Source organism: Corynebacterium sp. KPL2861, from assembly GCF_040225475.1.
GTDB lineage: Bacteria > Actinomycetota > Actinomycetes > Mycobacteriales > Mycobacteriaceae > Corynebacterium.
Map to the genome: position 1 here is coordinate 1 of NZ_JBEHFW010000014.1, position 49,006 is coordinate 49,006.

The 49,006-nt window shown below is 58.5% G+C and carries 43 protein-coding genes and 5 tRNA genes; 21 read left to right on the forward strand and 27 right to left on the reverse strand.

Features of this window, described 5'->3' with window-relative positions; genetic code table 11:
* Positions 1 to 709, reverse strand: a 709-nt coding sequence (locus ABRP84_RS10290; RefSeq protein WP_349853666.1) for a fructose PTS transporter subunit IIA, incomplete at its 3' end; no start/stop codon positions are given.
* An 18-nt stretch (positions 710 to 727) separates the two neighbouring features.
* Positions 728 to 1,690 carry a 1-phosphofructokinase family hexose kinase gene (locus tag ABRP84_RS10295; RefSeq protein WP_349853667.1) on the reverse strand — a complete coding sequence of 321 codons (963 nt, stop codon included), beginning with the start codon at positions 1,688 to 1,690 and terminating at the stop codon, positions 728 to 730.
* Between the two features lie 210 nt (positions 1,691 to 1,900).
* Between ABRP84_RS10295 and ptsP the strand changes: the two genes are divergently transcribed.
* Complete coding sequence (ptsP, locus tag ABRP84_RS10300; RefSeq protein WP_023022713.1) at positions 1,901 to 3,589, forward strand: phosphoenolpyruvate--protein phosphotransferase; 1,689 nt, start codon at positions 1,901 to 1,903, stop codon at positions 3,587 to 3,589.
* Between the two features lie 79 nt (positions 3,590 to 3,668).
* Here ptsP and sugR read toward each other — a convergent pair whose 3' ends face one another.
* Both sugR and lexA read right to left on the reverse strand, forming a co-directional pair.
* The gene (sugR, locus tag ABRP84_RS10305; protein WP_023022711.1) at positions 3,669 to 4,451 is read right to left on the reverse strand and encodes a transcriptional regulator SugR; all 783 of its coding nucleotides are present in this window, start codon (positions 4,449 to 4,451) and stop codon (positions 3,669 to 3,671) included.
* Between the two features lie 483 nt (positions 4,452 to 4,934).
* On the reverse strand, positions 4,935 to 5,645 hold the full coding sequence (lexA, locus tag ABRP84_RS10310; RefSeq protein WP_023022709.1) for a transcriptional repressor LexA: 711 nt from the start codon (positions 5,643 to 5,645) through the stop codon (positions 4,935 to 4,937).
* A 251-nt stretch (positions 5,646 to 5,896) separates the two neighbouring features.
* Here lexA and ABRP84_RS10315 point away from each other — a divergent pair, with 251 nt between their 5' ends.
* Positions 5,897 to 6,301: a hypothetical protein gene (locus tag ABRP84_RS10315; protein ID WP_156904616.1), complete on the forward strand. Its 405-nt coding sequence runs from the start codon at positions 5,897 to 5,899 to the stop codon at positions 6,299 to 6,301.
* A gap of 205 nt (positions 6,302 to 6,506) precedes the next feature.
* Entirely contained in the window at positions 6,507 to 6,965 is a 459-nt protein-coding gene (gene nrdR, locus ABRP84_RS10320) for a transcriptional regulator NrdR (protein ID WP_023022704.1), read from the forward strand.
* Between the two features lie 290 nt (positions 6,966 to 7,255).
* On the opposite strand, the gene hrpA is transcribed toward nrdR, so the two are convergent.
* On the reverse strand, positions 7,256 to 11,158 hold the full coding sequence (hrpA, locus tag ABRP84_RS10325; protein WP_349853671.1) for an ATP-dependent RNA helicase HrpA: 3,903 nt from the start codon (positions 11,156 to 11,158) through the stop codon (positions 7,256 to 7,258).
* A 120-nt stretch (positions 11,159 to 11,278) separates the two neighbouring features.
* Here hrpA and ABRP84_RS10330 point away from each other — a divergent pair, with 120 nt between their 5' ends.
* Positions 11,279 to 12,211, forward strand: a complete 933-nt coding sequence (locus tag ABRP84_RS10330) for a hypothetical protein (protein WP_349853672.1) — start codon at positions 11,279 to 11,281, stop codon at positions 12,209 to 12,211.
* Positions 12,212 to 12,276: 65 nt separating this feature from the next.
* Here the strand turns inward: ABRP84_RS10330 and ABRP84_RS10335 are convergent, their stop codons facing one another.
* The gene (locus ABRP84_RS10335; RefSeq protein ID WP_284782100.1) at positions 12,277 to 13,224 is read right to left on the reverse strand and encodes a LysR substrate-binding domain-containing protein; all 948 of its coding nucleotides are present in this window, start codon (positions 13,222 to 13,224) and stop codon (positions 12,277 to 12,279) included.
* Between the two features lie 162 nt (positions 13,225 to 13,386).
* Between ABRP84_RS10335 and ABRP84_RS10340 the strand changes: the two genes are divergently transcribed.
* Both ABRP84_RS10340 and ahpD read left to right on the forward strand, forming a co-directional pair.
* Positions 13,387 to 13,980, forward strand: a complete 594-nt coding sequence (locus tag ABRP84_RS10340; protein WP_349853674.1) for a peroxiredoxin — start codon at positions 13,387 to 13,389, stop codon at positions 13,978 to 13,980.
* Positions 13,981 to 14,079: 99 nt separating this feature from the next.
* Positions 14,080 to 14,604 (forward strand): alkylhydroperoxidase, AhpD family, encoded by a 525-nt coding sequence (gene ahpD, locus ABRP84_RS10345; protein ID WP_023022695.1) that lies wholly within the window; start codon positions 14,080 to 14,082, stop codon positions 14,602 to 14,604.
* Between the two features lie 125 nt (positions 14,605 to 14,729).
* Here ahpD and ABRP84_RS10350 read toward each other — a convergent pair whose 3' ends face one another.
* Complete coding sequence (locus ABRP84_RS10350) at positions 14,730 to 17,273, reverse strand: DEAD/DEAH box helicase (protein WP_349853675.1); 2,544 nt, start codon at positions 17,271 to 17,273, stop codon at positions 14,730 to 14,732.
* Positions 17,274 to 17,307: 34 nt separating this feature from the next.
* Positions 17,308 to 18,324, reverse strand: a complete 1,017-nt coding sequence (locus tag ABRP84_RS10355) for a proteasome assembly chaperone family protein (RefSeq protein WP_349853676.1) — start codon at positions 18,322 to 18,324, stop codon at positions 17,308 to 17,310.
* A gap of 260 nt (positions 18,325 to 18,584) precedes the next feature.
* Between ABRP84_RS10355 and ABRP84_RS10360 the strand changes: the two genes are divergently transcribed.
* The gene (locus ABRP84_RS10360; RefSeq protein WP_232208509.1) at positions 18,585 to 19,670 is read left to right on the forward strand and encodes a DUF4192 domain-containing protein; all 1,086 of its coding nucleotides are present in this window, start codon (positions 18,585 to 18,587) and stop codon (positions 19,668 to 19,670) included.
* A 9-nt stretch (positions 19,671 to 19,679) separates the two neighbouring features.
* Here the strand turns inward: ABRP84_RS10360 and galE are convergent, their stop codons facing one another.
* From galE to ABRP84_RS10405, 9 genes are all read right to left on the reverse strand, one after another.
* Complete coding sequence (gene galE, locus ABRP84_RS10365; protein ID WP_023022687.1) at positions 19,680 to 20,663, reverse strand: UDP-glucose 4-epimerase GalE; 984 nt, start codon at positions 20,661 to 20,663, stop codon at positions 19,680 to 19,682.
* 3 nt (positions 20,664 to 20,666) lie between these two features.
* The gene (locus tag ABRP84_RS10370; RefSeq protein WP_349853678.1) at positions 20,667 to 21,344 is read right to left on the reverse strand and encodes a metal-dependent transcriptional regulator; all 678 of its coding nucleotides are present in this window, start codon (positions 21,342 to 21,344) and stop codon (positions 20,667 to 20,669) included.
* Positions 21,345 to 21,578: 234 nt separating this feature from the next.
* Positions 21,579 to 22,592 carry a sigma-70 family RNA polymerase sigma factor gene (locus tag ABRP84_RS10375; protein ID WP_023022683.1) on the reverse strand — a complete coding sequence of 338 codons (1,014 nt, stop codon included), beginning with the start codon at positions 22,590 to 22,592 and terminating at the stop codon, positions 21,579 to 21,581.
* Positions 22,593 to 22,785: 193 nt separating this feature from the next.
* The gene (locus tag ABRP84_RS10380; protein ID WP_411702265.1) at positions 22,786 to 23,550 is read right to left on the reverse strand and encodes a helix-turn-helix transcriptional regulator; all 765 of its coding nucleotides are present in this window, start codon (positions 23,548 to 23,550) and stop codon (positions 22,786 to 22,788) included.
* A 129-nt stretch (positions 23,551 to 23,679) separates the two neighbouring features.
* Entirely contained in the window at positions 23,680 to 25,053 is a 1,374-nt protein-coding gene (locus ABRP84_RS10385; RefSeq protein WP_023022679.1) for an L-serine ammonia-lyase, read from the reverse strand.
* Between the two features lie 37 nt (positions 25,054 to 25,090).
* Complete coding sequence (locus ABRP84_RS10390; RefSeq protein WP_349853682.1) at positions 25,091 to 26,485, reverse strand: aromatic amino acid transport family protein; 1,395 nt, start codon at positions 26,483 to 26,485, stop codon at positions 25,091 to 25,093.
* Positions 26,486 to 26,845: 360 nt separating this feature from the next.
* Entirely contained in the window at positions 26,846 to 27,289 is a 444-nt protein-coding gene (gene dtd, locus ABRP84_RS10395; RefSeq protein ID WP_349853684.1) for a D-aminoacyl-tRNA deacylase, read from the reverse strand.
* Positions 27,290 to 27,330: 41 nt separating this feature from the next.
* Positions 27,331 to 28,908, reverse strand: a complete 1,578-nt coding sequence (locus tag ABRP84_RS10400; RefSeq protein ID WP_349853685.1) for a DUF7782 domain-containing protein — start codon at positions 28,906 to 28,908, stop codon at positions 27,331 to 27,333.
* A 39-nt stretch (positions 28,909 to 28,947) separates the two neighbouring features.
* Positions 28,948 to 29,331 carry a DUF3099 domain-containing protein gene (locus tag ABRP84_RS10405; protein WP_237799478.1) on the reverse strand — a complete coding sequence of 128 codons (384 nt, stop codon included), beginning with the start codon at positions 29,329 to 29,331 and terminating at the stop codon, positions 28,948 to 28,950.
* 138 nt (positions 29,332 to 29,469) lie between these two features.
* On the opposite strand from ABRP84_RS10405, the gene ABRP84_RS10410 reads away from it, so the two are divergent.
* Entirely contained in the window at positions 29,470 to 29,721 is a 252-nt protein-coding gene (locus ABRP84_RS10410; protein WP_349853686.1) for a DUF3039 domain-containing protein, read from the forward strand.
* A complete protein-coding gene (locus ABRP84_RS10415; RefSeq protein ID WP_349853688.1) occupies positions 29,718 to 31,481 on the forward strand; it encodes a DEAD/DEAH box helicase in 1,764 nt (587 codons plus the stop codon). Before ABRP84_RS10410 ends, ABRP84_RS10415 begins: the two co-directional genes overlap by 4 nt.
* 148 nt (positions 31,482 to 31,629) lie before the next feature.
* Here the strand turns inward: ABRP84_RS10415 and ABRP84_RS10420 are convergent, their stop codons facing one another.
* A complete protein-coding gene (locus ABRP84_RS10420; protein ID WP_349853690.1) occupies positions 31,630 to 33,108 on the reverse strand; it encodes an RNA polymerase sigma factor in 1,479 nt (492 codons plus the stop codon).
* Positions 33,109 to 33,305: 197 nt separating this feature from the next.
* A complete protein-coding gene (ppgK, locus tag ABRP84_RS10425; protein WP_023022655.1) occupies positions 33,306 to 34,064 on the reverse strand; it encodes a polyphosphate--glucose phosphotransferase in 759 nt (252 codons plus the stop codon).
* Here ppgK and ABRP84_RS10430 point away from each other — a divergent pair.
* Together ABRP84_RS10430 and ABRP84_RS10435 are read left to right on the forward strand one after the other, a co-directional pair.
* Entirely contained in the window at positions 34,063 to 34,950 is an 888-nt protein-coding gene (locus tag ABRP84_RS10430) for an inositol monophosphatase family protein (protein WP_034659138.1), read from the forward strand. The two genes, ppgK and ABRP84_RS10430, sit on opposite strands and share 2 nt — an antisense overlap.
* A 111-nt stretch (positions 34,951 to 35,061) precedes the next feature.
* Positions 35,062 to 35,352, forward strand: coding sequence for a DUF4193 domain-containing protein (locus ABRP84_RS10435; protein WP_023022651.1), 291 nt, complete (start codon positions 35,062 to 35,064; stop codon positions 35,350 to 35,352).
* A 702-nt stretch (positions 35,353 to 36,054) separates the two neighbouring features.
* Here the strand turns inward: ABRP84_RS10435 and ABRP84_RS10440 are convergent.
* Positions 36,055 to 36,525, reverse strand: a complete 471-nt coding sequence (locus ABRP84_RS10440; RefSeq protein ID WP_349853705.1) for a DUF3093 domain-containing protein — start codon at positions 36,523 to 36,525, stop codon at positions 36,055 to 36,057.
* A gap of 103 nt (positions 36,526 to 36,628) precedes the next feature.
* Here ABRP84_RS10440 and dut point away from each other — a divergent pair, with 103 nt between their 5' ends.
* The 5 genes from dut (at position 36,629) to dxs (ending at position 42,078) form a co-directional block, all read left to right on the forward strand.
* On the forward strand, positions 36,629 to 37,102 hold the full coding sequence (gene dut, locus ABRP84_RS10445; protein ID WP_349853692.1) for a dUTP diphosphatase: 474 nt from the start codon (positions 36,629 to 36,631) through the stop codon (positions 37,100 to 37,102).
* Positions 37,103 to 37,115: 13 nt separating this feature from the next.
* Positions 37,116 to 38,087, forward strand: coding sequence for a DUF3710 domain-containing protein (locus tag ABRP84_RS10450; protein ID WP_349853693.1), 972 nt, complete (start codon positions 37,116 to 37,118; stop codon positions 38,085 to 38,087).
* 29 nt (positions 38,088 to 38,116) lie between these two features.
* Complete coding sequence (locus ABRP84_RS10455; RefSeq protein ID WP_349853707.1) at positions 38,117 to 38,824, forward strand: DUF3159 domain-containing protein; 708 nt, start codon at positions 38,117 to 38,119, stop codon at positions 38,822 to 38,824.
* Positions 38,817 to 40,073 carry a class I SAM-dependent RNA methyltransferase gene (locus ABRP84_RS10460; RefSeq protein ID WP_349853694.1) on the forward strand — a complete coding sequence of 419 codons (1,257 nt, stop codon included), beginning with the start codon at positions 38,817 to 38,819 and terminating at the stop codon, positions 40,071 to 40,073. The genes ABRP84_RS10455 and ABRP84_RS10460 overlap by 8 nt, the downstream gene beginning before the upstream one ends.
* A 106-nt stretch (positions 40,074 to 40,179) precedes the next feature.
* Complete coding sequence (gene dxs, locus ABRP84_RS10465; RefSeq protein ID WP_349853695.1) at positions 40,180 to 42,078, forward strand: 1-deoxy-D-xylulose-5-phosphate synthase; 1,899 nt, start codon at positions 40,180 to 40,182, stop codon at positions 42,076 to 42,078.
* On the opposite strand, the gene ABRP84_RS10470 is transcribed toward dxs, so the two are convergent.
* Positions 42,075 to 43,295, reverse strand: coding sequence for an HRDC domain-containing protein (locus ABRP84_RS10470; protein WP_349853696.1), 1,221 nt, complete (start codon positions 43,293 to 43,295; stop codon positions 42,075 to 42,077). The two genes, dxs and ABRP84_RS10470, sit on opposite strands and share 4 nt — an antisense overlap.
* A gap of 1 nt (position 43,296) precedes the next feature.
* Positions 43,297 to 43,971: a DUF3000 domain-containing protein gene (locus tag ABRP84_RS10475; RefSeq protein WP_349853697.1), complete on the reverse strand. Its 675-nt coding sequence runs from the start codon at positions 43,969 to 43,971 to the stop codon at positions 43,297 to 43,299.
* A 149-nt stretch (positions 43,972 to 44,120) separates the two neighbouring features.
* Between ABRP84_RS10475 and hemQ the strand changes: the two genes are divergently transcribed.
* Complete coding sequence (gene hemQ, locus ABRP84_RS10480; RefSeq protein WP_349853698.1) at positions 44,121 to 44,822, forward strand: hydrogen peroxide-dependent heme synthase; 702 nt, start codon at positions 44,121 to 44,123, stop codon at positions 44,820 to 44,822.
* 86 nt (positions 44,823 to 44,908) lie between these two features.
* Here hemQ and msrB read toward each other — a convergent pair whose 3' ends face one another.
* The 5 genes from msrB to ABRP84_RS10505 form a co-directional block, all read right to left on the reverse strand.
* Positions 44,909 to 45,325: a peptide-methionine (R)-S-oxide reductase MsrB gene (gene msrB, locus ABRP84_RS10485; RefSeq protein WP_349853699.1), complete on the reverse strand. Its 417-nt coding sequence runs from the start codon at positions 45,323 to 45,325 to the stop codon at positions 44,909 to 44,911.
* Between the two features lie 10 nt (positions 45,326 to 45,335).
* Positions 45,336 to 46,487 carry a glycosyltransferase family 87 protein gene (locus ABRP84_RS10490; protein ID WP_349853700.1) on the reverse strand — a complete coding sequence of 384 codons (1,152 nt, stop codon included), beginning with the start codon at positions 46,485 to 46,487 and terminating at the stop codon, positions 45,336 to 45,338.
* 6 nt (positions 46,488 to 46,493) lie between these two features.
* Positions 46,494 to 47,192 (reverse strand): pyrimidine reductase family protein, encoded by a 699-nt coding sequence (locus ABRP84_RS10495; protein ID WP_349853701.1) that lies wholly within the window; start codon positions 47,190 to 47,192, stop codon positions 46,494 to 46,496.
* A 46-nt stretch (positions 47,193 to 47,238) separates the two neighbouring features.
* Entirely contained in the window at positions 47,239 to 48,141 is a 903-nt protein-coding gene (locus tag ABRP84_RS10500; protein ID WP_349853703.1) for a DMT family transporter, read from the reverse strand.
* A gap of 88 nt (positions 48,142 to 48,229) precedes the next feature.
* Positions 48,230 to 48,304: transfer RNA gene (locus ABRP84_RS10505), tRNA-Val, on the reverse strand.
* Positions 48,305 to 48,560: 256 nt separating this feature from the next.
* Here ABRP84_RS10505 and ABRP84_RS10510 point away from each other — a divergent pair.
* The 4 genes from ABRP84_RS10510 to ABRP84_RS10525 all read left to right on the forward strand — a co-directional run bounded on the left by ABRP84_RS10510 (position 48,561) and on the right by ABRP84_RS10525 (position 49,001).
* A tRNA-Gly gene (locus ABRP84_RS10510) sits at positions 48,561 to 48,636 on the forward strand.
* A gap of 53 nt (positions 48,637 to 48,689) precedes the next feature.
* A tRNA-Val gene (locus tag ABRP84_RS10515) sits at positions 48,690 to 48,761 on the forward strand.
* A gap of 38 nt (positions 48,762 to 48,799) precedes the next feature.
* Positions 48,800 to 48,875: transfer RNA gene (locus tag ABRP84_RS10520), tRNA-Gly, on the forward strand.
* Positions 48,876 to 48,929: 54 nt separating this feature from the next.
* A tRNA-Val gene (locus ABRP84_RS10525) sits at positions 48,930 to 49,001 on the forward strand.
* The last annotated feature ends 5 nt before the right edge of the window (positions 49,002 to 49,006 follow it).

The window sequence follows — 49,006 nt, forward strand, 5'->3', positions numbered from 1 at the left end:
CGTCGATGGTGGACTGCGAGACCGATTCATTATTGGACGAGCCCTGGGTTTCGACGGTGAGATCGACGTCGTCGCGCTCGCCGGCAGTTTGGGTGAGGGCATCGGCAGCCATGTAAGTGTGCGCGATGCCGGTTGGGCAGGCCGTGATGGCAACGATGCGGGTAGCTTGCGCCGAAGCACCCGCGCTTGCCGATGCCCCTTCCGCAGCCCCAGCTGCAGCCTCCGCGGTGTCCTGCTTTTTCTTCTTCGGCTTTTCCGCGTTGACGACGGCTAAAATTTCCTTGACGATTTCTTCCTTCGTCGACGCGGTGCGCAGGGCCTCTAAAAAGTCCTTGCGGACGAGGGCGCGGGCGAGCTTGGAAAGAATCTGCAGGTGGGCCTTGCCACCGCCGGCGGGGGCGGCGATGAGGAAGACCAACTGGGCATCGCCGTCGGGGCCGGAAAAATCCACGCCGCGGGAAAGTCGGGCGAAAGCTAGGGCCGGCTCGGTGACGGCCTCGGAACGGCAGTGGGGGATGGCCACGCCACCTGGCACGCCGGTGCCGGCCTTGGCCTCGCGGTCGATGGCGGGCTGGGCGAGGCCTGCGACCTCGGTTGCGCGCCCGGTATCGTGCACCAAAGTGGCGAGGTTGGTGATAACGGAATCGACGCTATCGCCAAAGTCAGCGTCAAGCGCGACGAGTTCTGTGGTGATGAGATCGGATGCCATGATGGAAGGCTCCTTTAGCTATAGAGCGGAGATGGAGGTATGGGCGGTATCGAGTTCTTCGGGACTGGGGAATTGGGTGCCGGGTTTTGCGGCCGCAGCGGTGCCATAAGCCACCGAGAGCGCGAGGGAATCTGCTGGCCCTTTCCCCTGCGTGTGCCCCAGTAGGTATCCGGCCAGTGCGGCATCACCCGCGCCAACGGTGGATTTCACCGTGGCGGGAGGTGGGGTCGCAGCCCACGCGCCGTCTGCGGTCACCAGCACGGCGCCGGCGCCGCCGAGGGTGACGAGCACTTCCTTGATGCCGCGCCCCACGACATCCCTTGCAGCCTCCACGACTAGGCTATAGTCCCCGGCCGCAGCGGCGCGCTCGAGGGCGAGGCCATCCTGGCCGGTCAGCTGCCCCAGTTCGAAACCGTTGGGTTTAATGAGATCCGGGGCGGCGGAAGCGAGCTGCTTGGCGATGCCCTTCATCGGAGCATCAGAGGTATCGACGGCGATGCGCGCCTGCGGGGCGGCAGTGCGGATCTCCTTGATGAGGTCGGTATACCAGCCGGCGTCAACACCCTTGGGCAGCGATCCGGCAAGGGCTACCCAATCGGCGGATTGGGCATGGTGGGTAAGCGTGGAAATGAGGTGGTTTTGGGTGGCATCGGAAAGCAGCGGGCCAGGGCCGTTGACCTTGGTGGTCGTGCCATCTGGCTCGGTGATGGTGGTATTGACGCGGACGCCACCGTCCATGTCCACGTGGGCGTAGGGGAGGTGGACCTCCTGGATGAGGTTGATGAAGGGATCGGCCGCGCGGGCGGGGAAGAGGGCGAGGGTTTTTCCCCCGGCGAGGTGCACGGCGTGGGCGACGTTGACGCCTTTGCCACCGGCAACCTGGGTAACACTGGCGGCTCGGTGGACATCGCCTGAGGTCAGTGGCTGATTGAGCGCCAGGGTGGCGTCAATGCTTGGGTTTGGGGTGAGCGTGAGGATCATCGAGAACTTATCCCTTTCGCAGAGTGCGTATATTGGGGGCCACACGCAGTCCGGTCCGGTTGGAACTCGCGCTTAAGCCCGCCGTTAATGTTTATTCTTGCCCGATTGTGTTGGAAAGTCAATAGAAACCGTGTGGCATACATTGCATTTCTGTTGGATTTGTGATGATCTGGAAATAAATAAGCCGCTATCTTCGAAGGAAGTATCGCCATGGAAAATACGCTTCAGTCCACTGTTAAAGGAACCGGCGTTGTCGCTGGAGTTGCCTATGCAGAAGCCGTATGGGTGCGCCCCCGCCCGGAGCTGCCTACTGAAGGAAGTATTGACCAAGAGGCCAGCAGCGAAGCCGAATACGATCGCTTCCTCGAGGCAGTCGATGTCGTCGCCGGCCGCTTGGAAAACCGCGCCGCAGCCGCCGAGGGCCAAGCCTCGGAAGTGCTGACGGCCACCGCCGGCATGGTCAAGGACCGCGGGTGGCACAAGGCCGTGCGCAAGAACATTCGCTCGGGCAAGAATGCCGAGTTCGCCACGGTGGGAGCCACGGATAAGTTCGTCACCATGTTTGAAGCGGCAGGCGGCGTCATGGCCGAGCGCACCACCGATCTGAAGGACGTGCGCGACCGTGTCATCGCCCAGCTGCGCGGCGAGCAGGAGCCTGGTTTGCCCATGGTGGAGGGCCAAGCGGTGCTTTTTGCCGATGACCTCGCGCCTGCCGATACCGCCACCCTGGATACCGCGCATATTCGCGCGCTCGTCACCGAGCTGGGCGGGCCTACTAGCCACACCGCGATCATCGCCCGCCAGCTCGATATTCCGTGTATCGTCGCCGTGGGAAATAAGCTGCGGGAGATCGAAAGCGGCACTCTGGTCTTCGTCGACGGTGCGCTCGGAACCGTGACGCTGGGTGCGGACGAGGAAGAATCCACCAAGGCGGTCGCGGAATACCGCGAGCGCGCCGCCCGCGTGGCCGAATGGACTGGGCCGGCGCAAACCAAGGACGGCCACCGCGTGCAGCTGTTGGCCAACGTGGCCGATGGCAACGCCGCCCGCATTGCCTCCGACTCGCAGGCAGAGGGCATTGGCCTCTACCGCACGGAGTTGTCGTTCCTGTCCGCGAGCGAGGAGCCTTCCGTTGACGAGCAGGCAAAAATTTACAAGAAGGTCTTTAACGCCTACCCCAATTCCAAGGTCGTGGTGCGCACCTTGGACGCTGGCTCCGATAAGCCGATTTCTTATGCCACGTTGTCCTCGGAAGAGAACCCGGCGTTGGGTGTACGCGGTCTGCGCATTGCCCGCGATAACGAGTCCCTGTTAACCCGCCAGCTGGACGCCATCGCCCAGGCCGCGGAGTCCCGCGGCGGCGATGCCGAGACTTGGGTCATGGCACCGATGGTGGCGACGTCGAAGGAAGCCCAGTGGTTTGCGGAGCTGTGCCGGGAGCGCGGCCTGACCGCGGGCGCGATGATTGAGGTGCCCGCAGCAGCGCTGATGGCGGATAAGATCATGCCGCATCTGGACTTCGTTTCCATCGGCACCAATGACCTCACCCAGTACACGATGGCCGCTGACCGCCTGTCGCCGCAGCTGGCGTACCTCACCGACCCGTGGCAGCCGGCCGTGCTGCGCCTGATCCAGCACACCTGCATCGCCGGACACGAATACAACGTACCGGTTGGCGTGTGCGGCGAGGCCGCGGCCGATCCGCTATTGGCCTGCGTATTGACCGGCCTAGGCGTCAACTCCTTGTCGGCTGCATCGACCGCAGTCGCTGGCGTTGGTGCCCAATTGGCCGAGCTGACCTTCGATCAGTGCCAGCAACTTGCCGATGCTGCCCTCAACTCCGAAGGCCCCTCCGCCGCCCGCGCCGCAGCGATGGAGCAGATAGAAAAGTTCAACTAGCGGCATAAGGTTTCGCCCTCCCTACCTCGGTGAGAAATGGCACCGGAGTAGGGAGGGCGAAGTCGTGCGCGTGCTGGAGCTATTCGCTGGCGAGCACGACGTCTATTTCGCGCTCGCGCAGGGCATCGACGAAGGATTCCGGTGCGCCGGAATCGGTGATGACGACATCGATATCTGCAATGGAGGCGAAGCTCACCAAGTAGTCGTTGCCCAATTTGCTGGAATCACACATGACCACGACCTTGTGGGCATTCGTGACGAAGGCGGATTTGATGGCTGCTTCTTGGGAATCGGCCGTCGACAAGCCGTGATCGAGGGTCAACGCATTGGTGCCGATGAAGGCGACATCGGCGCGCATGAGCGCCATGGTGCGCAGGGCGGTATCGCCGACGACGGCCTGGGTGATAGCGCGTACGGTCCCGCCGAGGAGCTGGACATCGGGAACGCCGCTATTGGCTAGCGACAGTGCGATGGGCAGGCTATTGGAGACGATATTGAACTGCGCCTGCGGGTATTGCTGGCTAATGAGCTCGGCAAAGGTATTAATCGTGGTGCCGGCGTCCAGGAATATGCTGCCGCCGCCAGGGGGAAGGAAGTCGAGCGCGGCGTGCGCGATGGCGGCCTTGGCCCCAGATGCGGAACGCTGGCGGGTATCAAGCGTGAGCTCCGCGGTCTGGAACGCTTGCGAAGCAACGGCGCCACCGTGAACGCGGTGGACAACGCCCTCTCGATCCAGTACGGCCAAGTCGCGGCGGATGGTTTCGGCAGTCACGTCGAAACGCTCTGATAAATCGGTGACGTTGACGCGACCCTCGACAGCAGTTTGGGACGCGATTTGGCGGCGTCGCTCCTCTGCGTACACGGATCCTCCTTGCTCCTCGCCTTCGGCCGAGCGTGAACTCTATTTGCGAATGCACGCGCGCGGTGAAAGCTAAATCATGTGGGGTTTCTCCCTCCATTGTGTCAAAATTCGGCGGTAATCGGACGAAAACAAAAATCCAGATTTGTTCCGTTGTCTGGTTTGAACAAAAATTGCTGGTCAGTAAGTTCTAATTCCCCTAGATGAAAGTCGGCCCTGTTAGCGCTTTACTTACGGATCCGTTATTTTGGGGGTGCTTTATCAATAGGCCCCGCGCGCTTAAGTTGGCTTTTTGGGGCGCGCTTGCGAGGCAGAAAGGCGTGGAATGCGTTAAAACTCGAACGGCCCTGCTCCCCAAGCAAGGGAACAGGGCAGCGTACGACGTGCAAAGAGCGGGTTTCAAGAAAGCGGGCGCAGAGTGCAGGCGGCGACAAGAACTGCAGGCGAAAACTCGCGTGCGGCTTGGTTAAAGTAGCTTGCCGAGGCCTAGAGCTTGCGGAACACGGATACCACCTTTCCCATAATCTCTGCATCATCGCCGTTGATGGGCGGATAGGCATCGTTGTGCGGAAGGAGCCAAACGCCAGAGGAGTCGCGGTGGAATTCCTTGACGGTGGCCTCGGAGCCATCGAGAAGCGCGGCGACAAACTCGCCTTCCTCAGCCACTGACTGTGACCGGATGATGACCCAGTCGCCGTTGAGGATGCCGGCATCCTGCATGGAATCGCCCACAACCTGCAACATATAAAGCTCGCCTCCGCCGACGACCTCGTCTGGCATGGGGAAATACGTGTCGATATTTTCCTCTGCGGTGATCGGTGCACCGGCAGCAATGCGTCCCACGACGGGAATATAAGCTACGGCAGCGGACTCTTCAGCGCTGCGGGCAGAGGTATCGGTGGCCTCTTTAGATTTACGCCCCGGTTTCTTTTCGCCGTCGTCAGTATTGAGGTGACGCACATCGACCGCGCGTGGCTTATTAGGATCGCGGCGCAAGAAACCCTTTTCTTCAAGCTGCTTGAGCTGATAGGCCACGGACGAAGTGGATTGCAGGCCTGCGGCATCGCCGATTTCGCGGATGCTGGGTGGGTATCCGCGTAGCATCACCGCATCGCTGATGACGTTAAGGATGCGGCGTTGCCTTTCGGAAAGGGAAGCGTAATCGTTCTTTGCATTGCTTGCTTTTTTGCGGCCCATGTGCGGCTCCTAGCTAGGGGTCTGAGATTCTGCGGTCGTAGCTTGAAAAGGGACTGGGTGGCAGCTGCGTGCCATAACCCATTTGTAGCACGAAAAGTACAGGCGTTCGAGATTTGCGCCGAAAACTGGACAGGTTTTCGAAAGGGTGCTATAAATCGAACATAGAATCAATCTCGAACACAGGAGCGACATTGTGCTCCTGTCGTGTCAAGGGGCCGCTTTAGACTTATTGCGGTCGTCGAAAGGAAAAAATGTCTCAACTACTTAACTCTCGCAATAACATGGTTAAACAGCACTCGGCACGTCCACAGATCGTACCTTCAGCCGCCATCTGGGATATCGATGATCGTAGGTGGGGTGCGCAGCATCCCCGCTCTGGAATAGAAAAAATTAGGACGCTAGATTCTGAATATCGAACGAATCCTAAAGAGGATTCGAATATGTGGACTGACGAATATTCGCTGCTTAATGTGGCAAACAACGCGATTGAAAAAGACGATACACAGAGTTCACGCAAAAACTACCTGCTTGGTGCTGTGTTCGGCGCTGCGGTATTTTTTGGCACGGTCGTCGGTGGATTGATGGGCACGAGCGCTGAGGCACCGACTGAACCTGGTACTTCGGTACAGCAAGTAGAAGCAGCGATCGTTAAGTAATGCATCTAGTACTTAAGCGGGCGCTGGGAAGGCTCTAGGTTGGGCGTCTTATCTGCCATCAGCTTGCCTCCTAGGGCAGGGGTGACCTTGCTCGCTTAAGGAGGCAGGCATGCGGGCAGCACGAGTCTGGAGTAGCGGCGTCCGATTCTTGGCTTGGCCTCGGGAGTAAACTAAGCCGAGAAGCTAAATTAGCGAAAGGACTAGTGTGTACTGCCCGTTTTGCCATAACGAACAATCCCGCGTTATCGACTCTCGCGTGGTAGATGCAGGCGCATCGATACGGCGGCGTCGCGAGTGTGCTTCGTGTAAAGGGCGTTTTACCACTGTGGAAAAAGCTGTACTGCTGGTCGTTAAGAGAAATGGCCTTGCAGAACCATTTAGCCGGGATAAACTCATTCGGGGTGTCAGGCGCGCTTGCCAAGGCCGAGATGTTAGCGATGACGCCCTTAAAAAGTTGGCGCAAGAAGTTGAGGAAACCGTGCGGGGGCATGGGTCTTCACAGGTTAATGCCAACGAAATCGGGTTAGCGATCCTTGAGCCATTGCGTGACCTAGACGAGGTCGCATATCTGCGCTTCGCCTCGGTATATAAATCTTTCGAGAGCGCGGATGACTTTGAATCGGAGATTCGACTGATGCGGCGACGCGATCGCGGGGGCCTTTAAACTGCGGGGGTTTAGGGCAGGCTCGAAGCAGCTTTAACTGGGGTTTTGGGCCCATGATTTTGGTGAGGCCGCCTAATTCTGACGTCACTGGCGGCTGAGAGAACAGATTTCCTTGTTGGTGACTGGCAGCGGTTTCTTGCCGACAGTGGTGCTTGGGCGCAAGCAGTGCTTGGGCAGCAGATGTGGCTGGGCAGCAGCTTTGGCTAGCTGGTGGGGTTTGGCCGGCCAACCAGCCAGCGATGGTGGGAGCGGAGCTCCCGGCGAGTGCCGGGAATGCGGTGATAGGAACGTCAGCGCAGCTTATCCACTGCCTTTTGGATTCTCCGCAGGGACACTGCGTGCGCCGTGCCGAGGCGCTGGGCAAATAGGGAGACCCGCAGTTCCTCGATCATCCAATGAATGTCCTTGACTTCGCGCGTCTTTTCGCGGCCCGCAGGGAGATTTCGTAGCCGGTTTGCAAGATAGGCCTTGGCATTATCGACTTCGGCCTGACGGTCGGCATCGCGATCCGGATCGAGCGACATGTCCTCCAGGCGGATGCGCATTGCCTGGATATAGCGGGGAAGGTGGCGCAGGTGCGTGGCTCCGTGCACGGTGATGGCATTCGGCGGAAGAAGGAAATTAAGTTGCTTTTCCATATCGTCGATGGCGGGACCGTCCCACTGGGAAAGCTCGGCACGGAGGTTGGAGTACTCAGCCAAGCCAGGCGCGATCGAGACGATTGATTGCCGCACGCGGCCGGGAACCTGCGGCTTCACGGTATCCTTGAGCTCGGAAAACGCTTCTGGCGAGCGCACGGGGCCGCCGGCTTCGAGCATGAGGTCGCGGATTGCTGCGACGCGGGCGTCATTGACCAGCCCGTCGGCCCCGCCATGCGGATAAGAATCCACGGCGACGCGCTGCTGCAAGGGAAGCCCCTTGACCATTTGCGCGGTCGAGACGGAAATCTCGCGCATCAAAAGCGTGAGGGTGGTGGTGACCATGGCGGCATCGGCAGCCGCCTTGGTGGGATGAACCTTAAGCTCCACGCCATCCTTGGTGGCCACCAGCGCTGGGTAAGCGGTGACCTCGTGGCCATCGACGGTGGTGGTGACGGTCTTGTCAACGGTGCCGAGGGTATCGTCGGTCCATTCGCTGACCGCGGTGGATTCGGCTGTCCGGCTTACCCGCGATACGGACGATTTAATGTGGCCAGCCTGGCGTTCGCGCAGGGCGGCAAGGTTCCTATCGGAATCGATGATGGTGCCACGCTTGTCGATGGCCGCGTAATTCATCCGCAAATGTTCCGGCAGCTTGTCCGGTTGGAAATCGGAGGAGTTGATGCCGTGGCCGCCGAGCTCGCGCAGGACATCGGCAAGTTGCTGGGTAAGGGGGCCTTCGAAGGGGATGAGGCGTTCCATGGCGCGCTCGGCAAATTCCGGCGCGGGCACGACGGTGCGCCGCAGAGCCTTGGGAAGGGAACGAATAAGCTCGTTGACGAGCTCGAACCGCAGGCCGGGGACGAGCCAATCGAAGCCCTCGGTATTGAGACCGGCAAGCATGGGAACGGGAACCATGACGGTGACGCCATCGAGGGGATCGCCGGGTTCGAATTTATAAGTCAGCTCGTAATCGATGGAGCCCTTGCGCCAGTGATCGGGAAAGGAGACTTCGGTGACGTCGTGGGAGTCATCGACAAGCGTGGCTGGATCGAAATTCAGCAGATCGGGTTCCTGGCGGCGCTTTTTCTTCCACCAAGAATCGAAATGCCGGCCCGTGGTGACCTTGTCTGGAATGCGCTGGTCATAGAAATCAAAGAGGGTATCCTCATCCACGATGAGACCGCGGCGGCGGGCCTTTTCCTCGTATTCTGCGGCCTCATCAAGGGCCTGCGCATTTGCCTTGAGGAAGTCGTGGTGCACGTTCCACTCGCCGGCAATAAGGGCGTTGCGGATGAACATATCGCGCGCAGCGACGGGATCCACGCGGTGGTAGGGCACGGTGCGATCCGCAACGATTGGCACTCCGTAGAGCGTGGATTTTTGGTGCGCGATGGCGGCCGCGCGCTTGCGGGACCACGTGGGATCGGAATAGTTGTGCTTGAGCAGGTCCGCGCCGAGCTTTTCCACCCACGACGGATCGATGGCGGCAACGTCGCGGGCCCAGAGCCGAGAGGTTTCGACGAGCTCAGCCGCCATGAGGAATTCGGGCGGCTTTTTGGCCAAGGCGGAGCCTGGAAAGACGAGGAAGCGGGTATTGCGCGCGCCGTGGAACTCCTTGGAATTGCCGTCGCGGGCGCCGATATTGGATAGCAGGCCAGAAAGCAGCGCGATATGAATATCGTCGGAGCGGCGTTCGGTGCCTTCTTGGTAATCCCACCCCAGCTGCTTGGAGACGTCCTTGAGTTGGCGGACCAAGTCGAACCACTCGCGGATGCGCATATAGTGGAGGAACTCCTGCTTCATGCGCTTGCGGAATTTATTGCCCGATTGCTCATTGCGGGTCTGCTTGATGTAATCCCACAACTTCAGCATGGACAAAAAGTCAGAGGTCTTGTCCTTAAAGCGCGCGTGCGCCTGATCGGCTTGCGCTTGGTAGTCCAGCGGACGTTCGCGCACATCTTGGATGGTCATGGCGGCAACGATGACGATGACATCGTGGAGGCAGCCGTTGGTATGGGCCTCGATAAGCATGCGCGCCATGCGTGGATCGAGTGGGATGCGGGCCAAGTTGCGGCCGGTTTCTGTTAGCTTAGGCTTCTCGTGCTTATCCTGGAGCGCCCCGAGCTCGTGGAGGAGGTTGAGGCCATCGCGAATGGCCTTGAACTCGGGTGGCTGGAGGAAGGGGAATTGCTCGATTTCGCCGAGCTTGAGCGAGACCATCTGCAAAATGACGCTGGCCAGGTTGGTGCGCAGGATTTCCGGATCAGTAAATTCCGGGCGGCTTTGGAAGTCCTGCTCACTGTAGAGGCGGATGGCGATGCCATCGGCGACGCGGCCGCACCTACCGGAGCGCTGGTTGGCAGAGGCCTGAGAAATGGGCTCGATGGGCAGGCGTTGCACCTTGGTGCGCGTGGAATAGCGCGAGATGCGCGCGGTGCCGGTATCCACGACGTAGCGGATTCCGGGTACGGTCAGCGAGGTTTCGGCGATATTTGTGGCCAAAACGATGCGCCGCCCGCGGTGATTGCTAAATACGCGGTGCTGTTCCTGGTTGGATAGGCGCCCGAAGAGAGGAGCGACTTCGACGTTTTTCCATTTTTTGGCCTCGATGGCTTCCATGGCATCGCGGATATCGCGCTCGCCTGGGAAAAAGCAGAGGATATCGCCGTCGCCTTCTGCCATGAGCTCCTCGATGGCTTCGGTTAAGCCATCGAGCGGGTCTTGATCCACCAGCTTTCCACCGGCCTCGAATTCGAGGGGACGGTAGCGAATCTCCACCGGATAGGTGCGCCCGGATACCTCGATGATGGGTGCAGGGGTGCCATCGGGCTGGGCGAAGTGCTCGGCAAAACTTTCCGGATCGATCGTCGCGGAGGTGATAATCACCTTGAGATCGGGCCGCTTGGGAAGAATCCGCTTGAGATACCCCAAGAGGAAGTCAATATTCAGTGAGCGCTCGTGCGCCTCATCGATGATGATGGTGTCGTATTTATTAAGGAAGCGATCGCGCTGCATTTCTGCTAGCAGAATGCCGTCCGTCATAAGTTTCACCGCGGTGGTATCAGAGACCTGGTCATCGAAGCGGATGGCGTAGCCTACCGATTCCCCGATATCTTGGTCCAGCTCGGAGGCGATGCGCTCGGCGACGGTCCGCGCGGCGATGCGGCGCGGCTGCGTATGGCCGATAAGGCCGCGGCGGCCCCGGCCGATGTCGAGGCAGATCTTAGGGATCTGCGTGGTCTTACCAGAACCAGTTTCGCCGGCAATAATGACGACCTGGTTTTCTTCAATAGCGGCGGCAATATCGTCCTTGCGGCCACTGACCGGTAAGGAATCGGGATAGGTGAGTTGGGGCACGGCGGCATCGACAAGCGCGAGGCGATCTGCGGCAGCCTGGATATCCTGGCCGATTTCGCGCAGGGCCTTGGGGGCACGTGCCTTCGATAGACGGCGCCGGAAGCTGCGGGCCTCAGCGATGGTTACGTTTTCTAATGCTGCAAAAAGTTCATCGCGGCTAGGGGCCTGCGAAGTAGTGGTTTCATGCTTTGTCATGGCTAATTTATGAGCTTACCCCGGTTACGTGGAGTGGAAAAAGTTGCTATTGTGAAAATACTTACCAAACGATACTTTTCTCGTTGCGCCCAACCCGAATACAGAAGGAAGGCACCGCTGATGAATGACAATAAATCCGGGGGAAATGACGATTTTCCGCGCTATGAACCGACTGACCACCCAGAAGACCAGCCGAGCTACGGAAGCCTGCCTTCCTACGGCGGCAGCCACGAGAGTGGCAGCTACGAAAGCTCCGGCAACCAAGGATATGCGGGCTACCAAGCACAGGACAATACCGTAAATCCTGGCGGTTTTACCGGAAAGCCCTCGGCCATTGATTCGATTTCTTGGGCCTTTCGCACGGTATTTAAGAACTGGAAACTATGGATCCTTGGTGCCTTGCTCGTTGGCGTCATTGTCGTAGCTATCTCCGGCGTGAGTATGGCCGTTGCTCCTTCAGAGGGTGCGGATGCCTCCGGTGCGGGATCCATTGTGCAAATCGTGTCCTACATCATCACGGTCGTCGTTAGCTTGTTGGCGATGCGACTGGCGCTCTTCCAGATTGATGATCCGCGCACTGGATGGAGCTATGTGGGCAAAGACGTGCGGTGGTGGCAGCCGCTGGTGATTATGATCATCATCGGCATTATTACCTCGGTAGTCATGTTCATCTTCGTTGGGGGCTCGATTTTCCTCGGCCCAGACGCGGGCGCCGACGCCACCGAGGAAGAGGCGTTAGAGGCCATAGCGAGCTTTTTCGGAGTCTTAGCTGTAGTGTCTCTCATCAGCCTATTCATCCAACCGCTTTATATGCTGATGCAGTGGTTTGCTGCCGACGGTGACGGGATTGGCCAAGCCATCAAGAACGGATTTAAGGCCGGTAAGGGAAACTACGGCCAGCTCTTGCTGCTGACGGTGCTCAACGCGCTGATTGTGATTGCCGGCGGCATCCTGCTCCTGGTTGGCTTGATTGTCGCCGTACCGGTTACCTTACTGGCTACGGCTTATTTGTTCCGACAGTGCGCAGGCCGCGCGACCAGCCAAGCTGCGTAAGCGCTTTACCCTTATTTAAGGCCACCGAGGCATTGCTCCGGTGGCCTTAAACGTGCGTGGCGATTTTAGCCCTCCAGCGAGCGGGCGAGGGCATTTTCATAAGCAGCGGTAATCAGGGTGCCGAATTCGCGGAACTCTTCACTGCGTGCGGCAGAGGAGCGGAAGACGAGGCCGATTTCGCGCTCAGCGGTGACATCGGGGTCAAAGTAGGCTATGCCGAGGTTCTTGCCGTGGCATTCGGTGGCCAAAGCGGACTTGGGGATAAGGGTGCAGCCGAGCCCGCCCATGACCAACTGCATAATGGTGGTCAGTGATGAGGCGCGCGTGACGGAATTCGTTGCCTCTGCCGGGTTGACGTGGGCGTGCCGGCAGAGATCGACGATTTGGTCGCGGAGACAGTGGCCATCGTCAAGCAGCAGCAAATCCAAGTCCCGCAACTCCGCAACCTGGACGTCCGTACGCCCGGCGATGGGGTGATCGGGCGGGCTGACGATGGCGAAGTCCTCGGTGTACAGCGGGCTGTCGACCATGCCCGTGGCCTCTGAAGGCAAGGCGAGGACGGCTAAATCGAGGTTGCCGTTGCGCAGGCGCGCGATGAGGTGCTGGGTTTGCTCCTCCACAAAGCGCGGCTCAAGCTCCGGGTAGGTCTCCGTAATCTTCGCCAGCAAGTCCGGGAGGATATACGGGGCGATGGTTGGGATGACGCCAATGGTCAGCGGGCCGGACAGGGTGCCGTGGGCGCCGCGGGCATGTGCGAGGAAGGTATCGGCGGCCTCGAGGGTGGATTTGGCATAGGGCAGTAGGGTTTCGCCGGCCGAGGTCACGATGACCTTGCGGGTGGAGCGCTCGATGAGTTGCACGCCGAGCCCCTGCTCGAGCGCCACCAGCCCCTGGGAGAGGGAAGGCTGAGAGATCTCCAGCTTGGCGGCAGCGGTGCCGAAGTGCTTGTTTTCCGCCACGGTGACAAACGTGCGCAGCTGGGCAAGTGTTGGTCGATACTCTTTATTATGCATGCCTATCACTCTAACATTTATCTATAGGATTAGCTATTGACGTGACCGAAATTAATGGTATTGTCTTTGGTGTTGGGCCGGAGAGGGTCCGGCCCGTGGTCCTCGGTACGGGACTGTCGGAAATTTGAAAAAGATTACCCTTTTAAGAAGGAGTTGAAGAACATGCCTATCATGACCGTTGGCGAAAAGTTCCCAGAATTCGACCTCACCGCCCTGACCGGCGGCGACCTGCACGACGTTAACGCTAGCCAGCCAGAGGACTACTTCGAGCAGGTTTCCTTAGACAAGTACGAGGGCAAGTGGAAGGTCGTCTTCTTCTACCCCAAGGACTTCACCTTCGTTTGCCCGACCGAGATCGCTGCCTTTGGCAAGTTGGACGAAGAGTTCCAAGACCGCGATACCCAGGTGCTGGGCGGCTCCACCGATAACGAGTTCGCTCACTTTAACTGGCGCGCAACCCACCCGGACCTGAAGGAAGTTCCTTTCCCGATGTTCTCCGACGTGCGCCACGACCTGATCCGCGCACTGGGCGTAGAAAACGCTGACGGCGTTGCTGACCGCGCAACCTTCATCATCGACCCAGATGGTGTTATCCAGTTCGTCTCCGTTACCCCGGACGCTGTGGGACGTAACGTTGATGAGGTCCTGCGCGTTCTCGACGCCCTGCAGTCCGAAGAGGTCTGCGCCTGCAACTGGGAGAAGAACGACCCAACCAAGAACATCGACAAGATGGATGTCGTTCAGTCCCAGCTTTAAGCCTTAGTTATCAGTAGGTGCTTTCCCCGCCGTTCTGGCGGGGCACGCACTTGCCTTGCAATTTAAATTACTGAGAAAAGATTTAGAAGGAGAAAAACTGTGTCTATCGAGAACTTGAAGTCCTCGCTACCCGAGTACGCCAAGGATCAGAAGCTCAACCTCGGCGCGCTGACCCGCACGACTGAGCTGAATGAGGAGCAGCTGTGGGGCACCCTGTTGGCATCGGCTGCAGCGACCCGCAATGACACCGTGATTTCTGAAATCGCGGAAGAGGCGCAAGAGCACCTCTCCGAGGAAGCTATCAACGCCGCTTACGGCGCTGCCACCGTGATGGCAATGAATAACGTTGCTTACCGCGCCAAGGGCTGGTTGGGCGATGACTACGCACAGGTTAAGTTTGGTCTTCGGATGAACTTCATCTCCAAGCCGGGCGTGGAGGACGCGAACTTCGAGCTGTGGAATATCGCCGTTTCCGCCATCAACGGCTGCGAGCACTGCTTGGGCGCACACACCCAGAAGCTCAACGATACTGGCGCGACCAAGGAACAGGTCTGGGAGGCCATCAAGGTTGCTTCTGTCATTCAGGCAGTCGCACAGGCCGTTCAGATTGAGGCTGCACGCTAAAAGCGCTGCTTAATCGCCCTTTAAACTAAGCCACCCCCGCGCGCTGTTTGACTCGGTGTCCCCCACAGGACGCTGGGTGCAGCGGAGGGGGGTGGCTTAAGTCGTTTTACCCAGCCCGCACGCGCCTAATACTCAACGCGCAGCTCTGAGAGGCGGACCTCACCGGCTTCATCAGAGGCGTCCAGATCGACGGTAGCGACGAATTGATAGGCGCGATCGCCTGCCGGATCCTTAATGATTTGCCGCACGGGCCAGCTGCGGGAGCTTGATTCCTCCAACCGGAAGTACTCTGGTCCGCGCGCCTCAGGGCCGGTATCAATATCGTCGTATTCGTCGAAGTAGTCATCCAAGACGGCACCAAAATCGGGAATTTCGTCCAGATAATCCAATACCTCGGCGAGGCGATCTTCTTCCTCCAACGCGAAGAGCTGCGCGAGGCGGAACATGTAATTGCGCACCATAATGCCAAAGGCGCGGCGGTTGGCGGTAAGCGCAGTAGGGTCTTCGACGCCGAAGGCTAGCTCTCGGTCGAGCGTATCTTGATCGATGGGGGAGTCTTCGCCGGCCATCTGCGCCCATTCATCGACAAGCGAGGAATCCACCTGGCGGATAAGTTCGCCTAACCAGATAATGATGTCTTCAATTTGGGGCGTCGTATATTCATCGGGGATGGACTGCTTCAGAGTCCGCCACGCGTCGGTGAGGTAGCGAAGGATAACGCCCTCAGACCGGGCTAAGCCGTAGGTGGCGACCAAATCCGAGAAGGTCATGGCGTTTTCCACCATGTCGCGCACCACGGATTTGGGCCGCAGCTCGAATTCCTTTACCCACGCATTGGTCTCCGCAAAGGTATCGTAGGCCTGCTCAAGCAGCTCCTCTAGCGGCTTGGGCCAGGTGATATCCTCCACGATATTCATGCGGTCGGTATAGTCCACCCCGTCCGCCTTGAGTGCGGCAATTTCTTCCCCGCGTCGTTTCTTCTGCTGGGCTTGTAGGACCTGCCGGGGATCATCGAGGATGGCCTCAAAGACCGAGATCACATCAAGGTGATAGCTCTCCGCCTCCGGGTCCAAGAGGGAGAGCGCGGCCAATGCAAAGGGGCCAAGGGGCTGGTTCAGGGCAAAGTCACGCGGCAACTCCCGCACGAGGTGGTAGGGGCGGCCGTAGATATCGAGCCCCTTCGTGGATTTTTGGACCACACCGGAATCTACCAATCCGCGGAAGAGGTCGAGGGCGGTGAGGATGTCCTTGTTCTGCTTGCTGCGGGGATCATGATTATCGCGCAAGAGGTGGCGCATATGCGCATAACCATCGCCGTGGCGGGCTAAGACATTGAGCAGCATCGAATTCGAGACCCGGAATTGCGAGGTCAACTGCTCCGGTTCTGCTTCTGTCAGCCGCGCAAACGTCTTCTCGGACCACGAGACTTCGCCCTCGCGTGCGGATTTCTTCTTGAGCTTTTTCAGCCGCTTCGGGTCATCGCCAATGCGCCTGCGGGCCTTGGCATTTTCAATCTCGTGCTCAGGGGCCTCGACGACGACGGTGCCTTCCGTGTCATAGCCCGCGCGCCCAGCCCTCCCTGCAATCTGGTGGAATTCGCGGGACTTCAAGATGCGCTGGCGTTGCCCATCAAACTTGGCCAGGCCGGTCATCAAGACGGTGCGGATGGGCACGTTGATGCCTACGCCCAAGGTATCGGTGCCGCAAATAACCTTGAGGAGGCCGCGCTGCGCGAGGCGCTCCACAAGTCGCCGGTACTTGGGCAGCATTCCCGCATGGTGGATGCCAATGCCCTTGCGAAGCAACTTTGAGAGATCCTTGCCAAAGGCGGTGGTAAACCTGAATCCGCCGATTTCTTCAGCGATTTCCGCTTTTTCCTCTTTGCTAATGATGCCAGAAAGCGAGGTCAGGGCTTGGGCCCGCTCGGCCGCCTCGCGCTGGGAAAAGTGCACAACGTAAATGGGGGCCTTGTTATCGGCGAGCAGCTCTTCGATAGTTTCGTGTACCGCGCTGAAAACATAAGAAAAATCCAGCGGCACCGGGCGGGTAGAGCCGGCCACCAGATTAGTCTCGCGCCCCGTGCGGCGGGTGAGGTCTTCTTGCAGCCAGTCGGTATCACCGAGCGTGGCCGACATCAAGAGGAATTGCGCCTTGGGCAGTTCCAAGAGCGGCACCTGCCATGCCCAGCCGCGGTCAGGATCGGAGTAGTAGTGGAATTCATCCATGACTACCTGGTCGATGTTGGCCTCGGCGCCATCGCGAAGCGCGATATTGGCAACGATCTCAGCGGTGGCGGCGATGATGGGGGCATTGCCGTTTACGGTGGCATCGCCAGTCATCATGCCCACGTTCTCTGCGCCGAAGATTTCACACAGCGCAAAGAACTTCTCGCTTACCAGCGCCTTAATGGGCGCGGTATAAAAACTCCGCTGCCCGCGGGCGAGGGCGATGAAATGTGCGGCGTTGGCCACCATGGACTTGCCCGAACCCGTAGGGGTCGCGAGGATGACATTATCTCCGGCCAGGATGCCGAGCGAGGCCTCCTCTTGCGCGGGATATAGATTGATTCCCTTGCTGGCGGTCCACGAGTTAAAAGTATCCCAAATGGCCTCATCGATGAGGGACTCGGGGACTTCCGTTAAATCTGGCAGCTGTTGAGATAAGTTCACCCCCACCACCTTAGCGGCGATGGGGGCGGGTTCGTTAGATATCGTCGCCTAAGTCTCTGTCATCGTCATCAGCAGAGTCTTCGCGGTCATCAATATCGGTATGGATAATCTCTTCGCTATCGGCCTCATCGAGCGAGGCGAGGAAGGCCTCGAATTCTTCGCTGATTTCCTCAGCGCTGGGCACGGCTTCCTCGCCCGGCATGATGGCCTGCGGGTGCTCCTGACGGTAGCGTTCCATGAAGGCATCGTACTGCTGCTCCAATTGCTGGACCACGCCCTCAATCTCTTCCGAGCCATTGACCTGCTCATCCAGCTGGCCCTCGACGCGGGAAATATCCGCCTCGATGCTGCCCAGCGGAATATTCAGCCGGGCGGCCTTAGCCACGGAGTCAAGGAGCTCCAGGGTCGCCTGCGGGTACGGGGACGCGGCCAAGTAATGCGGCACGTGCGCGGTATAGCCCGCTACCGTCCGGCCCTTATCCGCCAAGGCCTTTTCTATATAGAGCGCCGCGGCACCAGGAACCATCATCGTCGAATCCATCTTGACCATGCCTTCCGTCAGGCGGGAGGTAGTACCGTGCGCGGTGACCACGGTGGGGCGGGTGTGCGGCACGGGCATCGGCGCGGCGTAGAGCATGATGGTGTCTTCAATATCGAATTTCTCCACCAGCTTCACTACCGCCGTGGTAAACGCTTCCCAGCGCATATCCGGCTCTGGGCCAGACAGAAGAAGGAAAGACTTGCCGGAATTATCCCGGAGGACCTTCAAACCCAAATCCATGGGTTCTACCTCTAGGGCCCGGTCATTATCGATGGTGATGGCGGGGCGGCGGGAGCGGTAATCGATGAGCTCATCAGAGTTAAAGGAGGCTAGCTGGCGGTTTTCCAGCGCGGCCTTGAGATGATCGGCGCTCGACTCAATGGCCTGGCCTGCATCGGCATAGCCGTGCATGGCAACAATCATGGTGGGGCCTTTTCCTTCACCGGAATTGTCCTTAACCACCGGAGCGGGGTACTCCAATTCGTACATGCTGCGCTCTTCTTCGTGCATGATGTGTTACCTCCTTGGTCTCTTAATCTAGATCAACGACCGCCAGGACCGCACTATTCCCACACGCACTCAGTTCAGTGTTCGCGGAGTAGTTAAATAACCCATTATGCCCTAACGAGGAAACCCGCGCTAGGCCCGGTGCGGTGGGCCTGTGCATAACTGCTTGCCGATGCCCCTTTCCGCCCACCTTATCCACAGATTTCGGCCCTCTGCCTGTGATGGGCTTTCGGTACTTGCCGCAGGCCCCGAAGCTAGAAGCCATGAAGATCACAACACCACAAAAGCCCATCCGTACACCCGGCGATATCCTTGCCAATATTCCAGGAATCCTCGGATTCTTCCCAGCAGAATCAATCGTCCTCATCTCCATCGAACCAACCCCAGAAGGCCGCACCATGGGGCCAGTCGCGCGCGTAGACCTTTCCGATGTCCCCGCAGCCCTCGCAGAGATCATGAGCGCCTTTCACTGCGGTAATCCCGAAGTCGTTCTAGGCTTTATTATCTCTCAGCGCGAGGAAGTAGAGCTCTGGGAGATGATCGAGGCGCTCTACCACTTCGAAGATGACAGGGGCACCGGAATTGATGCCTGCTGGCTGGTGGAAGAAATCGCCACATCCACCGCCTACGACCTCGTATTCGGCTTTAGCACTGGGAACGGGAAGGGCCCGATGAAAGCCTGGACCGAAGGGACCATTCCCGCTATTTCCACCAGCTCTTCCATGCGCGCCTGCGTAGAAAACGGCACTTTGCCGGAGCTTTCCCGAGACGAACTGGTGCAGCAATTCGCCCCGCATAACCCGAACTTCGGCCAAGAAGAAATCGTGTCCATGCGGCGCTGCGCCGAGGAATTGTCCCGGCAGATGCGCGCCGGCCACGGCTACGGCACAACGGATCCAACCCGGGTGGTTCAGCATCTCATCGCGGATGTGCAGTATGTATTAAGCGAGGTAGAAACCCTGGAAGAGACCCTGGATAACGAAGAATTACTTTGCGTCGGAGCAATGTGGATGTCGACGACGTGGATGCGCGACTTGGTCATCCGGGACCTCGTCGAATCCCCGCACGCGGCCGGTACCTTGCTCCTAGCCACGGCGCGCACCTTTGGCGGCACCATCCGTTATAACGCGCTGGCGTTATTTGCAGCGACCCAGGTGGCGCAGAAATTCGGGCTCTATGCCGGCCCAGCGCTTACCGTCGCCCTCGATGAGGCACCGGGTCACAATTTGAGCCAGCTCATTGCCCAAGCCTATCGCAGCGGAATGGGGGAACGCCTCATTACCAGCCTGAGCCGCGGTTGCGACGCGGCGCGGGAGGCAGCGGGGATTGATGCCGATGGCTTTGTGTAGCCCCGCGTTTTAGCGCCGCGCCGAATGCGCCCGGTCGCCCAATTGCCGAGTGAAATTCCACGCGTCGGTCACGATGGTTTCCAAGTCGGTGCGCTGAGGATTCCAGTCCAGCTCCCGCTTGATCTTGTCTGAGGACGCAATCAGCGTGGCTGGATCTCCGGCGCGGCGCGGGGCGATCTCCGCCGGAATCTCGTGGCCGGTGACTTTCCGGCACATCTCGATGACCTGCTTGACGGAATATCCCTCGCCGGAACCCAAGTTATAGATCCGGTGGGTGCCGGGGGCATTGCTGTGGAGGGCAAGCACGTGGGCATCGGCAAGATCGCGGATATGGATGTAGTCGCGCACCGGCGTGCCATCCGGGGTATCCCAATCCGTGCCAAACATGAAAATCTTATCGCGGTGCCCCAGAGCAACCTGCAGCACAATGGGGATGAGGTGGGTTTCAATCTCGCGGTTTTCGCCGATGGAGCCGTAGGCACCAGCGACGTTGAAATAGCGCAGGGACGTTGCCGCGAGCCCAAAGGCTTGTGCAAAAGAGGTAATCATGTAGTCGATAGCCAATTTGCTAGCGCCATAGGGATTCGTGGGCTGGGTCGGCATGTTCTCAGTAATAGGGACCTGCTCCGGTTCGCCGTAGGTGGCTGCGGTAGAAGAAAAGACGAGGCTTTTGACATCGTTATCGCGCATGGCGTTGAGCAAGCGCAGCGTGGTCACGACGTTGTGCTGCCAATATTCGTCCGGCTTTTCCACGGATTCACCGACGAGCGAGCGGGCGGCGAAGTGGAGGACGCCCTCGAAGCCGCCTTCGCCCAGTACTTCTGCAGCCTTGTCGGCCACATCGCCTTCTACCACGCGGGCTGCGGGCGGCACGGCATCCCGGTTTCCCGTGGAAAAGTTATCGATGATGGTGACGTCGTGGCCTTGCTCAACGAGGACTGCGGAGCACACGCTGCCGACATAGCCGGCACCGCCAGTAACCAAAAGCTTCATGGCCTAGACCTCCACGCGCACGGCGTGTGCGAGATCATCTGACAAGGTGATGACCTTTCCCGAGGGAGTGGTAAGCGAAATCGTACCGCCATTATTGACCACGGTGACCTCGGTACCGATCCGGATTCCAGCCTCAGCAAGGTCCCGGAAGGTAGCCTCATCTACCTGCAGGATCTCATTGATCTGGATAATCTTGGCGGATTTTTCTTCGCCATCGGGGAGATCGATAGCCCGCGTCCCAATTGATGGTTCGGGGACCTGGAAGCCCAGTTGCGCCAGCGCCGGAATGGGGTTACCAAAAGGCGAGCGGCTGGGGTCATCGAGGACCGATACCATGCGCTTTTCTACCTCTTCGCTCATTACGTGCTCCCAGCGGCAGGCCTCATCGTGGACCTTGCTGATATCGAGCCCGAGGACATCAGTAAGCAAACGCTCCGCGAGTCGGTGCTTGCGCATAACCGCCGTGGCCAATTCGCGTCCCTTTTCGGTTAGATCCAAGCTCCTGTCCGAACGAACGTGGAGGAGGCCATCGCGCTCCATGCGAGCAACGGTTTGGGATACGGTAGGTCCGGACTGCTCTAGGCGTTCCGCAATCCGGGCGCGCAGGGGAGTGATGCTTTCTTCTTCCAATTCATAAATGGTCCGAAGGTACATCTCAGTAGTATCAACGAGGTCCCTCACGTGGGCATACCTTTCTTTGAAAACAGTAATGCGTGCCGTGCGCAAAGCAGACAGCGCTTTTTACATTCTGTATCCAGACTAGCTTAAGTTGCCCTAAGTTTGCTGGAGAGATTTTAAGGAGACGAGTTTACGCTCGCCGCTTGCATAGAGAACGCGACCTCGAAAGCGCACTGGGAAAATTCTCGGCGGCACAGTCGAGGTCGCGATTAAAGAAGGTTCAGGAGGCGAAGAGTTCTATTGCGCGTACTCGCGGAGGCGATCGGCGCGGTTGCCATCGCGCAACTTCGCCATGACCTCACGCTCGATTTGGCGTACGCGTTCGCGGGAGAGCCCGAACCGGCGACCAATCTGGTCAAGGGTGCGTGGCACGCCGTCATCCAAGCCGTAGCGCAGGCGGATGACGTCCTGCTCGCGCTTTTCTAGCGTATCGATGACACCGCGGATATCGGAGTGGCGCATAGAGGCCACGACGGCGGTCTCAGCATCGGTAGCCTCAGCATCTTCGATGAAGTCGCCCAATGGGGCTTCCTCGTCAGTGCCGACAGGCATGTCGAGTGAGACGGGATCGCGGGACTGGCGCAGCAGCATCTCGATCTTGTCCTCATCGATGCCAGATTCCTCGGACAGTTCCTCATTGGTCGCCTCGCGGCCCAAGGACTGATACATCTCGCGCTTGATGCGGGAAAGCTTATTTACCTGTTCCACAAGGTGGACTGGGAGGCGGATAGTGCGCGACTGATCTGCCATGCCGCGGGTAATGGCCTGACGGATCCACCACGTGGCGTAGGTGGAAAACTTAAAGCCCTTGGCGTAATCGAACTTTTCCATAGCGCGGATAAGGCCAAGGTTGCCCTCTTGAATGAGGTCCAATAGCGGCATTCCGCGGCCGGTGTAACGCTTGGCCAAGGAGACTACGAGGCGCAGGTTTGCCTCCAGCAGGTGGGAGCGGGCCTTCTTGCCCTCGCGGGCCAAGATCTTCAGGTCGCGCTTTTCTGCACGGGTCAGCTTCTCCGCGTTATTGAGCTTGTACTCTGCATACAGGCCCACCTCAATGGTTTGCGCGAGTTCAACCTCGTCCTCAGCACTGAGCAGGGCGGTCTTGCCGATTCCGTTGAGGTAGACACGTACCAAGTCAGCGGAGGGGTTGTCATTGGTTTGATTGCGGCGAGACCCGCGGTCTACTTCCTGTTCCTCATCAGTAGTGGCAGTCGAAGTGCCATTGGCGGTGTTGGCAGATGGATTCGTCATCTTTTCAGCCTCCTGAAATTGTCGCCTGTTTCAAGAAGTACAACGGTGTGAGAACGCAATTAGTTCCCACGGATCCTGAAATGTTTAAAACGGCGACGTGCCGGGCGCTTTGCTCCACCTTTTTGGGGGCGTCGGCAAGCGCATGCGCCACGTGGATGCAAGAAGTTTGCCATGTCCACGTGGCGGGGGAGTTTTAGCCGCGGACTTGTACGAGGTAGCGATATACCGTGGGTTCAGATACGCCGAGCCTTGCGGCCGCGGCGGCGATGCCACCCTTGAGCAGGAAGAAGCCAGCGTCTTCAAGGGAAGCGATGACTTCGAGCCGTTCGTTGCGCTGCATCGCCTCGACCGGAGTGGAGTGCGTGGAAATCGCGGAATCCAGCATGGAGTCCAGAAGGTGCTCGACGTTGGAACGCAGTGATTCGCTATAGGGCGCTTCCGGCTTTTTATTCGCCGTCGCTTCAGATGCCGGAGTTTTTGGCGGTGTGGTGGTGTCGGGGTAGCCACCGAAGGCCTTCGCCTTATCGATGGCCGGTTCGGTGCCACCGATCATCGCGTTAGCGGCATCGCGGATTTGGATCAGCTCGGATAATTCCACATTGATACAAAGCATGCCGCGCATATGGCCGGTGGTATCGCGCAGGAAATAGCTTGAGGAGCGGCACACTTTCCCCTCGCCATTGACCGCGCGGTATCCCGTCATCATTGGAACGGCCGCCGCGTCGCCCTGTTTCATGAACCAGAGGGCAAAGTCTGTGACCGGGCCGCCTAGTTCGCGTCCAGAGATGTGGCCGTTGGCAATGGCGATGATGGATTTATCGGGTACATCGAGATCATGAAGCACGATTTCGGTGTTAGGGCCCATGGCCTGACCGAGGAAATCGACGAGTGGTATGTACTGCTCGAGGAAGTTTTCTTCGGGGGCATGGCTGCTAGAAAGGTTCATTAGCTGAAGCATGTCCTTATAATTCCTGTCAGATTATTGATAAGGTACCACAAAGTAACGACAAAAGGAGGCGAGTAACCGGCCGTGGCCAAGTACTCACCTCCTTATATGGCGCTCTTTCCGGAGCCTAGGGTGCCGACATTAACCACATACCGGAATGGGCGGGTGCACCGCTAGGGCGAGGCCGCCTTGTGAGGTTTCCCGGTATTTGGCGTTGATGTCCTTACCGGTGTTGTACATAGTCCAGATGACCTCATCGAGGCTGACACATGGCTTGCTTTCGCGGTCCAAGGCCATGCGTGCGCTGGTAATGGCGTCTACCGCAGCCACGGCATTGCGCTCGATGCAGGGGACTTGCACTTGGCCTAGGACCGGGTCGCAGGTCAGGCCCAATTTGTGTTCCATGCCGATTTCAGCCGCGACGCAGACCTGTTCCGGTGTTGCCCCCATCAGTTGGGCCAGCCCGGCCGCTGCCATGGAGCAGGCGACGCCAATTTCTCCTTGGCAGCCTACTTCCGCACCGGAAATGGAGGCGTTCATCTTGTAGAGCGCGGCGATGTGGTTGCAGGCGAAGATATAGTCCGCGAACATGCTCGGGGTAACTGGCTCGACGAATTCATCGAAATAGGCCAGTACCGCAGGCACGACGCCGCATGCGCCGTTAGTAGGTGCGGTGACGACGCGGCCACAGGCGGCATTTTCCTCCGAAATGGCCAGGGCAAACATGTGTACCCAACTCAAAATGTTGAGGCCATCGTGGGGGTCGGATTGTTCCAGCCTGCGCTTCAGGGCTGCGGCGCGGCGCGGTACGAGCAGGGCACCGGGCAGCGGGCCATCGGTTGTGGAGCCGCGCTTGATGCCGGTGTACATGACATCGCGGACCTTGCGCAGGTGCTCGTCGATGTCCCCCTCGCTGCGCAGCGCCTTTTCATTGGCCCTGCCGAGCTCCGGGAGCGTCATATTATTGGTTTCACACAGCGCCAGTAATTCTTCCGCGCTGGCATAAGCGAATGGGATGTCAACGGTATCTCGGGTGCGCATGGCGAAGTCTTCTTGCTTGACGATGAACCCGCCACCCACTGAGTAGTAGGTCTTGTGCAAGATGTCTTCCTCGCCGGCAAAGGCGATAAGGCACATGCCGTTTTCGTGCATGGGGAGGTATTCATCGTGGAAGTAGAATCCGCCGTCTTTGGGGAAGCTCACCTTGTGCGTACCACCGAGAAGCAGCGTTTCGCTCTGGCTGACCTCTTTCATGAAGGCGGAGATGCCGTCGATATCGACGGTTTCTGGTTCTTCGCCGGCCAGTCCCAACAGGATGGCTTTATCGGTGGAGTGGCCCACACCGGTCAAAGACAGGGAGCCGTAGACATTGGCTTGGACGCGGGTGACCTTATCCATGAGGTCTTTTTCTTTGAGCTCGTCAACGAAGGCCTTGCCGGCTTTCATTGGCCCAAGGGTGTGTGAGCTTGAGGGGCCGATGCCGATCTTGAACATATCGAAGATGCTGATGAACATGGTTTTCTCCTGGAAAATCCTGAGAAGCAAGTGCTGCTTAGAAAGCCTGCACGATGGAGTAGATGATGGTGGCGAGGGCAATAAGACCCATGATGAACACGAAGTAGTTGGAGGCCTTGCCCTTAAAGCGGGCGAGTGCTGGAACCTTGTGGATGGCAATCATCGGGATGAGGAACAGCATGATGGCGATGGTCGGGCCGCAGAGGGTTTCAATCATGCCGAGGATGGAAGGATCTGCCCAGGCAACGAGCCATGCGGTTACCAGCATGAAGACAAGCGTGATGGTGTCGAGCTTGTGGCTGGATTCTGCGTCATCTTTATTGGCATTCTTGCTGCCTTTGACCAGGAGGCCCTCGAAGCCTTCTGCAGCGCCGAGGTAGTGACCTAAGAAGGACTTGGCTACGGCAATCATGGCGATGATAGGGGCAATCCACTGGATGACGGGGCTATCAAAGTGGTTGGCCAGGTAAGACAAGATGGTGATGTTTTGTTCCTTGGCCTCGGCCATATCCGCAGGCGATAGGCTGAGCGCGCAGGAGAAGACGAAGAACATCACGACGGCGACCATGAGGATTTCCGCGCGGAGCAATATCTTGCGGGACTTGTATTCCGCGTACTTGCCGTAGGTTTGGCGGCGGTCAACGGCGAAGGAAGAAATCATGGGCGAGTGGTTGAAGGAAAAGACCATGACTGGGACTAGGAGCATCAAGGTAATGCCCATGCCGTGGCCGGAGGCTTCGCGCGCGACGTCGAGGTCGAAGCTATCAAAGAGTGCGGTATTCCACTTGGGGATGAGGTACAGCGAGAGTAGGACTAGGATGCCGATGAACGGGTAGACCAAGTAGGACATGACGTGGACGACCACGCTTTTGCCCATGCGTACGACGAGGATGAGGCCGCCTACGAGAACCAGCGAGGTAAGCCACCGATCCGGTGAGGTGATGCCTAATTGGTGTTCCAAAAAGGAATTGACCGTGTTGGTGATGGTTACCGAGTACACCAACAGGATGGGGTAGACGGAGAGGAAGTAGAGGATATTCATCAGCACGCCGGCTTTAACACCGAAGTGTTCCTCCACGACGTCGGTGAGATCGCCATCTGGCTTTGAGCTTGATAGGACCAGGCGGGTCATGCCGCGGTGGGCCCAGTAGGTCATCGGCAAGGCGACGACGGTCATAATAAGAAGCGGGATGATGCCGCCGATGCCAGCGTTGATAGGGAGGAAGAGCACGCCGGCTCCAATGGCGGTGCCGAATAGGGAGAGCATCCAAACGGTGTCTTCTTTGTTCCACGCTGGGGCGCCTTCTTGGCCCGCAAATGGGGTTTCTATGCCGTCAGCGGGTGGCTTTTCTTCTGCGGGTAATTGTTCCGGATTTTGCGCGCCGTGTTCTGGATTTTCGACGGGTCCGTGGCGCAAGAGCTTGTGGGACATTTTCTTTCCTCCTCTGCATGGGGTTGCCCGAAGCTAGAGGGCTCCTGTCACCCTGGAGTGAGAAAATATTTTCTCTCACCAGCGTGCGCGGGCAAGGGTCTGAAATTAAATTCTCAGCTTGTATCCAGCCCATTCGCTTCGTTACGTGTTAAGTATAAGCCCGCGGTAATGTCACGTGATAATAATTTATTACATTTGGGTTGGGTAAATTATCACTCTGAAAAAGCTTGCGCAGCGCCCAGTCATATGCATTGTTGAACAATATCGGCCTCTTTGCGAGCTAGATCATAGAAAATCGCTGGTGTGAGTGGGCGCTCGTGCAGGTAAACGCCGGATGAAGAGAAAACGTGTGAGAGGAAATTAGGTCTCGACCAAAACCGTGAACGGGCCTTCGTTGACGGAAGATACGCGCATCATAGCCCCGAATTGGCCTGCCTCCACCGCGATATTGCGCTCGCGGAGGCGCTCGATGATGTACTCGATGACCGGCTCGGCCTCTTCTCCTGGGGCCGCATCGGCCCACGATGGGCGCCGCCCCTTGGCGGTGCGGCCATACAGCGTGAACTGGCTGACAACCAATACCGGCGCTCCGGCATCGGCAACCGATACTTCACCTTCCAGGATGCGCAGCTCCGCTATCTTGCGGGCCATCTTTTCTGCACGCGGTTTCCAATCGGCTAAATCCTCCCGGGAGACACCGACGAGGGCTAAAAGCCCGCCCGTTTCAGGGCAGTCGATGGCGCCGACGGTCTCGCCCGCGACGGTGACAGCTGCTTCGGATACGCGGGTTAGAACTGCGCGCATGCCTGTATCTTCCTTTCCTGACTATTCGGTGCTCTTCAGTGTTATTCAGTGTGGGCAGCCGGGGAAGCATCGTCCTCGAGCAGCAGATCGGCCGGGATGAGCAGGCCATGGCGAACCATATCGATAATGGCGGGAAGCGCGGCCGCGGTCAGTTCTGCCTCATCGAAGTCGTGCGCTACCGCATACAGGCCAACGGTCTCTCCAAGGTTAAGCCCGTGGGGAGATAGGCCAGCTACGATTGCTGCCAAGTGTTCATCGACTTCGTGGCTCCACCGGGGACCATCGGTACGCGTCAGGCGGATAACCGCCCGGTTAAAGCCTTGTTTATTATCGGTATCGGCCACGCTGACTTCTTCCTTGGCTACCTGAGGGCGCACCCGGAAGTGCTTTCCCTCCAGCTCACCAGGAACCAAGTCGCGCAGCCATGCCACGCGAGCGAAGTATTCTTCCACCTCGGGTCCCAATGGGTCACTAAAGTGCTGCGGCATTTCCTCGGCCAAGATATCGGAGGGCGCGTCTTCGGCGATCTTTTGGATGGCGACGAATCCGAACCCGATACCCGTGACATCGTGGTCGTGGAAATGATTCAGCCAGGCCGTGGAGCGGGCCTTGCCCTCATCGCTGCGCACATCCAACGATTCATCCTTGAGCCACGTGGATACGTAAAGGGAGGGATCGGCGATATCGCGCTGAATGATCCAGGCGGCGATACCCTTATCCGGCAACCACGAGGCCACGCGCTGCTGCCAGGTCTGCCCACTGGTATGTACCCAGGCGGCGAGCAAATGCGCGGTTCCGCCCGGGGTGAGGTGATCCACTGCCTGGGATACCACCAATTCGCTGGCCCCATCCAAGTTCAGCCCAGAATCGCGGTAGACATGGCCCACCTCGGGAAGCCCGACGACGAACGGGGGATTGGCAACGATGCGGTCGAAGGTGCACCCCGCAACGGGCTCGAACCACGAGCCCTCTACAAGCTCTACCTCGGTGCTAGACCCCGCGGCCGCGACGGTCGCACCGGCCAAATCAAGCGCGCGCCGGTGGACGTCTGTTGCCGTAATGCTGTGCGCGCTCTCGAGCTGCCCCAGCAGTTGCACGCCGGAGCCGGTACCCAAATCGAGCACCGTTGATACCGGGCTTACCGGCGTCGATTGCAAAAGCGAGAGGCTTGCCGCCCCGACGCCCAACACGTGATCCGCGCCGGGGACGTGGTCCACCAGCGAGGCATCGACATCGGAAAAGACGAGGCGGTTGGAGCCAACGATGATATGGGGCTGGATATTGAGGGCGATGTAGATGCTGCCGCGATCATCGGAAAGCGCCACGCCGGCATCCAGGAGCTTGGCGGCAAGGCGGGCCCCGAGGGCATCGGCAAGCAGCGTGGCAGGCAAATGTTCATGCAGTAGGAAGAAACGAATGAGCGTATCCAGCTGGGTATTACCCGCGGTTCCGCGCGCCACCGCGGCAGGCTCACCACGGTAGAGCGCCTCCGTAAGCTCTGGGCCCAAATGCCCCGCTAAACCATCGGTAGTAAAACCGGCCTGCGAAAAAGCCTCCGCTAACTCTGGGGCAAGATCGCGCAGCGCGGCGGCGTCGAAATTAGGGCCAAAGGACGTCATGCTGGGAGAAGTTCCTTTCCAGTCGTGCTGATGATGCGGCTAGTCGGAGGCTGCATCGTCATGGTCAATAACGGAATGCTGAGATTCGATTGCCTTGGAGCCGCCGCGGGAAATCTGTTGGTTCTGATACTGCGAATATAGCTGACGATTCATCGCGGGTTTATAGACATTTTTATCCCGCTTGTCCTTCTTCTCACCGCGGCTATTGCCAATGACCACGGCAATCCACGGCAAGGGAAAAGTCACGCCCACGATAATCGCCGCGAGTAACCACCAATGCAGGTACAAAAAGACCCCGGCAATGAGCAGCGATGGCACGCGCAAGAATTGGAAAAAGCCGTACCACAGCTCCCTGCGCCTGCGATCTTGTGCGGGCGAGAGCTTGGCATCCGTGATGAGAAAACGTTCCTTTTTGCCAAACACTTAAACTACGCACCTCCCTGGAGCCCGCCGCGTAACCCTACAACAGGGGACGGGAAAGCCGGCGTTGGCGTGCGTAGAGTGTGCATGTTCTCCAAGGGTAGACGCATGACTCGCAAAGTTCGATGCTGATGCGGCAAAATGGGGTGCGTGACTACGACTACGAAGACAATTGAACGGCCAGATATTCGTGAAGACACTTCGACGACGGATGATGACACGCCGAAGTTCTTCCACTACGTCAAGAAGGATCAGATTCTTGATTCCGCGGTCAACGGCAAGTACGTCGTTGCCCTGTGCGGTGAGACCTTCCCGGTAACCAAACAGGCAAAGCCGGGCTCGCCGGTCTGCCCCGATTGCGAACGCGTTTTTAAGGGTCTTCGCCGCAAGTGAGGACGTTTAAGAAGACGAACCTCCGCGCGTGGCAGCAATCAGCCCTCGATAAATTCCTCGCCACCAAGCCACAAGATTTTATGGCCGTGGCGACCCCCGGTGCGGGTAAAACCACCTTTGCTCTGCGCATCGCAACGGAGCTCATGGAAGACCGCACGGTAGAGCGCGTCATCGTCGTGGTACCTACCGAGCACCTGAAGACGCAGTGGTCTGCCGCCGCCGCGCGGGTGGGCTTGGCCTTGGATCCTGCCTTCACGAATTCCTCTGCTGTTAACCCCAGCATGGATGGCATCGTGGTGACCTATGCCCAAGTGGGCATGCATCCCTTCAAACACCGCGCCGTTGCTTCCGCGCGGCGCACGCTCGTGATCTTGGACGAGATTCACCACGCCGGCGATGCCAAAAGCTGGGGCGATGGCGTCAAGGAGGCCTACGACGACGTCAACCACCGCCTCGCGCTGACCGGTACGCCGTTTCGCTCCGATGAATCGCCCATCCCCTTTGTGCGCTATGAGGACGATGGGGAAGGACACAAGGTCTCGCGCGCCGACCACACCTACGATTACGGCGATGCGCTTGCCGATGGCGTCGTGCGCCCCGTCGTCTTCCTGTCCTACTCCGGCGAGGCGCGCTGGCGGGACTCCGCCGGGGAGGAGCACTCCGCGCGCCTGGGTGACATCATGAACGTGGAACAGACCGCGCGCGCCTGGCGAACCGCGCTCGACCCCAAGGGCGAATGGATCCCCGCCGTGCTGCAGGCGGCGCATACCCGCTTGATGCAGATGCGGCGCAATATGCCGGATGCCGGCGGGCTCGTGCTCGCTTCCGATACGACCACCGCCCGCGCCTACGCGAAAATCCTCAAGCAACTCTCCGATACCCCGGTCTCGGTCATTTTGTCCGATGACCCAGGCTCCTCGGACCGCATTCAAGAATTTGCGGACTCCACCGATGAATGGATGGTTGCCGTACGCATGGTGTCTGAGGGCGTCGACGTGCCCCGCCTCGCGGTGGGCGTCTACGCCACGTCCGCGTCGACCCCCTTGTTCTTCGCCCAGGCAATCGGCCGCTTCGTGCGCTCCCGCATGCCTGGCGAAACCGCCTCGGTATTCCTTCCCTCCGTCCCCGTGCTCCTCGGCCTTGCAGAGCACATGGAAAAATCCCGCGACCACGTCTTGGGCAAAGAAAAGACGGAGAAAGAAGGCTGGGACGACGAGCTACTCGAGCAAGCAAACCAGAAAAAGCCCGAACCAGATATGTTGGAAAAGTCTTATGAGTCCTTAGGCGCCGAAGCCGAATTCTCTGGCCTGCTCTATAACGGCTCGCAGTTTAATACCGGCGATATGACCTCTGATGAGGAAGCCGACTTCCTCGGCATCCCCGGGCTCCTCGACGCCGACCAGGTCAAAGACCTCTTGCGCAAGAAGCAATCCGAGGAAATGGACCGCCGCGAGGCCGAGGAAAAGGCGCGCCGGGCCGCCGAGGCAGAAGAGGCCCACCGCCGCAAGATTTACGGCATGGGTCATGCGCCTGCCGCGAAGCAGCAAGAGTCCGATGCCGCGGAGGATACAGGCGTAGTGGATGAGCTCGGCGCGCTGCGCAAGGAGCTCAATACCGTGGTTTCCATCGCCGCGCAGAGTTCTGGCCGGCCGCACGGTGCCATCCACACCGAGGTCCGCAAGGCCTGCGGTGGGCCGCCCACGGCCTTATGCAGCGCGGATCAACTGCGCGAGCGCATCAATTACCTGCGCAAGTGGTAGCACGATTCCTTGTTAGCCGCTGGCTGGTCTGCCAGCCGGCTGGCGCCGCGTCGCTTTCGCCGCGCCAGGCCCGCAGGAGGGAAGCAGGCACTTAAAAGGCCGCACCATGGTGGTGCGGCCTTCATTTTGTGCAGGGCGGGCGAGTTATCTAGTCGAGGTAATCGCGCAATACCTGCGAACGAGAGGGGTGGCGCAACTTCGACATTGTCTTAGACTCGATCTGGCGGATACGCTCGCGGGTAACGCCGTAGACCTGGCCGATCTCGTCTAAAGTGCGCGGCATGCCATCGGTAAGCCCGAAGCGCAGGCGCACGACGCCGGCTTCGCGCTCGGACAACGTCGTCAGCACGTCCTGGAGCTGGTCCTGCAGCAAGGTGAAGGACACGGCATCGACGGCGATGACGGCCTCAGAGTCCTCGATGAAGTCACCCAATTGGGAATCGCCCTCATCACCGATGGTCTGGTCCAGCGAGATGGGCTCACGCGCATACTGCTGAATCTCCATCACCTTTTCTTCGGTGATGTCCATTTCCTTCGCGAGCTCCTGCGGGGTGGGCTCGCGGCCCAAGTCCTGCAGCAGCTCGCGCTGGATGCGGCCCAGCTTGTTGATGACTTCCACCATGTGCACCGGGATGCGGATGGTGCGGGCCTGGTCAGCCATGGCGCGGGTAATAGCCTGGCGAATCCACCACGTGGCGTAGGTAGAGAACTTATAGCCCTTGGTGTAGTCGAACTTTTCCACCGCACGGATAAGGCCCAAGTTGCCTTCCTGAATAAGGTCCAAGAAAGCCATGCCGCGGCCGGTGTAGCGCTTGGCCAAGGAGACCACCAGGCGAAGGTTGGCCTCCAACAGGTGGTTTTTAGCCTTGCGCCCGTCCCTTGCGATGCTGCGCAAGTCGCGCTTTTCCATGGGGGAGAGCTTGGCAGCCTTATCGCCCTCCGCGCGAGCCTTTTCCATCTCGTCCATGCGGTGCTGCGCGTACAGACCGGCCTCAATGCGCTTTGCCAAAGAGACCTCCTGCTCCGCATTAAGCAGGGCAACCTTACCGATCTGCTTAAGGTACGCACGCACGGAGTCGGCGGAGGCGGTCAGCTGTGCATCCTTGCGCGCCTGGCGCAGGGCGACGGATTCTTCCTCGTCCCAGACTGAGGACGTATCTTCTGCTTCTTCCTCGTCTTCTTCTTCGCCCAACTCTTCCTGAATATCGTCTTCATCCAGGTCAGTAGGGGCATCGAATTCATCTTCTTCGATGTCCTCGTGGGTTGGGTCGAAGTCGGCGTCATCCGCAGGGGCGTCTTGCTCAACGGCGTCGAGCTGATCCTCTGCGTCCTCAGCTTCCGATGGTGCTTTGTCCGCAGAGTTTGCGGGGGAGTCTTGCGGTTCCGCCGCAGAGGCTCGCACGGTTTTCTTGACAGCTTTCTTGGCTGATTTCTTTGCCGACTTCTTGGCGGTCTTCTTAGCCGTTTTCTTGGCAGTCTTTTTCGCCGTCTTCTTAGCTGTCTTCTTGGCGGTTTTCTTCGCCGTTTTCTTTGCCGTCTTTTTGGCGGTCTTCTTTGCAGGAGTAGATGCCTCGACTGACTTGTCGTCCTCGCCGAGTGCCTGGTCTGAAGAATCAGTGGCTGCCACGTACGCCCTTTCGACTTACTACTTGATGGAAATAGCTCACCGCACCCGCACAGGGTGGCAATAGCATTATGAAATGCTAGCGTGTGTAGGCCTTATGCAGGTCAGACACGCCCGAGAGCCATGCAATTTTGGATCGACCGCCCAGTATAGGCGATTTTTGCACAATGCCGGTAGATAGGGTTATCGCAACGGTGATTTTATGGCTCTAGGCCTTCCAATACAGCCATTGCTGCACCTACAATGCCCGCACGATTTTCCAGTTGTGCAGGCATAACGGGGCTATCAATGGTTAAGTGGGGTCCCCATTTGTGGAATTTGCGAGATATGCCACCCCCGATGAGGAAAGCTTGCGGGTTAAATAATTTCTCGTATTCTTCCAGCACACGATTGAGCCGAACCGCCCACTCCTTGTACTTCAACCCTTCGCGTTCTTTGGCTGCGGAGGATGCGATCGCCTCGGCCTCGTCAGTTCCCACCGTGAGGTGGCCGAGCTCAGTATTGGGGAAGAGCTGCCCGTTGAGGAAGAAGGCCGAGCCAATGCCGGTTCCAAGTGTCAAAAAGATGACTGGTCCGGTTTTAGCCAACTCGTTTCCATATGCGACTTCCGCAAGGCCTGCGGCATCGGCATCATTCAAGACGACAAAATCTACGTCTAAATAGCGCGAAAACAACTCGGTGGTATCCACTCCTACCCACTCAGGTGAGATATTGGCAGCGGAGTGCACCGTGTGGTTGGACACCACCGAGGGCAAGGTGATGCCGACGGGCTTGTCCCATTCTTTTTCGCGCATAATTTGGGCTACCACCGTGGCTACCTCATGTGGCGTGGCCGGCTGTGGGGTGGGGATCTTCAGCCGTGGGCCCACGAATTCACCGTTATTGAGGTCGACTTCGGCGCCCTTAATGCCGGAGCCGCCGATATCGACGCCAAAAGAGTGGCCAGTATGAGTAGTCATGCTCGCAAGTGTAGAAGAAGGCACAATGGTTGGCATGGAACATGACATAGATTTTCTGCAGCTGCGAGATTTTGCGGAAACTACCGCAATGCGTGCGGCTGAACTTATTCGCGCGCGCCGTGCAGAGTTGGTTGCTGGAGACGGTATTGCTGCACATACTCAGACAAAATCGAGCGCCGTCGACCCGGTTACGGAGGTCGATACCGCCACCGAGGAGTTTATTACGCGTACGATCAGGGAAATCCGCCCTGGAGATGGCCTGTTGGGTGAGGAAGGCGCAAGCTTCGACGGGACGACTGGGGTGCGGTGGATCGTGGACCCCATCGACGGAACCGTCAATTTCCTTTACGGCATTCCGGACTATGCGGTCTCGATTGGCGCGGAATACGACGGCCGCTTGGTAGCAGGTGCAGTGGTCAATGTGGTGCGGCGGCAGGTGTATGCCGCCGCGGCAGGAGCGGGCGCCACGGTTGCCACTGCGGATGGCACGCGGTCTTCGCTACGGTGCGGTGAGCAAGACGATCCGGCGCTTTCCTTGGTAGCGACGGGATTTGGTTACGACGCACAGCGGCGCAAGCAACAGGCGGAATTGCTGACTAAATTGTTGCCGCAGGTCCGCGATATTCGCCGCATCGGCGCAGCCGCCCTTGATTTGTGCCGCGTGGCAGAGGGGAGCGTTGACGCTTATTTCGAGCACGGAATTAACGCCTGGGATTTTGCTGCCGGTGCTCTCATCGCTCGCGAGGCAGGAGCTAAAGTTCATCACCCAGGACTGGACAAGGGGTCCGCTGATGGCGAATTAACGTGGGCCGCGGGGGTGAATTTGGCACCCGCATTTGAGGAACTTTTGGCAGCACATGGCGCTAAGGAGGCGATGCGGGGGTGAAGGGTCTAAGAAATTTTTAGCAGCAGGATGACATATCGGTATTTGTCCTTTACTATGCGCGATCGATAAATAACTATTCCTAAAGCAACTCGACTAATAGGGGCGTGTATTATGGCCACCGATTATGACGCACCGCGCCGCGGCGCAGAAGAAGAACTTGAAACTGACTCTTTAGAGGGACTGAAAGCAGCTGAACCCGAAAGCAACGGTATGGATGACGATGGCGAAATCGTCGAAGCATTCCAACCGCCATCAGTTGACCTGACCGGCGAGGAACTCAACGTACAGGTCGTTCCCCGCCAAGAAGACGAATTTACCTGCGGATCCTGCTTTTTGGTCCAGTCCAATAAGCGTTATTCGCACGAAGAAGATGGCATGCCCATCTGTAAGGATTGTGCCTAAGCAGCCGGTATTGGCCTAGCTAGTCGATATTGCGCACAATCCAAATAAAGATTCACCCCGCCGCAGTTTGCAATGGTAAACGCGGCGGGGTTTGAAGTTTCCTTGTCTAGCAGACACCCAATGTGCGTGGGACCTAACTCCCTGGGGCCTCTACTTTCTGAGGGCGGTAAATCCTCTCAGTCATCCGGTTCTATCTAGGGCTGCTCGCCTTTGCTCTTTCCATCCGGTACGCTGCCTTGCTTCTGCCGTTTCTCCCATAGGTATCTACGACCCAGGAAGATGGGCAAGACTAGAACGAAGTAAAAAGCCATGTACCCCACTACGTGAAGGAAGATGCCGTCAGAGCTTACTTCGCTCCAGGCCACCCCCTCTACGCTTGATGAGGACACTCCACGCCAACCAGTTACTTGACTGACATAGAATTCAGCGATGACCATTAGTGGCAGTAGCACAAAGGAAAACCACCACGGAGGTATCCAGGGTTTCCCATCTTTCTGAGTTCTGCGTAGAGCTCCTCCGAAACCCATTGAGATCTCCTCCTAGTCCAACTGTTTACAGACAGTACAAGAACCCGCGTAAGGTGCGACCGAAATTCTTTTTTAATTCTATCTTTCGGGCTTGCTCGGGGGATGCAGTAGCAACGAAAACACCAACGGCACTCTCACAGGTGACGCCTTCTAAAAAGCAGCGATTCCCTAGAATCTACGAACCTTTTGCGTGCTGCTCTGGCAGGAAGGCGCGGAGCAGTTGGTCTGGATCTTTCGAGGCAATGAGCCAATATGGGGTGTCATCCTCCGGATCATTGAGGACCATCATGGCGTGCTCGTCAATCCACGCATGAGAGACCAAGAATGCAGCCGGATCGAATTGCGGGCCCAGTGCGTTATGGCGCGCAGACTTTGGAACGGTAATCGAACGAGAGACAACCTCATTGGGCAACTGTGCATCCTTGACGAGCAGCCACCGCGTTCCATCTTCATCTTGTTCTACCTGCACAACGGTCCCAGACCACGTGATGAGGACCCAGATAGCGATGGCGCCGAGCAGGACTGCGGGAATGATGGTCCACCACACAGAGCGGTTAAGTCCGGCCGTGGCTGAGGTTAAAGCCACAACGATTGCTGCAAAAATCCAGAAGTACCACGGCACCGACTGGCGTTCGCGATACAACACTTTCGGGGCAGCGGGTTGAGGAGCAGAAATATCAGACACGCCTAGGCATTCTAGTCCACTCCACGCACAGAATGAACCGACTGGGGCAGGTAGGATTGGCTAAGTGACTGATTCGAATTCGCTACCGCAGGAACAAACGCCAGTAGGAGACGTCAAAATTAAGCGCCTCGATAAAGATCTGCCGATGCCATTTCGGGCGCATCGGGGTGACGCCGGCGCCGATCTTTACGCTGCCGAGGCGCTTACCCTCCAACCTGGCGAACGCGCCCTCGTCGGCACCGGTATTGCCATGGCCTTGCCGCTGGGCACCGTGGGATTAATTCACCCGCGATCCGGACTGGCAGCTAAACATGGGCTGTCCATTGTCAATACGCCGGGTACCGTGGATGCTGACTACCGCGGGGAGATCAAGGTGTGCCTGATTAACCACGATCCCCACACCCCGATCGAGATCGAGCGCGGCATGCGCATCGCTCAACTCGTGGTACAGCGCGTAGAACTAATGGATTTTAGCGAAGTAGAAGACTTGGATGAGACCGTCCGCGGTACCGGCGGCTACGGATCAACCGGCGTATAGGAAGGATTACAAAATGGGCATTTGGCCATTTGGCAAAAAGAAAAACGATGACGGCCGGAAAGAAGAGCCGGAAAACCCTCAACAATCGCAGCCACAAGAGCCTGCCGCTGATTCCGCAGGATCGGCTTCGGCTGAATCGAGTTCCTTTGCATCCGTAAAAGATACGGCTGCCGATGCCGCCGCAGCCTCGGGACAGGTGCCAACGGAGTTTGCCCACGACGCCGTAAATGGCGAAACCGGCCCCTTCGATGGCGATTCCGTCAATATCGAAGACTTTGACTTTTCTGATTCTTCCATCGGCATCCTTGACCTTGGCTCGATGCGCATCCCGCTGCCCAAGGACTCCCAGGTCCAGGTAGAAATGGGCGAACAAGGCCCAAAGATGCTGCACATTGTCACCAAGGCGGGCCGTATTACTCCCGTTGCCTTTGCAGCGCCGCGCAAGCCTGGCCAGTGGGCTGAATCCGTGGAAGAAATCAAGGAAGGCATGAGCCGCGATGGGCTATCCGTCACCACGGAGCAAGGCCCTTGGGGGCTGGAAATCGTCGGCAAGAATGACAACGGTCAGCTCCGCGTCATTGGCGCCGAAGGCCCGCGGTGGATGCTGCGCTTGACTCTTGCGGCACCTACCGGCCTTGAAGAGGATTTGGCGCAGATCGCGCGCGATGTAGCATCGCGCACCTTTGTCTACCGCGGTGAGGATCCCATTTTGGCGGGCAATGCACTGCCGGTCATCATGCCAAAGCAGCTGGTGGAGCAGGTTAAACAAGCCATGGAAAAGCGCCAGCAGGAACAATCCGGCGCAAATACCCAGGGTCAGCCGGCTCAAGGCCACCCAGAAAACGGGGTAGGCGGCCCCGATCCCGCAGCTGAGGCGGAGGCGGAAAAGCAACTGCGCGATTTGGGTGCGCAGCCACCCGAGGGGGACAATGAATCTCCCGCACATGACAAAGACAAGGGCTCTAACCCCGATACCGATAAGTAAGTAAAGCAGAACGCTACGTGAGTAACTCTTTGCCGGAGCCGCAGGCTCCTCAGCTAAGCGACGACCAGGACCGCGATACTGAGCCAACTCTGTTGGAACAAATGGGAGGCCTTCCCGGCCTCGTCGCGGCCACGTTGCCCATCGTCGTCCTTATTCCTGTCAACAGCCTCTATGGCCTCACCCCAGCGCTCATCTCCGCTCTGGGCGTGGCGGTAGTGATCGCCATTTGGCGCATCGTTCGCAAACAGACTATTCAGCCGGCCATATCTGGACTTATCGGCGTGGCCATTTGCGCGGCCATAGCCTGGTTTACCGGGGATGCAAAAGGCTACTTTTTATACGGCATTTGGATGTCACTGGCCCTGTTTATCGCCGCAGCGCTCTCCATCCTTTTCCGGTGGCCGGCCGTAGGCGTTATCTGGAAGGGCTTGAACGGCGATGATATGGCCTGGCAGAAGGTAAAGCTTGCGCGGAGGGCCTATTCCATCGCCACCGCCGGCTGGGCTGTTATCTTCTTGGCGCGGTTTATCATCCAGCGCGCGATTTATGACGCCGGGGAGACTACCGCATTGGGAATTACCAGGATTGTCATGGGCTGGCCCTTGACGTTGTTGGTAACCGCATTAACCGTGTGGATGGTGCGCCGTGCGGACGCCGCGGTAGAAGAGGCAGAAAATGCCGCACTTGCCACAAATTCAGATCGCAGTACACAAGAGCTCGAGGCAGAAAATGACTGAGTCCGCAGTATCTCGCGGGGACACCGTAGAGGTCACCATTGACCGCATGGCCCATGGTGGACTCGGCATAGGCCATGCCCCAGATGGGCGCGTCGTCTTCGTTCCCCGGGCTTTTCCTGGTGACACGGTTCGCGCAACCGCCGGTAAGGTGAAAAAGTCTTTTATCAAAGGCGAACTCGATAGCATCGTCACCGCAGGGCAACTGCGCGTACCCAGTAGCTGTCCCGCCGCAGAGCTAGGCGCCGGGTGCTGCGATTTTGCTGAGTTGGATCCCGCAGCGGAACCAGCCATTAAGATGGACGTTCTCCGCGAACAGCTGCGCCGCAGCGGCATTGAGGGGCTCGAGTCCCTCACCATTGAGCAACACGATCTGCCGCCGGTACGGGGCTGGCGGACGAGGGTTCGGTTGGGCGTCGACAAGCAAGGCCGCGCCGGATTGCGGAAGTACCGCTCGAATGAGCTGGTCACTTCCGTCGGTTGTACCCAATTAGCAGATGGCTTAATTGATGGTCTGGTTGGGGACGGCGCGCGGCGTTTTACCCCTGGGGCCGAAATCGTCGCGGTTCTTGATGGCGCCGGCAACCGGCATGTGGTGGAAACGCGCAAGGCCCCGCGAGGCAGGCGCGTGGAGACCATTCGTGAGGTCATCGAGGGCTCTGGCACGGTGGCCGAATACGTCAATGGCCGCGAGTTTTCCTTCCCCGCCACGGCATTTTGGCAAGCGCATGTGGCGGCGCCGGAGGTTTATAGCGCCGTGGCGGGGCAGTGGCTGGTCGGCCGGGATTACCAGCACAAGACCACCTGGGACTTGTACGGCGGGGTCGGATTATTCGCGCCCGCGTTGTCTGATGCCACCGGCGGAAAAGTCATGTCCGTGGACTATTCGCCCGCGGCAACGGCGTCTACGCAGCCGGGGCTGCGCGATATCGATATCGCAGTAAAATCCGCCAAGGTAGAACAGGTTGCAGCCCAATTGCCCCAACCAGGTGCCGTGGTGCTCGATCCGCCGCGAACTGGGGCGGGCGAGCAGGTTATCCGCGCCGTGGCGGAGGCACAGCCGCAGGCCGTGGTTCATGTGGGATGCGATCCTGCCACCTTTGCCCGCGATCTATCCCTGTGGCACACCGCTGGGTACAAGCCTGAGAAAATGGCGCTAATTAATGCCTTTCCTGGCACCCATCACTTTGAGGTTATCGCTCTTATTGCCCCAGATAAGGCGGCGGATAAGCCGGCGCAGAGTGCCGTTTAACGCGAAAATATCTCGCCTGAAGTAATGAGCCGATATAAAAGAAAATACGGACCACGGGTACGGTGGATAGGAAGAACTAAGCACAGAAGGAGTTGAAGGCCGCTCCATGACTATCTTGGATACCATAAACTCGCCGCAAGACCTGAAGGCACTGCCTGCAGATAAGTTGGAGGAACTTGCGGCGGATATTCGTCAGCGCCTCATCGATAAGGTATCGGTGACCGGTGGGCACTTGGGGCCCAATTTGGGCGTAGTGGAATTGACCATTGCGCTGCACCGGGTCTTTGATTCCCCGCGCGAGCCCATCATCTTCGATACCTCTCACCAGTCTTATGTGCACAAAATGTTGACTGGCCGCACGGCCCAATTTGACACCCTGCGCCAAAAAGGCGGCCTGTCCGGTTATACGGACCGCGGTGAGTCCGAGCACGACTGGACGGAATCCTCGCATGCTTCCGCTTCGCTATCGACGGTGGATGGACTCTCTAAGGCCTTCAAGATCCGCGGGGAAGGCCACCGCAATGTCATTGGCATTGTCGGCGATGGCGCGCTTACCGGCGGCATGTGCTGGGAAGCGCTCAATAATATCTCTGAAGATAAAAAGCGCAATGCGGTCATCGTGGTCAATGACAACGGGCGCAGCTATTCGCCCACCATTGGCGGCATTTCTGAAAACCTGGGGCGCATTCGTTCCCAGCATGGCTACGATGAGCTCATGGAGCAGGGCAAGCGCCGCTTAAAATCCATGGGGTGGGTAGGCGAGCGAGCCTTTGATGCGCTCCATGCCATGAAGGAAGGCGTCAAGTCCACCGTCTTGCCCACGGAGATTTTCCCAGAGCTGGGGATTAAATATATTGGTCCCATCTACGGCCATGACATCGATGGCTTGGTGCATGCGCTTTCCTATGCCCGCGATTATGAGGGCCCCATTATCGTGCATGTGGTCACGGAAAAGGGCCACGGGTTTGCCCCGGCGGTCAATGAGCCGAAGGACCAGATGCACTCGACGGGTGCTATCGACCCAGTCACCGGTGTTGCCAAGGGCACCAAGCAACCGGGGTGGACGGCCGCATTTTCTGAAGAATTGATTGCGGCGGCGGAAAAGCGCGATGACATCGTTGCAATCACCGCAGCCATGGCGGGTCCTACGGGGCTGGCCCCCTTCCAGGAGCGCTTCCCGGATCGGTTCTTTGACGTGGGCATCGCCGAGCAGCATGCGATGGCCTCTGCCTCCGGTTTGGCTTTGGGCGGGATGCACCCCGTGGTGGCTGTGTATTCCACGTTCCTCAACCGGGCCGTGGATCAGGTGATCATGGATATCGCCTTGCTCAAGCTGCCGGTGACCATCGTGCTCGACCGCGCCGGTGTGACGGGCTCTGATGGCGCCTCCCACAACGGCATTTGGGATATGTCCTTAATGAGCATCGTCCCAGGTATGCACATCGCCGCCCCGCGCGATGGTGCGCGCCTGCGCGAGCTCTTCCACGAGTCGCTGGACATTGATTCTGGGCCCTCGGTTGTTCGGTTCCCCAAGGGAAACTTGCTGCCCGATATGGAAGCCGTGGATACGCTTGCCGATGGCGTCGATATCCTCTACTACGGCGAGGCCGACGCGGGCGAAGATACCCCCGAGGTCCTCATCGTTTCTATCGGTGCGATGTCCGCGCGCAGTATCAAGGCGGCGCAAAAGCTGGAGAAGCAGGGGCTTAACGTCACGGTTATTGACCCGCGGTGGGTCGCGCCGGTGGCTAGTTCCGTTATCGCAATGGCGGCAGATCACGATCTGGTGGTGACGGTAGAAGATGGACTCATTCGCGGCGGCATTGGGTCCATGATTGCTGAGGCTCTCGGCGCGGCCGAGGTGGATACCCCCGTGCGGCGCCTCGGCGTTCCTGGGTATTTCCCCAAGCACGGCTCCCGCGGCGAGGTTTTGGAAGAGTTCGGCCTAAGCCCAGAGCTCATTTCTGCGTCGATTACAGAGTGGGTAGAAAACCTCACCGCTTAATCTGGCTGGGAAAATAGGCTCTCGATCAATACCGGGGCAACAAGGTTCACCTGCCACGATCGTGCGCCTTCGCGCTCTAGGAAAGCTGGTACGTCGTCCGGTTGGCTGATGGTTCCGCTCCCACCAATGGCCGCCCACACGGTGGCGCGGAGGCTAGCGGGGCGCAGCAGCAGCTCCGATGGTAGCCCGAGCTCTTCGGCGATATCCCCAACGGCGGCGCGGATTTGCTGATATTCCTCCCACAGTTCTGGATACTCCCTGGACCAGACCGATTTGGAAGGGACGGTTCTTTCCTCACGGAGCGGACCCGGGCGCCCCCGCGGTGGAATTTTCTGGGACTGCTGCACCGCCCGCAACCAGCGCTGCGCGGCACCCTTGCGCCGGCGCGGAAACCCCTTGATGCGGGCGAGCTGGGGCTGCGTGCTGGGCAAAACCCGGGCAATCTCTACCAGCACCTTATTGGGAAGCACCCGCCCGGGCGCGGTATCGGTTCGCCGGCTAATATCATCGCGCAGGGTCCACAAAGACCGCGCCGCGGCGCGCTGCTTCCCATTCTTTAAGCTCGATACTCCCTTGATATCGCGCCAAGAGCCCGGCTGTGGGGCGGTGTCATGTGCATGCTTGGCGACGATCGCCGCGCATTCCTCCACCATCCACTCCAGCTTTTCTTGATCGGCCAAGATATCGCGCAGCGTCGTGGCTAGTTCCAGCAGGAGTTCGACATCGAGCGCGGCATAAGCGCGCATTTCTTCACTCAACCGCGGGATGGACCAGTCATCGTCGCCGTGGCCCTTTTCCAGCTGGACATCGAAAAGCTCCGCGATAATGGCGCCCAAATTGGTGCGGTGAAAGCCGGCAAACCGGGCGGCCAATTCCGTATCGAAAAGGGTGCCGGGAAAAAGCCCCAACCACCCAAGAGAGGGGAGATCCGAGGGGGCGGCGTGAATGATCCAATGCTGCCCATTGAGCACCGGAGCCAGCGCCTGGGTCAGTTCCGCACGGTGGCCTTCTGGGGCAAAAAGCATCGTCCCAGCGCCGCGCCGGCGGATCTGGAGGAGAAAGGCGCGGTCATCGTACCGGTAGCCTGAGGCGCGCTCGGTATCGATGGCAAAGGCCCCGGTGCCCGCCTGCAACCGCGCGGCGGCAGCGGCAAATTCCGCCGGGGTGGATAATACCTTCGGAATACCTTCTTTCGGACGCTCCCGAAATTCCACCATCTTAGCGGCCGAGTTCAGTAACGCCTTCAGGCGGCAGGCCCGCGACGTTGGCTAATACTTGTGCAAAGGCCTGCACGTGCGGTGCTAAATCTAGTCCCTCCGCTGTCCACGATGCGCGCATTTCAATCTGATAAGCGCGCGGGGGACCGCCGATCTCTCCGAAGCGGACCGAGGCGGTGGAGGTGACGGTGCCGCCGAGGTTGGTAAGCTCTGCACCCTCTTTTTCTAAGTCTTCATTGAGCCACTGCCAGGCGACGTCCGGCAGCAGCGGATCTCCTGCAACCGAATCATCCATATCGGCCTGGATATACGCCACTAGGCGCATCGCGCCCTCCCAGGCCTCTTCCGCGCCTGGGTCATGGAGGAGGATGAGGCGCCCGAAGGCATCGCCATCTGAATCGGTGGCGATAATATCCGGCTCCTCTTCCGTGCCCACCTCAAGGCCAATGGCGTGGCTAAAGGGCGCTAATCGCTGCGGCGGGCGAATGGGCCCGAGGCTAATCTCTGGGCGAAGAGTGGCCGCGTGCATGGACTCTACCGCCTGAGTAAACGCCGGCGGTGTCGTTGGCTCCTGTGCCTCGTCGTTGCGGCGTAGGGAGGTAAAGGCTGCGCCATCTCCTGAGTTGGCTCCGGCATTTTTACCGGCGCTGGGCGTGGTCGATTCGGAATTACTCACCTTGCTAAAGCTATAGTTTCGCTACGTTGAGCTGGCGGAGGCGCGCCGATAGTGGGAGGTACATAGGGGGAGGGATGACAATCTGTGTAACTCCAACTTATGATGGATATGTCCGAATATTCGAATAAGCTTCTGCAAAGGAGAAAGCAATGGCGAAGCTCGATTTCAAGGAACTCAACGAGGTACAGCAGTACTCCCAACACGCCGTTTTCAAGGTGATCCCGGGCGGCCTAGGCGCCGAGCGCGAGGAGATCATCTCCCAAGCCCAAGAATTCTTTGCGGAGCTAGAAAAGGACAATAAGGTCACCGTCCGCGGCGTCTACGATCTGACCGCGATGCGCGATTCCGCAGACTTCATGATCTGGTGGCACGCCGAGGAATTTTCCGATATCCAAAAGGCCTTTGGCGATTTCCGCCGGGAGACCACTTTGGGCCAGGTAAGCGAGGTGACCTGGATTGGAAACTCCTTGCACCGGCCGGCCGAGTTCAATAAATCCCATTTGCCTTCCTTCATCATGGGGGAAGAGCCCAAGGAGTGGATTTCTGTCTACCCATTCGTGCGTTCGTATGACTGGTACACGATGGAAGAAGAAAAGCGTCGCCGCATCCTGATGGAACACGGCATGCAGGCACGCGACTACCCGGACGTGCGCGCCAATACGGTGCCGGCATTCGCGCTGGGGGACTACGAGTGGGTGCTAGCCTTTGAGGCCGACGAACTGCACCGCATTGTGGACCTGATGTATAAGATGCGCTATACCGAAGCCCGCCACCACGTTCGCGAGGAAATTCCTTTCCACACCGGACGCCGTGTAAAAGACATCGCGGAACTCATCAAGGTTCTGCCTTAAGTCTTGATATAAACCAGCGCTGGGAGCACCCTTTGCAAGTGCTCCCAGCGCTGTCATTTCATCTCACTGCGCGTGGTAGTGAAATCTTAGTTTTCCTCGACGGGCTTTTCTTCCAGGTTCAAGGAAATTGAGTTGATGCAGTAGCGCAGGTCGGTCGGGGTATCGTAGCCTTCGCCTTCAAAAACGTGGCCCAAGTGGGACTCGCAGTTGGCACACAGAACCTCGACGCGGCGCATGCCCAGGGAGTTATCTTCTCGCTCGATAATCTTGTCACCGGCTAGTGGGGAGAAGAAGGAAGGCCAACCACAGTGGGAAGCAAACTTCTCGGTGGAACGGAATAGCTCCTCGCCGCAGGCCTTGCAGGAGTAGACACCCTCCGTGGTGGTATCCGTGTACTCGCCCACGTGCGGCGGCTCCGTGCCAGCTTCGCGCAATACGTAATATTCTTCGGGGCTAAGGCGCTTTTGCCAGTCGGCATCAGCAATGAGCTTAAAATCAGTCATGACTTTAAGTTTAATCCTTTATTTGCGTGGCACGCCACCACCCGGCAACGCAGGAGAAGATGATGACGATGAGCAGGCTCCATCCCACTGTGCCGGAGAAGGTGTTCATCCACCGCCCAGCATCCGGGTGCGCGTGTGACGTCCATGTCACCGGGGCCAAGAACAGGAACGCGGCCACCCATGCGCCCACTGAGTGAAAGACCGAGCGCGGCAGGAACACGGTGAATATCAGCGGAAATAGCCACATTGAATAATATTGCTGTCCTAGCGAGGACAAGAAGAAAATCCCGACCATAATCGTGCCACTCGTCGTCAGTGCCCAAAATACCGGTTCGGATTGTCGCCACCGCAACAGTCCGAGCACCGCGCACCCGACCAAGGCGGCGAAGACTACCCACACCACCCAGTAGAGGACGGGGCCAAAATCCACATAGGCGCGTAATCCCGCCCAGGAGGAATTGGCATAATCGCGGGGTGTGGAAAGATAGGGCACCAGCTTGTCGAGGTAACCGTTAGCGCCCGGGACGAGCGGCCACGCGAGGATATTGAACACCACCGGAATCCCCAGGCCCGCGAGGAGGTTGCGCCACTGCAGTTTGACCAAGGGCAAGAAGAGGAGGGGTGCAAATTGGGGCTTAATCAAAATGGCTAGTCCAAGGGCTATGCCGGAAACCCACGCGAGCTGCGGGGTGCGCTCAACCTCTAAGAAAGCCCACAGGAAAAGCGCCATGCAGAATAAGAGCACACCATTGATATTGGTAAACGCCAAAGTATTGGTGACAGCTTCGGTGGCGAAGGCTAAAGCGATAGAGACCGGAAACACCGGCGAGGTAAGCGCTCTTCCCACCACGTGGGTCAATATCGCCAGTGCGGCTATGATGCCAAGGGCATTGACCACGATGAAAAGCCCGCGCGCGAGGCTGAAATCGAGCCACGCTAAAGGCGATAAGAATAGCGTTGCACCCGGGGTGTAGAGATACAGCGGATCCACATGGTTATAAGCCTGTTCATACACCGGAACACCGTCGATCATGCGCCTTAGCGCGCGATAGACCGTGGTGAAATCATCAGTCAACGTCCCATTGCGCGCCACGATGAAGACGCGCTGAATGACGAGGAGAATGGCAATAGGCCATGCGGCGGCGTTTATTCGAGCAGTCACGACCTTTTAGTCTACGGACTCAGCTGCGCGCGAGTACCGCAGAAACACCGTGCTATCTGTATCGGCGGCAACATTGTCTAGCCGCATTCGGCGGTGGGAGTGCGTGCCATGAAAGGTAGCCACGGGCTTTTCCACGCCGGTGGACAGATGGGGATCCAGGGTTAAATACATCTGATCAATGGCATCGATATGCACCAGCTGGCCGAGCATTCCTGGCCCACCTTCACAGAGGATTCGCTGAAATCCCCGCTCCCGCAATACGCGGAGATAGTCTTGCATGGTGCCTTTACCGGCATCGATTACCTCTGCACCTGCTGCCTCAAGGGGGCCTTTCCTCGCGGAGACCTCCGGGTTCTGCAGCGCCGCGTGGGGGACAAGGAAGAGTGGGGCGGTGGTGAAGTGAGTTAAGAATTTCGAGTTCGGATCAAACTTCAAGCTTTGCGTGGGCACGGCAATGGGGGCGGGAGGTGAATCGCGAGAGTGTTGCTCTACTCCCGCATAATCTTCTGACCTGACCGTTTGCCCACCGACAAACACAACGTCCGCCCAGCCACGCAAGGCCTGGAAAAGCTCTCCATCGGTGTCATTGCCCATGGCCTCAGAAAGGTCATTGATGGTAGCAGACCCGGTGAGGGTAGAAACCATATTGGCCCGGAGGGCGGGTAAGTGAGCGGGTTCGGGCCCTAAAAGCGAAGCGATGTCCATGTTGTGCCAGTGTAGTGGTTGTGCGGGACGTGAATCGTCCTGGCGGCTACACCAGCCTAATAAGCACCACGCCGGTCAAGAGAAGGGCAATCCCTAGCACCTGGCGAGATTTAATGGGGGCGCCGCTGACGCGGTCAATGATGAGCGAGCCCAGCATCGAGCCAAGCAGGCCGGCGACGACTGTGAGGCCGGTGCCAATCTGTGGAACGAGGGCGGCGTTACCGAAGATGAAAAGCGCGCCCAATACACCGCCTATCCACATCCACCACGGGTTGGGTTTTCCTTCTGGGTGCTCGATGCGCGGGCGCCAGCGCAACACGATATTGACGATGACCAGGGCGGTAACGCCGACGGCGAAAGAAACCAGCGCAGCGCTCACCGGAGAGCCCGTGACTTGGCCCAGGTGGCCGTTGATGGCAGATTGGCTAGCGGTAAAACAGCCAAAGACAAATCCGGCTAGCCGCCACAGCCACAGGGCGGTCGCGGAATCTTCATTACTTGTTGCTGCGCTCGGGGTGGCAACTACCGCAATTACGCCGGCAAGCACGATAATGGCACCGATGGCGCGCAATGCGGTTAGAGAAGATTGAGGGGATTCGAAGAGCCCGAAGTGGTCAACAATGAGACCCATGATGACTTGCCCAGCAATGGGCAAGACCACAGTCTGTACCGCGCCTAAGTGTGGAAAGAGAAGAATATTTCCGGTCAGAGCCACAACTCCCAGCAAACCGCCGAACCAAATCCAGAGTGGTTCATCAAAAGCCTGCGCAATGCCGTAATCCCCGCCGGTAATGGCCGTGGCCACGATAAGCAGGGTGACCGTTCCCACGGCGAAGGAAATCATCGAGGAGGAAAACGGGGTACCGGTGGAAGCGCGAAGGCGAGTATTAACCAGCGTTTGTATCGGTAAAACCAGACCAGCAAGAATTCCCAAAAGTATCCACAACACGGGTGGACACTTTACTCAGATGCGGCAAAAAGCCCACTTGAACGGGAAAAGCCCACCTAAGCAAAGGAAATTAAGCTTAGGTGGGCGGTGGTGGTCCTAACTGGGATTGAACCAGTGACCTTTCCGGTGTGAACGGAACGCTCTCCCACTGAGCTATAGGACCTTGCGGGGGATAAATTTACACCCGGTGCGTTCCATTTTCCTAATTGGCTGGATGGAGGGCGTGGAGATGGCGGTTAAAACGGATCTGCTTGGGAAGGCTGACGCGCGGGTTAAATGACACCCCTGCAATTCACAGCGCCGATAAGTGAGTGATTTACGCCGCGCAATAGGTGTGCTGGGCTGGGGATTTGGAAACTGGCAGGGAGCACGATAATGTTTGTTCACGCACCGCAAAGCATGAAGCACTGCGGCGCGATGCGGATGTAGCGCAGTTGGTAGCGCATCACCTTGCCAAGGTGAGGGTCGCGAGTTCGAGTCTCGTCATCCGCTCCACGCTTTTCTAGAGGGTATTATGCCACCAAGGAAAGTGGAACTAAATGAATAGCGCGCGATTAGCTCAGTGGGAGAGCGCTTCCCTGACACGGAAGAGGTCACTGGTTCAATCCCAGTATCGCGCACAAGGACTTTGTCCTAGAAACCGGGCCTGGTTTCGCATGCGGATGTAGCGCAGTTGGTAGCGCATCACCTTGCCAAGGTGAGGGTCGCGAGTTCGAGTCTCGTCATCCGCTCCAGCACTTTTCTAGAGGGTTTTATGCCACCAAGGAAAGTGGAACTACATGAATAGCGCGCGATTAGCTCAGTGGGAGAGCGCTTCCCTGACACGGAAGAGGTCACTGGTTCAATCCCAGTATCGCGCACAAGG

Excerpts from the sequence above, each read along its gene's own strand:
- ABRP84_RS10295 (WP_349853667.1), bottom strand. The coding sequence starts at position 1,690 with ATGATCCTCACGCTCACCCCAAACCCAAGCATTGACGCCACCCTGGCG.
- ptsP (WP_023022713.1), top strand. The coding sequence starts at position 1,901 with ATGGAAAATACGCTTCAGTCCACTGTTAAAGGAACCGGCGTTGTCGCT.
- lexA (WP_023022709.1), bottom strand. The coding sequence starts at position 5,645 with ATGGGCCGCAAAAAAGCAAGCAATGCAAAGAACGATTACGCTTCCCTT.
- ABRP84_RS10315 (WP_156904616.1), top strand. The coding sequence starts at position 5,897 with ATGTCTCAACTACTTAACTCTCGCAATAACATGGTTAAACAGCACTCG.
- hrpA (WP_349853671.1), bottom strand. The coding sequence starts at position 11,158 with ATGACAAAGCATGAAACCACTACTTCGCAGGCCCCTAGCCGCGATGAA.
- ABRP84_RS10330 (WP_349853672.1), top strand. The coding sequence starts at position 11,279 with ATGAATGACAATAAATCCGGGGGAAATGACGATTTTCCGCGCTATGAA.
- ABRP84_RS10335 (WP_284782100.1), bottom strand. The coding sequence starts at position 13,224 with ATGCATAATAAAGAGTATCGACCAACACTTGCCCAGCTGCGCACGTTT.
- ABRP84_RS10340 (WP_349853674.1), top strand. The coding sequence starts at position 13,387 with ATGCCTATCATGACCGTTGGCGAAAAGTTCCCAGAATTCGACCTCACC.
- ABRP84_RS10355 (WP_349853676.1), bottom strand. The coding sequence starts at position 18,324 with ATGCACGAAGAAGAGCGCAGCATGTACGAATTGGAGTACCCCGCTCCG.
- ABRP84_RS10360 (WP_232208509.1), top strand. The coding sequence starts at position 18,585 with ATGAAGATCACAACACCACAAAAGCCCATCCGTACACCCGGCGATATC.
- galE (WP_023022687.1), bottom strand. The coding sequence starts at position 20,663 with ATGAAGCTTTTGGTTACTGGCGGTGCCGGCTATGTCGGCAGCGTGTGC.
- ABRP84_RS10375 (WP_023022683.1), bottom strand. The coding sequence starts at position 22,592 with ATGACGAATCCATCTGCCAACACCGCCAATGGCACTTCGACTGCCACT.
- ABRP84_RS10380 (WP_411702265.1), bottom strand. The coding sequence starts at position 23,550 with ATGCTTCAGCTAATGAACCTTTCTAGCAGCCATGCCCCCGAAGAAAAC.
- ABRP84_RS10385 (WP_023022679.1), bottom strand. The coding sequence starts at position 25,053 with ATGTTCATCAGCATCTTCGATATGTTCAAGATCGGCATCGGCCCCTCA.
- ABRP84_RS10390 (WP_349853682.1), bottom strand. The coding sequence starts at position 26,485 with ATGTCCCACAAGCTCTTGCGCCACGGACCCGTCGAAAATCCAGAACAC.
- dtd (WP_349853684.1), bottom strand. The coding sequence starts at position 27,289 with ATGCGCGCAGTTCTAACCCGCGTATCCGAAGCAGCTGTCACCGTCGCG.
- ABRP84_RS10400 (WP_349853685.1), bottom strand. The coding sequence starts at position 28,908 with ATGACGTCCTTTGGCCCTAATTTCGACGCCGCCGCGCTGCGCGATCTT.
- ABRP84_RS10410 (WP_349853686.1), top strand. The coding sequence starts at position 29,470 with ATGGGGTGCGTGACTACGACTACGAAGACAATTGAACGGCCAGATATT.
- ABRP84_RS10430 (WP_034659138.1), top strand. The coding sequence starts at position 34,063 with ATGCTCGCAAGTGTAGAAGAAGGCACAATGGTTGGCATGGAACATGAC.
- ppgK (WP_023022655.1), bottom strand. The coding sequence starts at position 34,064 with ATGACTACTCATACTGGCCACTCTTTTGGCGTCGATATCGGCGGCTCC.
- ABRP84_RS10435 (WP_023022651.1), top strand. The coding sequence starts at position 35,062 with ATGGCCACCGATTATGACGCACCGCGCCGCGGCGCAGAAGAAGAACTT.
- ABRP84_RS10450 (WP_349853693.1), top strand. The coding sequence starts at position 37,116 with ATGGGCATTTGGCCATTTGGCAAAAAGAAAAACGATGACGGCCGGAAA.
- ABRP84_RS10460 (WP_349853694.1), top strand. The coding sequence starts at position 38,817 with ATGACTGAGTCCGCAGTATCTCGCGGGGACACCGTAGAGGTCACCATT.
- dxs (WP_349853695.1), top strand. The coding sequence starts at position 40,180 with ATGACTATCTTGGATACCATAAACTCGCCGCAAGACCTGAAGGCACTG.
- ABRP84_RS10470 (WP_349853696.1), bottom strand. The coding sequence starts at position 43,295 with ATGGTGGAATTTCGGGAGCGTCCGAAAGAAGGTATTCCGAAGGTATTA.
- hemQ (WP_349853698.1), top strand. The coding sequence starts at position 44,121 with ATGGCGAAGCTCGATTTCAAGGAACTCAACGAGGTACAGCAGTACTCC.
- msrB (WP_349853699.1), bottom strand. The coding sequence starts at position 45,325 with ATGACTGATTTTAAGCTCATTGCTGATGCCGACTGGCAAAAGCGCCTT.
- ABRP84_RS10495 (WP_349853701.1), bottom strand. The coding sequence starts at position 47,192 with ATGGACATCGCTTCGCTTTTAGGGCCCGAACCCGCTCACTTACCCGCC.